The 57671-nt window shown below is 52.1% G+C and carries 57 protein-coding genes, 1 tRNA gene, 2 pseudogenes and 1 other annotated feature (1 of these 61 only partly in view); of the genes and pseudogenes, 47 read left to right on the top strand and 13 right to left on the bottom strand.

Annotated features, from left to right (window positions below; all coding sequences use genetic code 11):
• The 9 genes from ACTNC3_RS04175 to ACTNC3_RS04135 all read left to right on the top strand — a co-directional run.
• Window positions 1-154: the end of an SIS domain-containing protein gene (locus ACTNC3_RS04175; protein WP_441226561.1), read on the top strand. The gene continues 824 nt to the left of window position 1, outside the view; only the last 154 of its 978 coding nucleotides appear in the window; its start codon lies off the left edge, out of view; it ends in the stop codon at window positions 152-154.
• A gap of 98 nt (window positions 155-252) precedes the next feature.
• The gene (locus ACTNC3_RS04170) at window positions 253-1569 is read left to right on the top strand and encodes an ABC transporter substrate-binding protein (RefSeq protein ID WP_441226560.1); all 1317 of its coding nucleotides are present in this window, start codon (window positions 253-255) and stop codon (window positions 1567-1569) included.
• A gap of 100 nt (window positions 1570-1669) precedes the next feature.
• Complete coding sequence (locus ACTNC3_RS04165) at window positions 1670-2560, top strand: carbohydrate ABC transporter permease (RefSeq protein WP_410043087.1); 891 nt, start codon at window positions 1670-1672, stop codon at window positions 2558-2560.
• Window positions 2553-3398 (top strand): carbohydrate ABC transporter permease, encoded by an 846-nt coding sequence (locus tag ACTNC3_RS04160; protein ID WP_441226559.1) that lies wholly within the window; start codon window positions 2553-2555, stop codon window positions 3396-3398. The genes ACTNC3_RS04165 and ACTNC3_RS04160 overlap by 8 nt, the downstream gene beginning before the upstream one ends.
• A gap of 80 nt (window positions 3399-3478) precedes the next feature.
• Window positions 3479-4291 carry a PfkB family carbohydrate kinase gene (locus tag ACTNC3_RS04155; protein WP_410043085.1) on the top strand — a complete coding sequence of 271 codons (813 nt, stop codon included), beginning with the start codon at window positions 3479-3481 and terminating at the stop codon, window positions 4289-4291.
• Window positions 4292-4432: 141 nt separating this feature from the next.
• Complete coding sequence (locus tag ACTNC3_RS04150) at window positions 4433-5239, top strand: histidinol-phosphatase HisJ family protein (RefSeq protein WP_410043084.1); 807 nt, start codon at window positions 4433-4435, stop codon at window positions 5237-5239.
• A gap of 15 nt (window positions 5240-5254) precedes the next feature.
• On the top strand, window positions 5255-6025 hold the full coding sequence (locus ACTNC3_RS04145) for a GntR family transcriptional regulator (RefSeq protein WP_410043083.1): 771 nt from the start codon (window positions 5255-5257) through the stop codon (window positions 6023-6025).
• Between the two features lie 41 nt (window positions 6026-6066).
• Entirely contained in the window at window positions 6067-6429 is a 363-nt protein-coding gene (locus ACTNC3_RS04140; protein ID WP_441226558.1) for a hypothetical protein, read from the top strand.
• Window positions 6430-6712: 283 nt separating this feature from the next.
• Window positions 6713-6785: transfer RNA gene (locus ACTNC3_RS04135), tRNA-Ala, on the top strand.
• 148 nt (window positions 6786-6933) lie between these two features.
• Here ACTNC3_RS04135 and ACTNC3_RS04130 read toward each other — a convergent pair.
• Window positions 6934-8484: a glycosyltransferase gene (locus ACTNC3_RS04130; protein ID WP_441226557.1), complete on the bottom strand. Its 1551-nt coding sequence runs from the start codon at window positions 8482-8484 to the stop codon at window positions 6934-6936.
• 407 nt (window positions 8485-8891) lie between these two features.
• Window positions 8892-9137: a BrnA antitoxin family protein gene (locus ACTNC3_RS04125; protein WP_441226556.1), complete on the bottom strand. Its 246-nt coding sequence runs from the start codon at window positions 9135-9137 to the stop codon at window positions 8892-8894.
• Between the two features lie 286 nt (window positions 9138-9423).
• On the opposite strand from ACTNC3_RS04125, the gene ACTNC3_RS04120 reads away from it, so the two are divergent.
• The 17 genes and pseudogenes from ACTNC3_RS04120 to ACTNC3_RS04040 all read left to right on the top strand — a co-directional run bounded on the left by ACTNC3_RS04120 (window position 9424) and on the right by ACTNC3_RS04040 (window position 22479).
• Window positions 9424-9735, top strand: a complete 312-nt coding sequence (locus ACTNC3_RS04120; RefSeq protein ID WP_441226555.1) for a helix-turn-helix domain-containing protein — start codon at window positions 9424-9426, stop codon at window positions 9733-9735.
• A gap of 3 nt (window positions 9736-9738) precedes the next feature.
• Window positions 9739-10212 carry an ImmA/IrrE family metallo-endopeptidase gene (locus ACTNC3_RS04115; protein WP_441226554.1) on the top strand — a complete coding sequence of 158 codons (474 nt, stop codon included), beginning with the start codon at window positions 9739-9741 and terminating at the stop codon, window positions 10210-10212.
• Between the two features lie 17 nt (window positions 10213-10229).
• Entirely contained in the window at window positions 10230-10751 is a 522-nt protein-coding gene (locus ACTNC3_RS04110) for a DUF4417 domain-containing protein (RefSeq protein WP_441226553.1), read from the top strand.
• 1 nt (window position 10752) lies between these two features.
• On the top strand, window positions 10753-11148 hold the full coding sequence (locus ACTNC3_RS04105) for a hypothetical protein (RefSeq protein WP_441226552.1): 396 nt from the start codon (window positions 10753-10755) through the stop codon (window positions 11146-11148).
• Entirely contained in the window at window positions 11135-11407 is a 273-nt protein-coding gene (locus ACTNC3_RS04100; protein ID WP_441226551.1) for a hypothetical protein, read from the top strand. Before ACTNC3_RS04105 ends, ACTNC3_RS04100 begins: the two co-directional genes overlap by 14 nt.
• A gap of 274 nt (window positions 11408-11681) precedes the next feature.
• A complete protein-coding gene (locus ACTNC3_RS04095; RefSeq protein ID WP_441226550.1) occupies window positions 11682-12017 on the top strand; it encodes a hypothetical protein in 336 nt (111 codons plus the stop codon).
• A 98-nt stretch (window positions 12018-12115) separates the two neighbouring features.
• Window positions 12116-12599, top strand: a pseudogene (locus ACTNC3_RS04090) (NADAR family protein).
• A gap of 182 nt (window positions 12600-12781) precedes the next feature.
• Complete coding sequence (locus ACTNC3_RS04085) at window positions 12782-13963, top strand: restriction endonuclease subunit S (protein ID WP_441226549.1); 1182 nt, start codon at window positions 12782-12784, stop codon at window positions 13961-13963.
• Between the two features lie 128 nt (window positions 13964-14091).
• Window positions 14092-14361 (top strand): annotated as a pseudogene (locus ACTNC3_RS04080) (virulence RhuM family protein); the annotation flags it as partial.
• A 17-nt stretch (window positions 14362-14378) separates the two neighbouring features.
• Complete coding sequence (locus tag ACTNC3_RS04075) at window positions 14379-14477, top strand: hypothetical protein (RefSeq protein WP_441226578.1); 99 nt, start codon at window positions 14379-14381, stop codon at window positions 14475-14477.
• Between the two features lie 88 nt (window positions 14478-14565).
• A complete protein-coding gene (gene xerA, locus ACTNC3_RS04070; RefSeq protein WP_441226548.1) occupies window positions 14566-15534 on the top strand; it encodes a site-specific tyrosine recombinase/integron integrase in 969 nt (322 codons plus the stop codon).
• A 172-nt stretch (window positions 15535-15706) separates the two neighbouring features.
• A complete protein-coding gene (locus tag ACTNC3_RS04065; RefSeq protein WP_441226547.1) occupies window positions 15707-17248 on the top strand; it encodes a type I restriction-modification system subunit M in 1542 nt (513 codons plus the stop codon).
• Window positions 17249-17273: 25 nt separating this feature from the next.
• Window positions 17274-20645, top strand: coding sequence for a DEAD/DEAH box helicase family protein (locus tag ACTNC3_RS04060; RefSeq protein ID WP_441226546.1), 3372 nt, complete (start codon window positions 17274-17276; stop codon window positions 20643-20645).
• An 80-nt stretch (window positions 20646-20725) separates the two neighbouring features.
• Window positions 20726-21037 (top strand): SdpI family protein, encoded by a 312-nt coding sequence (locus ACTNC3_RS04055; RefSeq protein ID WP_441226545.1) that lies wholly within the window; start codon window positions 20726-20728, stop codon window positions 21035-21037.
• 145 nt (window positions 21038-21182) lie between these two features.
• Window positions 21183-21356 (top strand): type II toxin-antitoxin system HicA family toxin, encoded by a 174-nt coding sequence (locus ACTNC3_RS04050; RefSeq protein ID WP_441226544.1) that lies wholly within the window; start codon window positions 21183-21185, stop codon window positions 21354-21356.
• 43 nt (window positions 21357-21399) lie between these two features.
• Window positions 21400-21828: a type II toxin-antitoxin system HicB family antitoxin gene (locus tag ACTNC3_RS04045; protein WP_441226543.1), complete on the top strand. Its 429-nt coding sequence runs from the start codon at window positions 21400-21402 to the stop codon at window positions 21826-21828.
• Between the two features lie 78 nt (window positions 21829-21906).
• A complete protein-coding gene (locus ACTNC3_RS04040; RefSeq protein ID WP_441226542.1) occupies window positions 21907-22479 on the top strand; it encodes a DNA-3-methyladenine glycosylase I in 573 nt (190 codons plus the stop codon).
• A 123-nt stretch (window positions 22480-22602) separates the two neighbouring features.
• Here ACTNC3_RS04040 and ACTNC3_RS04035 read toward each other — a convergent pair whose 3' ends face one another.
• Window positions 22603-23100: a QueT transporter family protein gene (locus ACTNC3_RS04035; protein WP_410044211.1), complete on the bottom strand. Its 498-nt coding sequence runs from the start codon at window positions 23098-23100 to the stop codon at window positions 22603-22605.
• A gap of 449 nt (window positions 23101-23549) precedes the next feature.
• Between ACTNC3_RS04035 and ACTNC3_RS04030 the strand changes: the two genes are divergently transcribed.
• On the top strand, window positions 23550-25358 hold the full coding sequence (locus tag ACTNC3_RS04030; RefSeq protein WP_441226541.1) for a diguanylate cyclase domain-containing protein: 1809 nt from the start codon (window positions 23550-23552) through the stop codon (window positions 25356-25358).
• A 138-nt stretch (window positions 25359-25496) separates the two neighbouring features.
• Here the strand turns inward: ACTNC3_RS04030 and ACTNC3_RS04025 are convergent, their stop codons facing one another.
• Window positions 25497-26828, bottom strand: a complete 1332-nt coding sequence (locus tag ACTNC3_RS04025) for an MATE family efflux transporter (RefSeq protein WP_410042826.1) — start codon at window positions 26826-26828, stop codon at window positions 25497-25499.
• Window positions 26829-27140: 312 nt separating this feature from the next.
• Between ACTNC3_RS04025 and ACTNC3_RS04020 the strand changes: the two genes are divergently transcribed.
• From ACTNC3_RS04020 to ACTNC3_RS03990, 7 genes are all read left to right on the top strand, one after another.
• Window positions 27141-28166 carry an alpha-hydroxy-acid oxidizing protein gene (locus tag ACTNC3_RS04020; RefSeq protein WP_410042827.1) on the top strand — a complete coding sequence of 342 codons (1026 nt, stop codon included), beginning with the start codon at window positions 27141-27143 and terminating at the stop codon, window positions 28164-28166.
• A 79-nt stretch (window positions 28167-28245) separates the two neighbouring features.
• Window positions 28246-28707, top strand: a complete 462-nt coding sequence (locus ACTNC3_RS04015) for an NUDIX hydrolase (protein ID WP_410042828.1) — start codon at window positions 28246-28248, stop codon at window positions 28705-28707.
• A gap of 117 nt (window positions 28708-28824) precedes the next feature.
• Window positions 28825-29211 carry a Fur family transcriptional regulator gene (locus tag ACTNC3_RS04010; protein ID WP_441226540.1) on the top strand — a complete coding sequence of 129 codons (387 nt, stop codon included), beginning with the start codon at window positions 28825-28827 and terminating at the stop codon, window positions 29209-29211.
• 23 nt (window positions 29212-29234) lie between these two features.
• A complete protein-coding gene (locus tag ACTNC3_RS04005) occupies window positions 29235-29393 on the top strand; it encodes a rubredoxin (protein WP_441226539.1) in 159 nt (52 codons plus the stop codon).
• 364 nt (window positions 29394-29757) lie between these two features.
• Window positions 29758-30123 carry a DUF6110 family protein gene (locus ACTNC3_RS04000; protein WP_441226538.1) on the top strand — a complete coding sequence of 122 codons (366 nt, stop codon included), beginning with the start codon at window positions 29758-29760 and terminating at the stop codon, window positions 30121-30123.
• 20 nt (window positions 30124-30143) lie between these two features.
• Window positions 30144-30512 carry a hypothetical protein gene (locus tag ACTNC3_RS03995; protein WP_441226537.1) on the top strand — a complete coding sequence of 123 codons (369 nt, stop codon included), beginning with the start codon at window positions 30144-30146 and terminating at the stop codon, window positions 30510-30512.
• Between the two features lie 70 nt (window positions 30513-30582).
• Window positions 30583-30960, top strand: coding sequence for a heavy-metal-associated domain-containing protein (locus ACTNC3_RS03990; protein WP_441226536.1), 378 nt, complete (start codon window positions 30583-30585; stop codon window positions 30958-30960).
• 107 nt (window positions 30961-31067) lie between these two features.
• Here the strand turns inward: ACTNC3_RS03990 and ACTNC3_RS03985 are convergent, their stop codons facing one another.
• The 5 genes from ACTNC3_RS03985 to ACTNC3_RS03965 all read right to left on the bottom strand — a co-directional run bounded on the left by ACTNC3_RS03985 (window position 31068) and on the right by ACTNC3_RS03965 (window position 36644).
• Window positions 31068-32363, bottom strand: coding sequence for an ATP-binding protein (locus ACTNC3_RS03985; protein WP_441226535.1), 1296 nt, complete (start codon window positions 32361-32363; stop codon window positions 31068-31070).
• 277 nt (window positions 32364-32640) lie between these two features.
• Window positions 32641-33627 (bottom strand): choloylglycine hydrolase, encoded by a 987-nt coding sequence (gene bsh / locus ACTNC3_RS03980; RefSeq protein ID WP_441226534.1) that lies wholly within the window; start codon window positions 33625-33627, stop codon window positions 32641-32643.
• A gap of 236 nt (window positions 33628-33863) precedes the next feature.
• A complete protein-coding gene (locus tag ACTNC3_RS03975) occupies window positions 33864-35207 on the bottom strand; it encodes a GntP family permease (protein ID WP_410042834.1) in 1344 nt (447 codons plus the stop codon).
• A 21-nt stretch (window positions 35208-35228) separates the two neighbouring features.
• On the bottom strand, window positions 35229-35621 hold the full coding sequence (locus ACTNC3_RS03970) for a helix-turn-helix domain-containing protein (protein WP_441226533.1): 393 nt from the start codon (window positions 35619-35621) through the stop codon (window positions 35229-35231).
• 219 nt (window positions 35622-35840) lie between these two features.
• A complete protein-coding gene (locus ACTNC3_RS03965) occupies window positions 35841-36644 on the bottom strand; it encodes an MBL fold metallo-hydrolase (RefSeq protein WP_441226577.1) in 804 nt (267 codons plus the stop codon).
• Window positions 36645-36963: 319 nt separating this feature from the next.
• On the opposite strand from ACTNC3_RS03965, the gene ACTNC3_RS03960 reads away from it, so the two are divergent.
• The 3 genes from ACTNC3_RS03960 to ACTNC3_RS03950 all read left to right on the top strand — a co-directional run bounded on the left by ACTNC3_RS03960 (window position 36964) and on the right by ACTNC3_RS03950 (window position 38820).
• Complete coding sequence (locus ACTNC3_RS03960) at window positions 36964-37386, top strand: MarR family winged helix-turn-helix transcriptional regulator (protein WP_441226532.1); 423 nt, start codon at window positions 36964-36966, stop codon at window positions 37384-37386.
• Between the two features lie 129 nt (window positions 37387-37515).
• Window positions 37516-38292, top strand: coding sequence for a sulfite exporter TauE/SafE family protein (locus ACTNC3_RS03955; protein ID WP_441226531.1), 777 nt, complete (start codon window positions 37516-37518; stop codon window positions 38290-38292).
• A gap of 9 nt (window positions 38293-38301) precedes the next feature.
• Window positions 38302-38820 (top strand): CYTH domain-containing protein, encoded by a 519-nt coding sequence (locus tag ACTNC3_RS03950; protein ID WP_441226530.1) that lies wholly within the window; start codon window positions 38302-38304, stop codon window positions 38818-38820.
• Window positions 38821-39032: 212 nt separating this feature from the next.
• Here ACTNC3_RS03950 and ACTNC3_RS03945 read toward each other — a convergent pair whose 3' ends face one another.
• The gene (locus ACTNC3_RS03945) at window positions 39033-39710 is read right to left on the bottom strand and encodes a DUF1275 family protein (RefSeq protein ID WP_410042839.1); all 678 of its coding nucleotides are present in this window, start codon (window positions 39708-39710) and stop codon (window positions 39033-39035) included.
• 208 nt (window positions 39711-39918) lie between these two features.
• On the opposite strand from ACTNC3_RS03945, the gene ACTNC3_RS03940 reads away from it, so the two are divergent.
• A complete protein-coding gene (locus tag ACTNC3_RS03940; RefSeq protein WP_410042840.1) occupies window positions 39919-41067 on the top strand; it encodes a DUF2232 domain-containing protein in 1149 nt (382 codons plus the stop codon).
• Window positions 41068-41184: 117 nt separating this feature from the next.
• On the opposite strand, the gene argC is transcribed toward ACTNC3_RS03940, so the two are convergent.
• Window positions 41185-42120, bottom strand: a complete 936-nt coding sequence (gene argC, locus ACTNC3_RS03935; RefSeq protein WP_441226529.1) for an N-acetyl-gamma-glutamyl-phosphate reductase — start codon at window positions 42118-42120, stop codon at window positions 41185-41187.
• 301 nt (window positions 42121-42421) lie between these two features.
• Window positions 42422-42663: a binding site (T-box leader), on the top strand.
• A 199-nt stretch (window positions 42664-42862) separates the two neighbouring features.
• Between argC and ACTNC3_RS03930 the strand changes: the two genes are divergently transcribed.
• From ACTNC3_RS03930 to ACTNC3_RS03910, 5 genes are all read left to right on the top strand, one after another.
• Complete coding sequence (locus tag ACTNC3_RS03930) at window positions 42863-44017, top strand: TRAP transporter substrate-binding protein (RefSeq protein WP_410042842.1); 1155 nt, start codon at window positions 42863-42865, stop codon at window positions 44015-44017.
• Between the two features lie 184 nt (window positions 44018-44201).
• Window positions 44202-44705, top strand: a complete 504-nt coding sequence (locus ACTNC3_RS03925; RefSeq protein ID WP_410042843.1) for a TRAP transporter small permease — start codon at window positions 44202-44204, stop codon at window positions 44703-44705.
• The gene (locus ACTNC3_RS03920) at window positions 44705-45970 is read left to right on the top strand and encodes a TRAP transporter large permease (RefSeq protein WP_441226528.1); all 1266 of its coding nucleotides are present in this window, start codon (window positions 44705-44707) and stop codon (window positions 45968-45970) included. Before ACTNC3_RS03925 ends, ACTNC3_RS03920 begins: the two co-directional genes overlap by 1 nt.
• Window positions 45971-46121: 151 nt before the next feature.
• Entirely contained in the window at window positions 46122-47768 is a 1647-nt protein-coding gene (gene ilvD / locus ACTNC3_RS03915) for a dihydroxy-acid dehydratase (protein ID WP_441226527.1), read from the top strand.
• 280 nt (window positions 47769-48048) lie between these two features.
• Window positions 48049-49398, top strand: coding sequence for an MATE family efflux transporter (locus ACTNC3_RS03910; protein WP_441226526.1), 1350 nt, complete (start codon window positions 48049-48051; stop codon window positions 49396-49398).
• 32 nt (window positions 49399-49430) lie between these two features.
• On the opposite strand, the gene ACTNC3_RS03905 is transcribed toward ACTNC3_RS03910, so the two are convergent.
• Window positions 49431-51866 (bottom strand): GH36-type glycosyl hydrolase domain-containing protein, encoded by a 2436-nt coding sequence (locus ACTNC3_RS03905; RefSeq protein WP_410042847.1) that lies wholly within the window; start codon window positions 51864-51866, stop codon window positions 49431-49433.
• Window positions 51867-52182: 316 nt separating this feature from the next.
• Here ACTNC3_RS03905 and ACTNC3_RS03900 point away from each other — a divergent pair, with 316 nt between their 5' ends.
• The 4 genes from ACTNC3_RS03900 (at window position 52183) to ACTNC3_RS03885 (ending at window position 56633) form a co-directional block, all read left to right on the top strand.
• Window positions 52183-53202 carry a LacI family DNA-binding transcriptional regulator gene (locus tag ACTNC3_RS03900; RefSeq protein WP_441226525.1) on the top strand — a complete coding sequence of 340 codons (1020 nt, stop codon included), beginning with the start codon at window positions 52183-52185 and terminating at the stop codon, window positions 53200-53202.
• A gap of 147 nt (window positions 53203-53349) precedes the next feature.
• Window positions 53350-54777 (top strand): carbohydrate ABC transporter substrate-binding protein, encoded by a 1428-nt coding sequence (locus ACTNC3_RS03895; RefSeq protein ID WP_441226524.1) that lies wholly within the window; start codon window positions 53350-53352, stop codon window positions 54775-54777.
• A 74-nt stretch (window positions 54778-54851) separates the two neighbouring features.
• On the top strand, window positions 54852-55763 hold the full coding sequence (locus tag ACTNC3_RS03890) for a carbohydrate ABC transporter permease (RefSeq protein WP_441226523.1): 912 nt from the start codon (window positions 54852-54854) through the stop codon (window positions 55761-55763).
• A gap of 12 nt (window positions 55764-55775) precedes the next feature.
• On the top strand, window positions 55776-56633 hold the full coding sequence (locus tag ACTNC3_RS03885) for a carbohydrate ABC transporter permease (RefSeq protein WP_410042850.1): 858 nt from the start codon (window positions 55776-55778) through the stop codon (window positions 56631-56633).
• An 83-nt stretch (window positions 56634-56716) separates the two neighbouring features.
• Here ACTNC3_RS03885 and ACTNC3_RS03880 read toward each other — a convergent pair whose 3' ends face one another.
• Window positions 56717-57604, bottom strand: coding sequence for a GDSL-type esterase/lipase family protein (locus ACTNC3_RS03880; RefSeq protein WP_410042851.1), 888 nt, complete (start codon window positions 57602-57604; stop codon window positions 56717-56719).
• Window positions 57605-57671 lie beyond the last annotated feature (67 nt).

The following is a 57671-nucleotide window of genomic DNA, read 5'->3' as shown; positions in this document are numbered from 1 at the left end:
GGACTTCGATATGACCGGCATTGCAGAGAGTGTAAGAGAGTACTTTGCACCACTGGTAGCAGGCGCTGTTCTTCGCTCACTTGCAGATGAGTTTGCATATCAGAGAGGTCATGACCTTGGCGTTCGCCGTTATATGTGGAAGATGGAATACTAATCAGATATAAGGACGAAAGAACGACGGGGGTTCTGACAGGAAGATGAGTCAGGATTTCCGTCGTTCTGTCATAAATACAGATAAGGAGAAAGCGACATATGAAAATGAAGCGTGCTTTTGCTGCACTTATGGCAGCAGTAATGGGACTTTCCTTAGCAGCTTGCGGTAGCAGTTCCGGAACGGATACAACGACGGCAGCCAACGGCGCAGCGGCAACGGATGACGGAAAGGTTGTGATCAATTTCTTCCACCGCTGGCCGAATGATCCGAAGAACTCGATGTTTAAGGAGCTGGTTCAGGAATATATGGATGAGAACCCGAATGTAACCATTAACATGGATTGCATTCTGAATGATCAGTATAAAGAAAAAATCCGTATGATTGTAAGTACAGATGAAGTGCCGGATATTTTCTCTTCCTGGTCAGGAACATTTGCACAGGAGATGATCGCTTCCGGCAATGTTGCCTCATTAAACGATATGTATGAGTCCGATAAGGATTGGTCTTCGCAGATCGCACCGGCGAGTGTTGAAAAATTCACATTTGATGGACAGATCTACGGAGTACCATGGTCACAGGATGGTAAGGTATTCTATTACAACAAGAAGGTTTTTGAAGAGAATAATATCAGTATTCCGACAACCTGGAATGAGTTCATCGCTGTACTGGATCAGCTAAAGGCAGCAGGTTATGAGACTCCGATCATCGCGGGTCTGTCTGATGGCTTCGAGTCCCTGCATTATTTAGGCACGATGAACCAGAGAATGATCGATCCGGAGACGCTGGCGAAGGATTATGATCCTGCAACCGGAGAGTTTACAGATCCTGGTTACACTGAAGTGCTGAAGAAATGGCAGCAGTTAACATCCTATATGGGAGAGACCAGCACCGCGATTAATCATGAGACCGCCAGAAACACCTATTTTGCAACCGGTGAGGCGCCGATCATGTATATGCAGTTTGCAGAGATTCCGATGCTTGAGAAGTCCCTTCCGGATGATTTCGAGTATGGATTCTTTAATTTCCCTGCATTTGAGGATGGCAAGGGCGATCCGAAGGAGCTGACCGGTGCACCGGAAGGCTTCATGATCAGCAATAAGGCGAAGAATCCGGAAGAGTGCCAGAAGTTCTTAAAGTGGCTGGTAAGCAAGAAGGGCGGAGAGGCTCTGACAACACAGTGCGGTGATCTTTCCTCTGTTGCAGGTGCAGTAGATGAGACGAATGCACTGCCGTCACAGTTAGAGGCGATGGATATCATCAAGAACGCAAGCAAGCTCACCCCATGGTTTGATAATGCATGCGATCCTGGCGTATATACCGTATACCAGCAGGTAGCACAGGCGATTGCGACAGGTGATGAAACACCGGAGAGCGGTATGCAGGAAGTACAGCAGGCTGCAGCATCCTTACATTAAAGAAACACGCGGCCCGATGGTCGTAAAATAGTAAATATGAATCCGTTCGAGGCAGGGAATCACCTGCTTCGGGCGTGATGAAAAGATGGGATGGATGATTTTGACGAAGAAGAAAAATTTAGAAGCATTTATTTTTGCAATACCAGCACTCGTGATACTCGGTATCTTTGTGTATTTCCCACTGATTAAAAATATTATCTACAGCTTCCAGTCATTTACACTTTCTTCGGTAACCAAGGAATGGGTAGGACTGGCAAATTATCAGCAGCTTTTTACCGACAAGACTATCCTTGCCTGTCTGAAAAATAATATTCTTTATGCATTAATTTCCATTATCATACAGGTAGGATTCGGCCTCGTTCTGGCGGCAGTGCTGGAGGACGTCGTATTCCAGCGAGTTGCCCCGTTTTTCAGAAGTGTATATTTTATCCCGACGGTTATTTCGATGACCGTTGTGTGTCTGCTATTTAAATTTGTTTATAATCCTCAAATGGGATTGCTGAACAGCTTTTTACAGGCGATTGGACTAGATAATCTCGCGAAAGTCTGGTTGGGAAGCAAAAAAACAGCGATGTATGCAGTCATTGCGGTATCGCAGTGGCAGAGTACCGGATATACGACCATGCTGTTTATCGTGGCGATTCAGAAGATTCCGCATGATTTATATCAGGCTGCTGAGGTTGATGGCGCAAGTAAAATCGAACGGTTTTTCTATATCACCGTTCCGCAGGTAAAGCAGATGTTCTTTGTAACCATGATTTTAACCGTCGTGGGTGCATTTACCGTCTTTAACGAGCCGTATATTTTAACGGGTGGTGGTCCTGGTACCGCAACGATGGTTCTGTCTCTGCACATGTATCAGACGGGATTCATCAAGCAGAATATGGGGTATGCATCCGCGATTGCGATGCTGATCTTCGTGATTACAGCCGTATTATCTTCCGTACAGTTCTTTAGTTATGGAACGGATAAGGAGAATGGCGATGAGTAAAATACAGCAAAATAGAAACAAAATCGGAGTAGGCGAAGTACTATGTTTTGTTGTGCTCTGTATTTTAGCAATCCTGATTATTTATCCTCTGTGCTGGATTCTGATGTCTTCCTTTAAGGACTATCAGGGAATCTATGGAGATGTATGGGGACTTCCGAAAAAATGGCTCTGGGAAAATTACGTAACGGCGTGGAATAAGGGTATTTCCCAGTATTTTGCAAACAGCTTGATCGTTACGATCGCGACTCTGGCAGGCGTAGTATTTGTTTCTTCTTTTGCAGCATTCGGCGTATGTCAGATTAAGGGAAAGCTTGGAAATTTTGTATTTTTATTCTGTCTGTGCGGACTCCTTCTTTCCCCACAGGTATGTCTGCTTCCGCTGTTTATGCTGCTGAAGGCGTTAAAGCTGAAGAACACCCTGGGTGCGATGATTTTACCATACATTGCGTTCCGTCTTCCGGTTTCCATCATGCTGATCCGCTCGTTCTTTATCGGTATTTCAAAAGAAATGGAAGAGGCAGCCATCCTGGACGGAGCAACACTGTTCCAGATTTATAAAGAGATTTATCTGCCGCTTTCGAAGCCGATCATGTCAACTGTGGTCATCATGACGACGTACTATGCATGGAATGAATTCGTTTTTGCGACGATTTTTGTAGACAGTTCAAAACTCAGAACCATTCCGGTAGGTCTGATGGCCTTCAGTGACGGACTCATGACAGAATGGGGCGTTGTTCTGGCTGGTATGGTGATCGCCTGCCTCCCAATCATGATTCTGTTTATCGCGATGCAGAAGAACTTCGTTCGAGGCATGATGGCAGGATCTGTAAAGGGCTGATTTCAAGCAGATAATCGACAGGTTAGTGTGATAAGTAATGGGACAGAGTGCCGGACATGAATATGGAGGTTTGAGAAGATATGAAATTAATCGCAATCGGCGACAATGTAACGGATTGCTATATGGATGAGGGTGTGTATTTTCCAGGCGGCAATGCAGTGAACGTAGCTGTAAACTGTAAGAAAAACGGAGCGGAAAAAGTAAATTACATCGGCGTTTTCGGTGATGACGAGCGTGCAGATTATATTAAGCAGTGCCTGACAGAAGAGGGTGTTACGTATGACCGATCCAGAAAGGTATATGCACATTCGGCTCAGCCGAGAGTGTACCTGAAGGATGGAGACCGTGTGTTTGCAGCAGGCGTTCGTGACAGCTGTCAGCATCTATTCTCGATTAAAATCGTGAAGGAAGATGAGGAAATCATCAAGGAGTATGATATCTGCCATACCAGCTGCTACTCGAACTTAGAGTATGAGCTTCCGGCACTGGCGGAACTCTGCGCAGTTTCCTTCGATTTCTCAGATAAAAAGGATGAGGAGTATCTGAAGAGAACCTGCCCATATGTAAGCTATGCGTTTTTCTCCGGTTCGGACATGACGGAAGAAGAGTGCGAAGCGCTTTTAAAGCATGTGCATACATTCGGAACGAAAATTGTAGGCATTACCAGAGGATCGAAGGGCTCGATGTTCTATGATGGAGAGAAGGTATATCATCAGGGAATCAAAAAAGTAGAAGCCATCGATACCATGGGTGCAGGAGATAGCTTCATCGCCGGTTTCTTAACAGCACATGGTGATGGAAAAACGATGGAAGAGGCACTCGATTATGCGGCAGAGCGTTCTGCGCTTACCTGTACGATTCGTGGCGGTTTCGGACATCCACATCCGATGTGAGTTTTGCAATAATGAACTGTAAGAAGAATGGACTGGTGTTGACATGACAACAGTCCATTTTGATGTATGGAAAGCATGCTGATAGATGATAAATCCATGACTTTCTTTCGTGATTATGTAAAAAGGTAGAGGAGATATACTATGCTTCATATGGATTATCATGTACACTGTAAAAATTCTCCGGATAGCAGTGAGCCACTGGATGAAATCTGTCAAGGTGCAGTGGATGCCGGGCTTACGGAAATCATGGTCACGGATCATTATGAGTTATTCACCGATGATTATGGGCGTGCGGCGTTTGATCCTGCATATCTGGATCAATGTCTGGATTCGGTCATGGAATGCAGAGAAAAGTATAAAGACCGTCTCTATGTGGGTTTTGGAACCGAATTAGGACAGATTCATCTGCAGCAGAAAGCCGCAGACTTCATTACAGCTACCTATCCGTTTGATTTTGTGATTGCGTCCTTTCATAAAATTGACAATTTGGATTTGAAAGGATACGATTACCATAATGTAAGTTGTGATAGCTTAAAAGGGCGATATCTGGAAGGACTACTGAAAATTGCTGAAACGGGAGACTTCGACTGTCTCGGTCATGTGGATCTGATCAAGCGCTATGCTGCCGGACAGGGAATCAGCATTCGCTTAGAGGATGACGAAGAGGCGGTCAGGGAACTGTTCCGGATTTTAGTACGCAGAAATAAAGGGATTGAAATCAATACATCAGGACTTCGACAGGCTGTACATGAACAGTTTCCATCGAATACTCTTATAAAGTGGTACAAGGACGAGGGCGGAACCATCATAACGCTTGGGTCGGATGCACATCGCAGACAGGATGTTGGTGCAGGAATCCAGGAGGCGGAGAAGATACTACAGAGCTTGGGATTTCCTTATATTAGCAGGTTCAAGGAAAGAAGACTATTACAAGAGAAAATAAACTAAGGGAGAGAATAGCCGATGCTGGATCAGAATACGTCAATTCCGTTATACGAACAAATGAAAATTTCAATCAGGAGAGACATTGAAAGAAAAAAATATGCACCGGGAGATCGTATGCCGAGCGAGCCGGAGCTGGAAGAGCAGTACCGTGTCAGTCGAATCACAGTGCGTAGAGCGATCAAAGAGCTGTGCGATGAAAATGTACTGATCAAACGACAGGGGAAGGGAACGTTTGTGATAGGCGAAGAAAACAACGCGGCCAGACTGGATCAGGAAACCTTAGGCTTTCACGAGTCAATTCGACGAAATGGAAAAAGCGCAAGATCGGAAGTTATAAAAAAAGAGATTATCAAGGTTAAAAAGGAGTATGCCGGTGATTTGGAAATCGATCCGGACGATGATGTAATCTTTTTACAGCGGGTCATGTATGCGGATAAAAAGCCGATTATGATTGACAACAGTTATATTCCGCTTAAACGTTTCCCTGGAATTTTCGAAAAATTAACAGAGGATTTTTCGCTAATTGAGATACTGGAGAAGGACTATGGCGTGAAGCCCAAAAAGTATTATCGGGTATTAAAGGTTCGGAAAGCAAATGAAGAGATGAGCCGGCTGCTGAACTGCCAGCTGGGTGATCCTGTCTTTGATCTTTTTAAACTGACCTTTGATACACGTGACAATGCGCAGTATATCTCCATATCGTTACTGAATGGAGCAGATACATACTATGTGATGTCCAATGATGCCGGAAATGAAATCAAGCATAGTGGCTTAAGATGGAAAGTATAGATTCACCGATTTAAAGTGGCCTCCGTTTAGGAGGCTGCTTTTTGTTACTGGTGCGAAAACTTCGGGCTAAGCCCCAGGGAAATGCGAAGTATATATTCACTATAAAACATGTTAAAATGTACATAAGTATGTCCGGTGCAGGGACAGAGAGCTATACGGCTGCGCCGATGGGGGACGTGATGAGGTCTGGAATTCGTAATTTCATTATGAAAAACTGTTTTTTATATAAGCGCAGTACTCTAAAATATCATACGCGAACATTTTTTACACTGCTGCTCTGTATGTCGCTGTTGCTCACGCTGAGCGCGGGCGCGCCGCCGGTCTATGCAGAGCAGACGAGCGCTGCGACCGCAGCGCCGGCATCCGGCACCGAAACATCGCCGCCGCCCACGCCGCCGGCATGAACGGCCACCTCGCGAAGCCGATCGACATGGACGAAGTCGTGAAGGTCATCTGCCGCGTTTTAACGGGCTCTGACCCTATGAAGAAAAACTTGCAGAATTCTTAAGCCGGTCGAAAGGGGGTCAGACCCCTCTCGGATTCAGGTAGGCATCCTCGTAACGTCTTAAGCCGGTCGCAAGGGTGGTCAGACCCCCTTGCGAAACGGGGCGGTTTGACTGGACGTGCAAAATCTGAAAAAATCAGTTCCGTTTCAGCTTTTTCTGCGCTATAATATACAGCTGTAGCGGGGACATAGCTCAGTTGGGAGAGCGTTGCGTTCGCAACGCAAAGGTCGCGGGTTCGAATCCCGTTGTCTCCATAGAGTGGATCGTATTCGAAGCATCGGATACGATCCTTTTTTATGCCAAGGTTTCCCCCTCCGCATCATCACTCTGCGCCCGCCCATCTGAAAAGGACCCTCCATAAAGGAGAGCCCTTCACCTCTGCGCCAGTCGCTTCACTTCACATCACTTCTGCAGTATCTGCTTTTCGTTCTCCTGCACGCGCCGCTCGAGCGCTGTATACTGCCGGAGCTCGTCCTCTGTAAATCCCCGGAACTTCGCCTGCTCGTAGTCGCGCTCCGCGACCGCGATATCCTGAAGCACAGCATCCGCCGCCGGCAGCAGCTCGAGACGGATCTTCCGCGGCGCGCGTTTTTTCTTCGTCATTCCGTCCGCGTCTGCATCCTGTGCCTCGCCCCGCTTTCCGAAAAGACCAGTCGCCTCGGCTATTTCCGCCGCGTCACGTCGTTTTCTCGGTACGTCGACCACTTCGAGCATCCCGCGTGTGACCAGCTTCTGCAGCGCGGCGCGCAGCTCCCCGCGGCTCATATGCATCAGCTCAGCGAGATCCTTCCGGCTCAGCGCCTTTCCCGCATCCTTCCCGTCAGCCGCCTTCCAGTCATCCTTCCGGCTCAGCGCCTTTCCGGCATCCTTTCGATCAGTCGCCTCCACGGCATCTTCCCGCGCCGGCATCTGCGCTTCAGCCCCTCGAGCGAGCGCCTTTCCCGCGTCCTTCCGATACAGCAGCAGCGACAGTTCCGCCATCGTCATATCATACTTCAGCGCCACCGACTCGAGATAGCGCTCGAGCAGCTTCCGGTCCCGGTACTTCTCCACGATGATCCCATCCTCCGAAATCACCTCCTGCAGCGCCTGGCTCCGCTCCTCACCGAGCTTCTGCGTCCCCGGAATCGTCGCCGGGAACACGAAACCATCCTTCGCCGCATCCACCAGAAAATGATAGACCTGCAGCCGCTTCCGCTCATACGCCTCCTCATCCAGCACATGCTTGAAGAAGTCGTTGTAGCACTCGAACATCGCGAGCTTCATCTCCACCGTCCGCGCGAAGCTGATCTTCTGATTCACCAGTGAGCCCTTCGTCTTCACATAATAGTAGACCGGCGTCCGCAGCGCATAGAACGTCGTCGCATAGCGCACATACTCGAGATTAAACAGAAAATCCTCGCACCAGCTGAGCTTCGCATCCATCCGGATCCCGTGCGCCTCCACGAGCGAGCGCCGGTACAGCTTATTCCACAGCACCCCATAGTAGTAGTCCGCCGGGTTCTCCATCATGAAGCCCACGAACGCCTCGCGCCCGATCACCTGGTCAGTGTCAATGTCTCCTTTCCGCGACACCATCTTTCCGACGACACGATAGAAGTCCGCGATCACCAGATCGCAGCCCGTCTCCTCGGCTGCCCGCACCATCAGCTTCGTCGCATCCGCTGTCAGCCAGTCATCACTGTCCACAAACTGCAGAAACGTCCCCCGCGCCCGCGCGATCGCCTGGTTTCGCGTATCCGACACCCCCGAATTCTCCTTATGCACGACCACCACGCGCGCATCCGCCCGCGCATACCCGTCGCAGATCTCCCCGGACCGATCCTTACTTCCATCATCCATGAGGATCAGCTCGAAATCCCGAAACTCCTGATTCAGAATACTGTCCACACAGCGCGCGAGACTCTTCTCCGTGTTATACACCGGCACGATGATACTGACCTTCGGCTCCATAGGCACCTCCATCAAAAAACTACTTCTAGTTGTACCATAAAACCCTCCCGCTGACACTCGTATATTTCTGCTCACTTTCCCTAGGCTCATGCCTCCGTCCTCCACCTCCTTACGTCGCGCTCACTCATCCGCGCCCGCCACCTTTCTTATGCCAATGCCTCCGCCCTCGATCTACTCACTCCGCACCCTCCACCTTCTTTCGCCTCCTCGCGCCGCGCGGAAGCACGGATTCCCTCATGAAAGTGTAATGAAGTATCATTTATTCGCTCATGAAAGTGGCAGAGCACAAGAAAAACCGCTTAACTCAGATGTCGTATTTCTAACAAAGTCCTGGCGCTAAAAAACAGATGAACGTGTTAAACAGAAAAATGATCGGTGAAATCACAAATTGTGACTTCATCGATCATTTAAGATACGCTCTTTTTCCAAACCACTTCTGGCTGGCGATGATTCTTTATACAATCGCACAGATACAGATTGATCAGTGTCTGATATGGGATGCCGATGGCAGCCGACTGATCCTTGAAATAGGCCACGACTTTCTCATCCAGATTAATGGTTACCTGCTTCTTAAGCGATTTTGCATACGGATTTTTTGCCGCCTTACTAAAATCAAACTCTTTCTCTAAAAACTCATCTCTTTCGTTCGTCATTCCCTACTCCTTTCATAGCCTGCTCTTTCAGTTGTCGTAGCCTTTCTGGACGAAATAATACGAAAGCCCTCCTATAATTATAGTGTAATTATACGTCAACCAGAAACGGATCGCTTTTTTGAAACCAAAATGCATTATTGCGAAGTATATGGGCGAATCTGCATCTCCGCAGACCATGGTTTTGACTGTGCAAAAAGTTTTCAAAATTTGCGCTTGACGATTTGGCAAGTCAGAAATAGAATTATATTAGGCTGAGTAATGAAGCTTGGCAAAAGGAGGGAAGATTATGGGCAAGGAGTTGGGAGAACGAATATATGAAATGTTGCAGAAACAGGGACTTCAGCAAAAGGAACTGGCAGAACGAATCGGTATCACGGAAACTGCTATGTCACGTTATATTTCCGGAACGAGAGAACCTAAACCTGATGTGATTGCTAATATGGCAACTGCATTGCACACAACATCAGATTATCTCCTGGGAATTGAGAATGATGAGTTCAATTATCATCATGTTCGCCGTATGATCGCAAGAAATGCTTCTTCTATGACGGATCAGGAAAAGAAAGCTCTGATTGAAGCACTGTTCGGGGAGGCGTAAGGATTGCCAATCAAAATATCGAATCAAAGATACGAAGAAATCAAGCGTATCGTCGTAAGAATGTTTGTAAAATACGGAGTATCTTGCGTGCCAATTAACGGTTTTGAAATCGCACATAAGATGGGGATTAAAGTTATTCCTTACTCAGCCATCGCTCCAAGTAAGCGTTGGCTTCTTATTAAAAAAAGCGAGGATGGCTTTTCGGTAGAAATGGATAACGGTCAGTGGTACATATTCTATAACGACGAGAAAGATTATGGGCGTGTAAATCATACCATTATGCACGAGCTCGGTCACATTGTTCTTGACCACACGGAGGATAGTGAGTTGGCAGAAAAAGAAGTGAAATTTTTTGCCAAATATGCACTTGCGCCACCCGTTCTTATTCATAAGCTCAAACTGGATGATCCGGAAAGCATAGCACAGATATTTGAAATAAGTTATGAAGCTGCATGTTATGCTTACTTCCATTGGTGAAAAAGCAGGCACTCGATGTGGATAATCTGGCGCTGATAGCGTGTTCTGATACGAAATCAAACGATTCATCTGTGAATACGCAGAAAGGAGTTCATTTTTTTGTAGACGATTACCGATTCAATGGAATCTATAACAATCCAGAAAAAACTTTGGCAAAATACGCTCAATACTCATTTCTTCTTACGCCAGATTTTTCAACGTATGCGGACATGAACTTGTGGCGCCAGATGGAAAGCGTTGCAAAAAACAGATGGTGCGGAGCTTATTGGCAGAGCAAAGGTTTAATAGTTGTGCCGACAATCAGCTGGAGCACACCAAGTAGTTATGATTTCTGCTTTGATGGTGTGGAGAAAAACGCTATCGTTGCTATTGGGATGATCGGCTGTAAGCATGATCGCCTTAACTTCATGTGTGGATATTATGCTATGTTAGAAAGGATTCATCCCGAAACCATTATCTGCTTTGGAACGCCGTTTCCAGAGATGAAGGGAAATATTGTCACCGTAGACTATAGTACTTCACGGAAGGTGGTGCGTTGATATGGGTGGACGTGGATCTTTTGCGGCTGGAAATAAAGTTCCTTATAGCTATAAAACCATCGGAACGATTGATGGAGTTAAAGTATTAGAGGGTATTTCGGGTAAACATGGTTTGCCTGAAGAAGCGCATTCAAGTGTGGCTTATATCAAGCTTAAGCCAGATGGAACATTCCATGAAATGCGATTTTATAATGAGTATCATTATTTAACAACGGAGATTGCATATCATCCTGAGCCGAATTTGAATAATGGAAATCGTACCGAAAGTATTCTTCATGTACATGAGTATCCACAGCAAAATAATTTTCTGGTACGCCCGGCGCATCGAATTACAAAACAGGAATACCAAAAATATAAGCGATTCTTTAAGGGGGTGCCTGAAATTGAAAAATGGTAATGTTCGTGAGTTTGTTGATCATATTTACTACGGAGATGAACTTTGGTTCCTATATGAAGGGAAAAAATACTTCCTGGAAGGGTGGATGAACGACGGCAGACTTGATTTGTGCTTATACGAAATGGCAGACAATGGAGAAAAGTACATTTGGAAGGGGAGTGCAACGCAGTATCCGGTTGAAGCGTTTTTAGAAGCCAGAATCTGGAACGGAAAATCTTTCTGGGATGCCGAGCAGGATATGGAATGGGTAGATGCTTAAATAGTAATCTGTGATAATATGGATAATCGACTTCATATTTACCTCTATAGCGAGTATTAAGCCTGTCGTGGCAGAAAAATAATTTGAGGTCACAAATTATGCCCTCAGATTATTTTTCTTTTGAGGTTCCAGTCTGGAACCTCAAAGATGTTTGATTAAAGATAGATTTGAAGGCGCATACAGTTGAAGCAGTGAAGTCACAAATTGCGACTTCACAGAATTCCATTTTTCACTCTGACCAGGAAGGTGGTCGCAGGAAACAGGAGGATAAAGCATGGTAGGAAAATATAAAGTTATTACGCTCTGCGGCAGCACCCGCTTCAAAGAGCAGTTCATGGAGGCCCAGAAGCGGCTGACGCTCGAAGGCAATATTGTCATCAGCGTCGGCCTCTTCGGCCACGCCGGGGACCAGGAAGTCTGGGACGGCATGGACGAGGGCACCCTCTCGAAAACGAAGGAAATGCTCGACGACATGCACAAACGGAAAATCGACATGGCCGACGAAATCTACGTCATCAACGTCGGCGGCTACATCGGCGACAGCACCCGCTCGGAAATCCAGTACGCCGAAGAGCACGGGAAAACCATCCGGTACTATCAGGAAGTATAATCAGATAGCTTGCGGAATGTAAAAAATTTTGTCGCAGAACCGCGATATGATCATAGTGCAGAAGAGCATCTGCGTCAGATAGACAGGAGGAACGGATTATGAATACACAGCAGATCATCGGCTTTCACAACCCGGATGAGGAATACGGATATTTGAGTAACTGGTATCGGTCGGATTTCGAAAAGGACGGCATCCGGTTCTCTTCTATGGAGCAGTACATGATGTACCAGAAGGCGCGCTGCTTCCGGGACGAGAAGGTCGCCGCAGAAATCCTGAAAAACCGATGACGTCGGCCGCATCAAGGAACTGGGCCGCCAGGTTTCAAACTATGATGAAAGCAGATGGAACGGCATGCGCCAGATCCTCGTATACGAAGGCCTCCTCGCGAAGTTCGAGCAGAACGAAGACCTGAAGGTCCAGCTCAAATCCACCGGCGATTCCATCCTCGCAGAGTGCGCCGTCAAGGACCGCATCTGGGGCATCGGCTTATCGATGAAGGACCCGGACCGGCTCGACGTGAAAAAGTGGCGCGGAACGAACCTGCTGGGATACGCACTCATGATCGCAAGAGAACGGGTGTGAAGGGCGAAAATCCAGATACCAATATAAATACGTATTTGACGATGTATAGATATGAATAAATGCAGATCAAAATGCGCAGAATATGAGCACTTATAGGTATTTAATCAACACTATATAAAAATACGTCTATTATTTTGGAGAGATGCTGGATGGTAAAATTGATATTTGTAGGGGATGAATAGATGGCTAAACTTATAGAGATAACTGGAAAAGCATTATCTGGAGAGTGGGGGACTGATGATAAAACTGGAGATGGAATACCGGTACTCAGAACTACAAACTTTACAAACGAGGGCGTAGTCGACTACCACAATGTTGTCACAAGGACAATCGCTAAGAAAAATATTGAAGAGAAGTATCTTCGTTTAGGGGATATTATCATTGAAAAATCCGGTGGAAGCGATAAGCAGCCCGTTGGAAGAGTGATATATTTTGATGGGCTGGAAAATACATATCTGTTTAACAATTTTACCGGACTATTAAGAGTGAAGGAACCAAATCTTTGGTTCCCTAAATATGTGTTTTATTCTCTATATGGTAATTATCGAAGAGGTGGAACAAGACCATTTGAAAATAAGACGACGGGTCTTCATAACTTAAAAATAGATGATTATGTTTCAAGATATGAAGTACAAGATAATTCTTTTGAAAGGCAAATTGAGATAAGTGCTCATCTGGATAAATTGTATTCAATAATTAAGATGAGAGAGGAAGAGCTAATTAAATTTGACGAACTCGTTAAGGCCCGATTTGTCGAGATGTTCGGAGATGAAACGAACCCGTATAACTGGCCTGTGGTTAATGTTGAAGAGGTTGCAAATGTATCTGTTGGAGTAGTCATCAAACCAGCTCAGTATTATACAAATGCAGAGCATGGGGTAAAGGCTTTTCGGTCGCTTAACATTGGACCAATGACAATCAAAGATGGTGACTGGGTGTACTTCTCCCGTGAAGGAAATGTTAAGAATGCAAAATCACAACTGAAAGAAAATGACCTATTGATAGTCCGGTCTGGAGCTCCGGGGACAGCATGTGTGGTGCCGAAACAGTATGAGGGCTGCAATGCTATAGATATTATCATCGCAAGGCCAAATACAGAACGAATTAACCCGTATTATCTTTGTACATACACCAACATGCCTCATGGCAAGAGACAGATTGAAGAGGGAACCGGAGGTGCAGCGCAACAGCACTTCAATGTTGGAAAATACAACAAGCTCCGGCTTATGCTCCCACCAATGGACCTTCAAAAAGAGTTTGTAGAGTTTGTTGCTCATGTCGACAAATCAAAAGCTGCAGTACAGAAGTCTCTAGATGAAACGCAGGTGTTATTCGATTCGTTAATGCAGAAATATTTTGGATAAAATACGGGTATCAGTGGAGTTGGGACAGATTGGTCGGTGATTTACCTCCTTTATGAAGGAGGATGCGAATATATGTCTGACTTTGATAAGTACATGCTGAAATTGGCAGAAAACGAGGTGGAGTGACCATGGAACGCTGGGAGAATGAGCAGAACATTTCTGAAATGATGATTTATACCACAGAGGATGGCTTGACAAAGATCGAAACGACCTTCGATGGAGATACCGTTTGGCTTTCCATTGACCAGATGGCGGAGCTGTTTCAGAGAGACAAATCTACCATTTCCAGACATATCAAGAATATTTTCGCTGAGGGCGAATTGAAGCGAGAAGCAGTTGTTGCAAATTTTGCAACAACTGCCGCTGACGGTAAGACCTATCAGGTGGATTACTATAATTAGATGTCAAGAACTACCTGAATGAGAAAGAACTTCGGGCGATGGGACAGCTTGTGTCTGGCTATCTGGATTTTGCAGAACGGCAGGCAGAACGGGTTATGACTATGCAGGACTGACCGAGGATATTTATTTGCAAATACAGGTATCAGTGGAGTTGAGGTAGATTGGTCGGTGATTTACCTCCTTTATGAAGGAGATAAATCCATGGAAGAGAAGATTGTTGTTATCATCAACGCGATGGCGGAAGTGCTGAATGCATCACAGCTTCGGAAATTGCAGGAAGTGCTGTTAAAGGAGCTGGCTGCCAATGAAGCTGTTCAGCAGACCACGTCAAATGAAGAGTATCTCCAGATGTTCCTGAATGCGAAAAAGATTGAGGGCTGCTCCGAAAGGACGGTCCAGTATTACCAGGTGACAATCAAGCATTTTCTTCGTGCGATTGAAACAAAAGTTCAGAAGATATCTACCGAAGAGATACGACAGTATCTGGTGGATTATCAGGGCATAAATGACTGCAGCAAGACGACCGTCGACAACATTCGACGAAACATATCGAGCTTCTTCTCCTGGCTGGAGGAGGAAGACTATATTTTGAAAAGTCCGATGCGGCGTATCCATAAAATCAAGGCAACGAAAATCGTGAAGACCATCATTTCGGATGAGGATATCGAAAAGCTCAGGGGCTGCTGTCAGCATGCAAGAGACCTGGCCATCATCGATCTTCTGTATTCGACGGGAATTCGAGTCGGCGAGTTGGTGCGTCTGAATCGAAAGGATATCAATTTTAATGACCGGGAGTGTATCGTTCTCGGTAAAGGTGATAAGGAACGAAAGGTTTATTTCGATGCGAAGGCAAAGATTCATCTGCAGGAGTATCTGGCGATGCGCTCAGATAATAATGAGGCACTGCTGGTGACACTGGATGCGCCGCATGTTCGATTGAAAATCAGCGGCGTGGAGATACGACTCCGAAACCTCGGAAAGAAGGCAAAGGTGGAGCGGATTCACCCGCATAAGTTCCGAAGAACGATGGCCACCAGAGCCATCGACAAGGGAATGCTGGTGGAGCAGGTGCAGAAGCTTCTAGGGCATTCGCAGATTGATACGACCATGCAATACGCAATCGTAAATCAGAGTAACGTAAAGGAATCGCATCGTAAATACATCGCGTAGAAAGGGGAGCACTTCGGAGAAATAGACTTTTACTGTTGATGATTCACCATCCCTCAACTTGTAATTGCTAGAGGCACGACAAGCCAGATTTATAGCTAAAACCAGGCCGACAAATATCATTTTGGCGATTTGATAGATTCGATTATAATTAGAGGAAAAGAAGGAGATCGAGATGGTTACAGGAGCGATTAAAAATAAAGTAGATAAGATCTGGGATGATATGGCTGCGGGCGGAGTGACGAATCCGCTTACCGTGATCGAGCAGCTGACGTATCTTATGTTCATCAGGTCTCTGGACGAGAAGGAGCTGGAAACCGAGGCGTTTGAGAATATGACGGGCAGTCAGATGGAGCATATTTTCCCGGCGTCGGCAGTTGGGCAGTCCATGCGCTGGAGTAAGTTCAAGGATAAGGATGCCAGCACGATTTATGAGACGATGTCGCAGCGGGTTTTTCCGGCCATCAAGAAGATGAAAAACGGCCATCTTCCGGACTTCGATGCGACGGGTGAGATGCAGCCGGTCATCGAAGGCGATGATGAAAATGGGGACAAGACGGCATTTGCCAGATATATGGAAGATGCGATGTTCCTGATTCCGACGCCGCAGGTGCTTCAGAAGGTGATCACCGGCCTCGATGATCTTTACGAGCATGATATCACCGATATGGATATGCAGGGTGACCTCTATGAGTACATGCTGGGTAAGCTGTCAACGGCGGGAAGAAATGGTCAGTTCAGAACGCCTCGGCACATCATCAAAATGATGGTAGAGCTGATACAGCCGACACCGGATGATGAAATCTGCGATCCGGCGTGTGGTACAGCCGGATTTCTGGTGGCAGCTGCCGAGAGCATCCGTGAACACTATGAGAGCACGATGACCGAGGAGCAGTGGAAGAAGTACGAGAGTACCGCTTTCACCGGATTCGATACGGACCGTACGATGCTTCGTATCTCGGCGATGAACCTGATGCAGCACAGTATCAGTAATCCGGAAATCGATTATAAGGATAGTGTTTCGAAGCAGAATGAGATCAGTGGGAAGTATTCGATCATCCTGGCGAATCCGCCATTCAAAGGGACCGTGGACACCGAAAGCATCAATGACAATCTGAAGGCGGTGACGAATACGAAGAAGACGGAGCTGCTGTTCCTGGCGCTCTTCCTCCGTATGCTCCGGAAGGGCGGTCAGTGTGCCTGCATCGTACCGGATGGTGTACTGTTCGGCTCGAGTAAGGCCCACCTGCAGATTCGGAAGGAAATCGTGGAGAATCATCAGCTGCGGGCAGTGATATCGATGCCGTCCGGTGTGTTTAAGCCGTATGCGGGTGTATCGACGGCGATTCTCGTCTTCACGAAGACGGGCGCCGGCGGAACCGAGGATGTCTGGTTCTACGATATGAAGGCGGATGGCTTCAGTCTCGACGATAAGCGCTCGGAAATCAAGGAGAACGATATTCCAGATATCCTCGCACGTTTCCATCATCTGGAGGGCGAGAAGGAGCGCGAGCGTACAGAGCAGAGCTTCTTCGTGCCGAAGAGTGAGATCGTGGAGAACGGATATGATTTATCCATCAACAAATATAAGAAGGTCGAGTACCAGGCGGTCGAGTATGAGCCGACGGAGGTCATCCTCGGTAAGATCGATGCCCTGGAGGCAGAGATCCAGCAGGAGCTCGGCGCACTGAAGGAGTTATTAAAGCAGGATAAGTAAGCGGTTTGTAGCGGAGGAATGGAAGATGTCCAATTTTGAATTTCTCAAGGATAAACAGGAGTACGCACTCTTCGCACCGGCGGCGATCGAAGCGGAGAAGGTGTTTGCCACCTCTCCGGCGATGTGTGCTATCGGTGCACGAAAGGCACTGGAGCTGGCGGTCAAGTGGGTATATTCTGCGGACTTTTCCATGGTGATGCCTTATAAGGACAATCTGCAGTCGCTGATTCATGAGCCGACCTTTCGCTTCGCGATGGATTCCAACACCTGGGGCAAGCTTCCATATGTGATCAAGCTGGGTAATCTAGCGGTCCATACCGAAAAGAGTGTCTCGGCGGGTGATGCCGTGACCTCACTTCATGGGCTCTTCGAGTTCATCGAGTGGATCGACTACTGCTATGGCGAGCACTATGAGGAGCGCAGCTTCGATGAGGCGAAGATCCCGGCAGAGAAGGTCATCATCGATACGAAAAAGATCAAAGAGCAGGAGAGTCTTCTGAACGAAAAGGACTCGGAAATCGAGAAACTCCGTAAAAAGATCGCGGAGATGTCCGAGCAGTATACGCGTGAAAAAGAGCAGCACGAGAAGGAGCGGAGCTTCAAGGCGGAGGATATCTCTGAGTTCCGTACGCGTAAGAAGTACATCGACCTCGATCTGAAGCTGATGGGATGGAAGCTGACCGGCATCGATCAGGATGTCATACAGGAGTTTCCGGTAGATGATATGATGGGACAAATCGGACAGAGTGGATTCTGTGATTATGTTCTGATGGGCAAGGATCAGCTGCCGCTGGCGGTTGTGGAGGCGAAGCGCACGAGTAAAGACGCCAACATTGGCCGAAAGCAGTGTGCCCTCTATGCAGACTGTCTGGAGCGGAAGTACGGTCGCCGACCGATCATGTTCACGACCAATGGCTTTGACACCTACGTATGGGATGATCAGAGTGGTCCGCAGCGGAAGGTGTACGGCATCTTCGGCAAGGATGATCTGCAGCGACTGATCAATCGCCGCTCGGATCATCAGGAGCTGGATGACATCACCATCGATGATAAGATTACGAACCGCTACTACCAGAAGGAAGCGATTCGTGCGGTCTGCGATCATGTGAAGCAGGGCTTCCGCAAGAATCTTCTGGTGATGGCGACCGGTACCGGAAAGACCAGAACGGCGGCGTCACTGGTCGATGTCTTCAGCCGTGGTGGGTATGTGACCAATGTTCTCTTCCTCGCAGATCGTACCGCACTCGTCAAGCAGGCGAAGGATTCCTTTAAGGAGTACCTGCCGAACATGACGCTCTGCAATCTCTGCTCCAACAAGGATGACAAGAATGCGCGCATCGTGTTCTCGACCTATCCGACGATGCTTAATGCTATCGATGACAGCCGGCGAAAGGACGGAGATCGGCTGTTTACACCGGCGCACTTCGATATGATCATCATCGACGAGTCGCACCGCAGTATCTTTAAAAAATACCGTGCGATTTTCGACTATTTCGATGCGATTTTAGTGGGCTTGACGGCGACACCGAAGATGAACGTCGACCGAAATACCTATGACTTCTTCGAGATGGAGAACGAGGTTCCGACCTATGCCTATGATTACGAAACAGCGGTGTATACAGATCATGTGCTGGTGCCTTACTACAACTATAAGGTGAAAACCGAATTCCTCGAAAACGGCATCACCTACAGCCAGCTGTCGAAAAAGGATCAGGAGCGACTGGAGGATGCGTTTACAGAGGATGATATGGATGTGCCGGATTTTATTCCGTCTGGTGCGCTGAATAAGTTTATCTTTAACTCCACAACCGTAGATATGGTTTTACAGGATCTGATGGAACGGGGCATCAAGATAGAGGGTGGAGAGAAGATCGGAAAAACCATCATATTTGCACAGAACAAACGTCACGCGGAGTTTATACTCGAGCGCTTTAATAAGCTCTATCCGCACTATAAGGGGACGTTTATTCAGCGTGTCATCTGTGACGATGCCTACGCACAGACGATTATCGATGATTTCCGAAATCCGGAGAAGGATCCGCAGATCGCGGTGTCGGTCGATATGATGGATACTGGTATCGACGTACCAGAAGCATTGAACCTGGTGTTCTTTAAGCAGGTGAAATCAAAAACGAAATTCTGGCAGATGATCGGACGTGGTACACGCCTCTGCCCGCATCTTATGTGCACGGATCAGATCGACGGAGAGTACGAAGGAAAGCGACGTTTTCTGATCTTTGATTACTGTGGAAATTTCGAGTTCTTCGAGACACATAAGGAGGGCTATGCCGGCTCCGAAACGAGCTCACTGTCGGAACTGATCTTCATAAAGAAGATCGCGCTGGCACAGCATATGCAGACAGAAGCGTATGCAGAGCCGCGATTTCAGGCGTGGCGGCAGCAGCTGGTGACCGACTGCCAGCGGCTCGTGAGTGCGTTGAATACCGATCTGGTGTCTGTGCATACGCATCTCAAATATGTGGAAAACTATAAGAACCTGGAGGTGTATCAGTTTATCTCGGATGAGATGCAGACGGAGCTGATCCGGGAAATCGCACCGCTCGTGCATATCGAAGATAAGGATGAGTCGGCGAAACGCTTCGATAACTTCATGTATAACCTGATCCTGCAGGACATGGATGGGACGGCGCTGTTCCCGCATCTGAAGGATCAGCTGATAAATATCTGTGAGATGCTGGCGAAGAAGATCAGTATCCCGCAGATCAATGCGAAGCTGCCGGTTATCAAGAAGGTACGATCGGATGATTTCTGGCTCGTGAACGATGTGCTTGAAATCGAACATGCGCGTCAGGAGCTCCGGGATCTGATTCAGTTCCTGACCGGGGGCAGAAGTGCAAAGCCGATTTACACGACACTTGCGGACAGCATCATTGACCGAAAAGAAGGGGAGCAGCTGGACCCGGCGTATGATTTCGTCGATTACAAGAAGAAGGTGAATCGATATATCAACGACCACGGAAACGCGATGTCGATCCATAAGCTGACGCATAATATCCCACTGACGAGCGGCGATTATGAGGAGCTGGAACGCATACTGACGGAGGAGCTGGGCAACAGAGAGGACTACCAGAAGGCGTATGGCGATACGCCGTTCGGTCTGCTGATCCGGAAGATCGCGAAGCTCGATCACGACGCGGCGATGGCGGTGTTCTCTGAGTTCATCAATGACCAGGCCCTGAATCAGAAGCAGATTGCATTCGTGAATAAAATCATCAGCTATATCGAAAACAACGGCTACATGGAGAACACGGACCTCATGAAACCGCCGTTTGATAAGCCGGTGAGCTTCATCAAGCTGTTTGACCCGAAGAGGAGAACAGAAATCCTGCAGAAGATCCAGGAAGTGAAGGAAAACGCGGTGAAGATCGAGGCGTAAGAGGTGAGCAAATGCTGGAATACATAGAAATTTTCATAGTGAATCTGATCATTCCGGCGGTTATGCTTTTCGGTGGATATATGATGAAGACATGTCCGCCGAGGAGTATTTCACGCTGGGTGGGGTTCCGGACGGCGCTCTCCATGAAAAACGCGGATACCTGGGCGTTTGCGCATGCGTGCTGCGGGCGGGTATGGTGGAAAGCCGGATGGATTTCACTGGCACTGTCCGTACTGGTGCAGCTGCCATTTGCGAAGGCCGGCGAGGAAACGCTCGAGACGCTTGCGCTGGTGATGGTGCTTGCGCAGTCCTTCATGCTGCTCGGAACAGTGGTGTACGTGCAGAGAGAACTAAAGTTGATGTTTGACGAGCGCGGGCGGAGACGGCAGTAGAGGAGCCTACATTGGCATGTCATATAAGGAAAAAGCGCTGATCTGCGGGGTGGCAGGTCAGCGCTTTGTTGTAGTTTCAGAAATGTGCGCCAGTCTGTCTTGAAAATACGCATAAAGGGCGTATAATCGTAGAAAGGAATAGTTGATGAAAAACAAAGAATTGATCAAGAAACTTGAACGGGCTGGATTCACGTTCAAAGAGCATGGTGGAAATCATGACAAGTATGTGAGAGGAAACGACGTCGAAGTCATTCCGAGGCATAAGGAAATCAATGAAAGACTGGCTCGTGCGATACTGAAAAAATGGAGACTTATGTGAGGCTCCTTGAATGCTGAGCTTTTAGATTATATGAGGTGATTATATGAATAGATTTCTGGCAAAAGCATATCCGGTTTTAATTAAGCAGGATGAGGATGATTTTCTGGTATATATTCCGGATTTTGATACATATACGGAAGGCAACAGCCTTGCAGATGCTATCGAAATGGCACGTGATGCGATGGGAACGGCTGGGATGGAGTTTAAAACAGAGGATGAGCTGCCGGTGGTTTCCAGCTTCGAGGAAGCTCGAGCGAAAGCAAAGGAAGTTGCAGATGACGAGCTTGATTTTTCGGATGGCCTCGTGACTTATGTGGACATCGATTTTGAGGCGTATCAGAATCGTATGAGAAATAAGTCGGTGAAAAAGAACTGTACGATTCCGTTCTGGTTAAATGAAAAGGCGGAGAGCATGGGCGTGAATTTTTCAAAGGTTCTGCAGGATGCACTTATACGTATCGTGGGCGTATAAGGCACGGGCGGAAAGGGCAGTAGAGGAGCCTGCATTGGCCTGATGGAGCAGCGGGCATCAGAGACAGGAGGTGTGCAGATGGACTGGGTCGATGGAAAGCAGCGGTGCTGCTGGGCGAATCCGAAAAATGAGCGGTACATCCGCTATCATGATGAAGAGTGGGGTGTGCCGGTCCATGATGATCATAAGCTGTTTGAGATGCTGGTTCTGGAGTGCTTTCAGGCGGGGCTGTCATGGGAGTGCGTGCTGAATAAGCGTGAGGCGTTCCGTGAAGCGTTCGATGGCTTCGATCTGGAGGCGGTTTGTGGCTATAGCGAGGAGAAGATGGCGTCGCTACGAAATAACGCCGGGATCATCCGAAATCGTCTGAAGATAGAGGCGGCGGTGACAAATGCGAGGGTCTTTCGCGCGATACAGGAGGAGTACGGCAGCTTCGCGGAGTATCTCTGGCACTGGACGGACGGGCAGGTAGTGTATGAGAAAGGGCGGACGCAGTCGGAACTCTCGGACCGGATTTCGATGGATCTCAGAAAACGAGGCATGAAGTTCGTCGGAAGCACCGTGATCTACGCGTATCTGCAGGCGGTCGGCGTGATCTATGCGCATGATACCGGATGTTTTTTGGAATGGGATGAAGAGAAAAAGCGCTGATCTGCGGGGTGGCAGTTCAGCGCTTTGTTTGTGTAGTGGTGAAGCCCGTGCTCTGGAAGAGACAAGTGTGTGTAGCTGTAGCGATCTCTTTCAGTGGGATGAGCATTGATCACAGGATGGTGATTACTTAAACAGTCGGTCGCGGTGCGGGAGCAGGGCGGCGATGAGGATGCTGCCGAAGAGGACGCAGCAGATGAGTTCGCCGGCGCCGACGGTCAGTGCCAGGAACCAGAGTGCGCCAGGGACCGCGTAGGCATAGCGGAGAACCAGCGGGATGATGATGCCGTTCGAGATGACCGGGCAGAGCGTGCAGAGAAAGCGATGCTTCCGGAGCGCATAGGTTCCGAGGGCACCGAGCAGGGTAGCGAGCGTGCCGAAGATGATGTCCGGCAGGGCACTTCCGGTCAGGATGTTCGCGAGGAGGCAGCCGATGGTGACGCCTGGAATCGCAGCCGGTGTGAAAAACGGGAGGATGGTCAGCACCTCGGAAAAGCGAACCTGGATGGCACCGCTTGCGAGATCGAAGCCTGCGGCGAGCGCGGTCAGTACGATGTAGAGTGCGGCGATCATAGCGGCCTGAACGATGGACAGAATGTTGCGTGAAGTTGTGTGATGATTCATGATGTGATCTCCTTTAGTTTTGTGCGAGTGGGAAGGATGTATCACGCCGGTGGCGGCGATGGCAGCGCATGAAGTCCGGAGCGACATAACACTCGTATTTAATTGTGCATGCGTTACGATAGCATGCGGAGGGGAAAAACGCAATATCCTGGTGCATGATTTCGGAGAATCAGGATCCTGGGTCGTGGGGCGAATCTGGTAGCGACGGTCAGCGTTTTTCTTTTACTATAGAAGATATAAGAATTCACTATGATTAAAATTTCTTTTATTCTTGTAATCTGCTTGATTTTGCTTAAAATATATGATATTTATCGCAGCATTGTCATCGGACGACGTACGTTTCGAGATGTGTGCAGGCTGCACCTTACGCCTGGGCTGCGCCCTGATCGGGCCATCGGCATGCTGCGTACGTAAGACCATATATAAATCAGCGGGTAGAAGAGGAGAACATGGAAAGGCAGGAGAGAGATTCAGCGCATCTGGATCCGAAGGGAAAACGACCGTTCAGAGTACCGATTTATCCGGCACTGGTGTTTATCGCCAGCTGTCTGATACTGGCGGGGGTTTTATATAATTCATATACAGTATATCGTGAGCAGATGGAGCGAATTACGAAGCTGATTACAATCAGTTATGCGGATCGTCTGGCAAACGACCTCGGGCGTGGAATCGCCATCACAGATGCCGTGGAATCGGTGGTTCTCAGTGACGCGGGAAAGATTAATGCTTTCTCAGAGGTGGCTGACAATCTGATGACCGACTACGTGCAGAGTATTCAGCTCGCACCGGACGGGATCGTCACGGAGATTTATCCGGAGACCGGCAATGAAGCCGGGAAGATCGATCTCTTTCAGGATGAACAGCGAGGAGAAATCTGCCGTTACGGACGGGATCACGGTGTCATTACCATGCAGGGGCCGTTTGAACTGAAGCAGGGAGGACAGGGCATCGCGATTCGGAATCCAGTTTATCTGCGGGAGGCCGATGGAAGCAGGACGTTCTGGGGCTTCGCCATCGTGATCATCCGTGTGCCGGAGATATTCAAGGATACCGTAAAGGCACTTTCGGATTTCGGATACGATTATCAGCTGACGATGACGAGCTCGCCACTCTCGAACGAGCAGGCACAGGTGTCTTCGTCTGTAGCGCAGCTGACGAATCCGGTGAACTACCAGTTCCAGATGGAGGGAACTAACTTCTGTCTATCCGTCATGCCGAAGCAGGGGTGGAATCGTCGGTGGATCATGGTGCCGTACCTCATCCTGGGCATCTGCATCATCCTGTCACTGACGGGACTCAGCTTCGCGATGCTTCAGCTCCGACGTCACAGGGATGCGCTGGCGCTGCTATCGGTGACGGACCCACTGACCGGTCTTCTGAACCGCCATGGATTTGATGAGGCGGTACAGAAGCGAATGAAGGCGGATTCATCACTGCCGTGTGTGGGCATGCAGATGGATATCGATGATTTCAAGTTCATTAACGACCTCTATGGGCACGATGTCGGGGATCAGGCGCTGAAAACCCTGGCAGCGGACCTGCGGCAGCATTTTGGCACAGATGCGATTCTTTCCAGGAGCGGCGGTGATGAATTTTCTGCCGTTCTGATCGGAAAGACGGCCGAGGAAGCGAAGCCGGAAATCGAGGCCTTCACCAGTGCAGCACGGTACGTACGTGCGAACGGCAACTGCTATCCGTTCTACATTTCGCTGGGCTATGCGGAGTATCCGAAGGACCAGCGCGAGATTTCGCATCTGATCCGCTACGCGGATATGGCGCTCTATGCCGTAAAGCTGCATGGAAAGCAGAGCTGCGCCGCGTACCAGAGTACCTATGAGACGCAGCAGCGAAGTCAGTTCGGCTTCGCACTGCCGGAGGTGGCCCGGCATCTTCCAGGTGCCTTCCTTATATACAGAGCGGATCCGGACAATGATCAGATCCTGTTCGCAAATCATGAGCTCGTGCAGTTCGCCGGCTGCCGTGATTTCGAGGAGTTCCTCGCGTACACCGACCATCGCTTTCGTAACCTGGTTCGACCGGATGAGCAGGAGACGGTCGAAAAGAGCATCTGGCAGCAGATCGATGCGAAGACGAGCGGAGACAATGACTATGTCCGCTTCCACTTCGTGAAAAAGGATGGCAGCACAAAGCCGGTACTCGACCACGGCCGCATCGTCCAGAACCGCTACTATGGCAACATCTTCTACGTCCTCATCATGGACTGTGAGCTGATCGAGTCCTACTATGCGTCTGTTTAGAAAAATTTAATGGGGTCAGACCCCATTAAGATTTTCTTAAGAGTGAAAAAACGCTGATCTGCGTAGTGCAGGTCAGCGTTTTTGGTATGTCGATGCAGAGAAGTGTCTGGCGCGATTTGCACCGTTTATCATGAAGACTTAAGCTGGCCAGTTCTTCCGAAGTGCAGCGTAGGAGATCAGGAAGTTTGCGAGCCAGCCGGCCGGGACGGCGAGCCAGACGAAGGCGATGCCGAAGCGTGGGGCGAAGATGAGCGCGACGGACATACGGATGGCGAGGTTCACCATGTTTGCGATGAGGAACGGCTTCATGATGCCGAGGCCACGGAGCACACCGTCGGTAGCCATCTTGATGCCCATGAAGATGAAGAAGTAGCCGAGCCACTTCATGTAGCCTGCGGAGACTTCATAGGCGAGGGCGGTACCGTCCTTACCGAGGAAGAGGGCGGAAATCTGCGTATGCAGTGTTTCGATGACGACGAAGGCGAGCACGGCGAAGCAGACGTCCAGCAGAAGTGCAGCGCGGTAGCCTTTTCGTATACGATCGGTTTTCTTCGCACCCAGGTTCTGTGAAACGTACGGGGAGACAGCATTGCCGATCGACACAAACATCAGCGAGAACACATTCTCGACGCGCATGGTCGCGGAGTAGCCGGCGAGCGCCTGGGTGCCAAATGGGTTCACGACGGCCTGGACGATCATCATACCGATCGAGACCGTGGACTGCTGGAGGACCGAAGGCACGGCGATTTCCAGCATTGCCCGAAGCGCCTGAAGGTCGAACCAGGCGAAGCGGCCCGGATAACGGCGCATCCGGCGCAAGAAGATCAGTAGTGAGAAGATGGCAGAGATGCCCTGTGAAATGAGTGTTGCGAGGGCGGCACCGAAGACACCCATGCCGAGGCTCGCCACCATCCAGAGATCCATGAAGATGTTCAGCACGGACGAGAAGATGAGGAGTGCAAGCGGGATGCGTGACTCTCCGATCGAGGTGAACATGTTCGACAGGATGTTGTACATGAAGAGGAACGGGAAACCGAGGAAGTAGACGCGGAGGTAGAGTGTCGCCGTGTCGAGGATGTCAGCGGGGGTCTGGAGCAGGCGCATCATCGGGCGGGAGAGCACGAAGCCGAGGCCGCCGAGGAGGATGCTGAGGACCAGAAAGCTGATGAGTGAGGTTGACACGATCGTTTTCATACGCTCATAGTTGCGTGCGCCGAATGCGCGGCTCACGAGCACACCGGCGCCGACACCGCCGCCGAGTGCGATACAGATGAAGACGTTCGTCAGTGCGGCACAGGCACCGACCGCCGCCAGCGCGGCGGAGCCGACGTACTGGCCGACGATAATCGAGTCGGCCATGTTGTAGACCTGCTGGAAAAAGCTGCCGAGAATCATCGGCAGCGCGAAGATCGTGAGCGCGCGAAGAGGCGCGTCTGTGATGAGGTATTCGTCTTTTGTAGTCATAGCCATGATAGATCCTTCTGAATGATAAGATAAGACTGCTGCGGAGCACGGAGATCTCGATGCTCGTAATCCGCGCGTTCAGGCATATAGCGTAGATAGGATAGCACCGGAGCGCGGACCGACGCAAGCCTGCTTTCATCGACCGTCATCTTAAGAATTTCGTAATGGGGTCTGACCCCATTAAATTTTTCTAAACAGAATCTAAACAGAAGTTTATGGGGTCAGACCCCATAAACTTTCGGTATGTAAAAAATGCTTTGCTTTTGGCGCGACGGTGTATAATAAGAAACACATGGTGTATAGAAAGTGAGGCATGATATGAATTTTTCAGAGTGTATAGAGCAGGCGAGAACGCGCATCGGGAAGTACTGTAAGGCGTGCCTGGAGTGCAACGGGCGTGCATGCCGGAACCAGATTCCGGGTCCGGGCGCGAAGGGCGTCGGTGACACGGCGATCCGCAACTATGATAAGTGGAAGGAGATTCGTCTCCAGATGGATACGCTGGTAGAGAAGCGTCCGGTCGACACCTCCCTCGAGCTGTTCGGAAAGACCTTCCAGTATCCGTTTTTCGCGGGTCCGGTCGGTGCGGTGAATCTGCACTACGGTGATGCGCTGAACGATATCTCCTACAACGACATCCTGGTGTCTGCGTGTGCGGAGCATGGCATCGCAGCGTTCACCGGTGACGGCACGAATCCGGAGGTGATGGTGGCCGCGACCACAGCCGTAAAGAAGGCCGGTGGTCTCGGCATCCCGACGGTGAAGCCGTGGAACATCGAGACGGTGCGCGAGAAGATGGCGCTTGTAAAGGAGGCCAATGCTTTCGCCGTAGCGATGGATGTCGATGCGGCCGGTCTTCCTTTCCTGAAGAACCTGACCCCGCCGGCCGGCAGTAAGTCGGTGGAGGAGCTTCATGAAATCGTAGAGGCAGCGGGTGTGCCGTTCATCGTGAAGGGCATCATGACCGTGAAGGGTGCGCTGAAGGCACAGGAGGCCGGTGCGGCGGCTATCGTGGTTTCGAACCACGGCGGACGTGTGCTCGACCAGTGTCCGGCGACGGCAGAAGTGCTCGAGGAGATCGTGAAGGCCGTGCGTGCGACCGGCAGCGATATGAAGATCTTCGTCGACGGCGGTATCCGTTCAGGTGCCGACGTATTTAAGGCCCTGGCACTCGGCGCTGACGCCGTCATCATTGCCCGTCCGTTCGTGACGGCGGTGTACGGTGGCGCGGAGGAAGGCGTCGAGGCGTACATCCAGAAGATCGGCAGCGAGCTGAAGGACACCATGGAGATGTGCGGTGTGAGCACGCTTGCGGAGATCACGAGAGACTGCGTGCGGGTGTAAAACTTCATAGATTATGTGGATAGCGAGGGGAGCCGGGTGACTGGCTCCCTGATTTTGAAATAAAAAGGAGAAGAGCGTGATGAAGATGACGACGCTGTGTTATATCGAAAAAGAGGGGAAGTACCTGATGCTTCACCGGGTGAAGAAGCACCATGACATCAATGCCGGAAAGTGGATCGGTGTCGGGGGACATGTGGAAAACGGTGAGACGCCGGAGGAGTGCCTGCTTCGCGAGGTGAAGGAGGAGACGGGGCTCGTGCTGACGGCGTATCGCCTCCGCGGTCTCGTGACCTTTCTCAGTGACGTCTGCGAGCCGGAGCTTATGTGTGTCTTCACCGCGGATGCCTTCGACGGCGAGATGATCGAGTGCGATGAAGGCGAGCTCGCATGGGTGGAGAAGTCGGACGTTCTTGCGCTCCCGACCTGGGAAGGTGATCGAGTCTTCCTCGAGCGCCTCCTCTCCGGGGATGAGCGCTTCTTCTCCATTAAACTCCGTTATGAAGGTGATAAGCTCGTGGAAAAGAAGATTACGGATTACTGAATTCTATTCGCAGATCCGGTGATTTCCGGAAAAAAGCATTACGGATGTTGACATAATGTAGGTCATGATGTATATTCTTAATAGGAATTAATCCTATTAAGAAATGGCGGAGGCAACATGGAGAGAAGAAACACCGTGCAGAAAGATCTCGTTCGAAATGCGGTTCTGACGATGAAACGTCATGTGACGGCAGAGGAGGTTTACGAATACGTCCGGCAGGAACACCATGGCATCGGGAAGGGTACGGTGTACAGAAATCTCGGCATCCTCTCAGAGGAGGGAAGTATCCGTCGTATCGAGGTTCCAAATGGGCCGGATCGTTTCGATTTCACATTGCGAAATCACTACCATGGGCGCTGCGTGCGCTGCGGAGAGGTGTTCGATGTAGACATCGACGAAATGCCGGGTCTCATAGAGCGGATCCGCGATCCGCATGGGATGCAGTTCCTGAGTTACGATATCATGTTTAAGGCGATCTGCCCTGCATGTCAGATGCAGGAATGACGAAAAAATCAGGAGGAAAAAAGATGAAGTACGTATGTGATGTATGTGGATGGGAGTATGACGAGGAGCAGGGATACCCGGAGGGCGGTATCGCACCTGGTACGAAGTGGGAAGATGTTCCAGAGGATTTCGAGTGCCCGATGTGCTCGGTTGGTAAGGACCAGTTCTCTGCAGAAGCTTAAAACCCGGCTGTGCTGGAGAAACGGATGCATATCCCGGACTCTGTAGAGGGTGAGAGCCTGAAACCAGGCTGTGCTGGAGAAACGCACAAAGAGTTCTCACCGAAATGAATATGGTATAAAACGAGAGGGACGCCGATTGGCGTCCTTTTTGTAACTCGGTGCATCGGATCGGCCCACTTCTCGATCGTGCTTATGTAATTCGTGGATATGTTTTCGTCCCTGGGTGCTCGTCTGAAACTATGTCAGTCATTCGAAAAAGTGAGTTTTCCGGCGCGTGATTTTTCTTGACATCCGGGTTAGACGGTACTAACATTTGGAGGTTAGCAGAAACTAACATTTATTGATCAATCAGGAGGATAGAATCATGTTAAAGGTAAAGGATCTGAAGAATCTGAAGAAGCTTGGTGTTTTTGCAGGTGGTGTGCTGTTCGGTACCGCTGGTATCGCTGTGCTCGCAAGCAAGGATGCGAAGAAGTTATATACCCAGTGCACAGCAGCCGTTCTGCGCGGCAAGGACAGCGAGCATCGTCTTCGCCTCCGTGTTCCGAAGGAGCACATGTCCATGCACCAGGCGGATCTTCTGGAATACTATCTGAAGACCATCCCGGGCGTGAAGAACGCGGCGGTCGACGAGCGCACCGGACATGCGACGATCGAATTTACCCGTCCGCGGTCCAATGCTGCTGCTGCGCAGATCGTCACCTCCCGTCCGACTACTCCTGCGCCCTGAAGCTCTCGGTACCGCTTGCGGTGCTGTCGGCGATCAAGGAAGCGCGGAATTACGGTATCTCCATCAAGGGCGGCAAGTTCATGGAAGCCGTGTCGGAGGCGGATGTCGGTGTCGCCATCGCTTCCGGCGCAGCGATCACGCGTGAAATCGCGGACATCACCATCTCCGCGGACGACCTCATGGAGCTCGTCGTACTTCGGCGTCTGAGCCGCGCACTGATAAACCGTGTACACGGTGACTACCGCTTCATCGTCGGCTTTAATTCCCTGCTGATCGCCCTCGGCATCGGTGGGCTCATCACCCCGTCGACCTCGGCGCTGCTTCATAACAGCTCCACCATGATGGTCGGCATCGACAGCATGACGAACCTGCTGGAAGAGACGAAGTAAAAGCAACTGCAGGCATGGAAGACCCTGAAACTGGACATCATGCCTGCAGTGCACTGAAATAGGAGAGAATATGTCGAATCTGATTGTAATCGTCGTGCTGCTGCTCATCGTGGCCTGGGCCGTGAAAGAATCAGCGAAGCATCTGCATGGCGAGGGCGGCTGCTGTGGCGGTGGCTCCTGCGAGCGCATCGCGAAGCCAGAAAAGAAAAAACTGGACGGCCCGGTGCTGCACAGCTACGACTTCCAGGTCGAAGGTATGCACTGTGAGAACTGTGCTGCGAAGGTGGCCCGTGCCATCAACGCCATCGACGGTGCCGCGGCCGATGTCAGCCTCCGAAAGAAGCACGCCCACGTCGACTGTGATCGTGACATCGCCCCGGCGACCATCATCGCCGCCGTCGCCCGCGAAGGCTATGCGGTGAAGGAAATCAGCGGCGAGATGAAATAAATCCGAAGGGGCTGTCGCACTATGATATGCTCCCTTCTAGGTATTGTCTACCTAGAAGGGAGCATATCATAGTGCGACAGCCCCTTTTCGTTATACTGATCGGAGCATCAGATGCACCAGGCGGCATAGAGTGGGATCGAGTAGAGCTGGTCCTGCCATCCGAAATTGAGCTCGGAGAAGCGGATCGCGTAGTCCGGCTGGTACTTCTCGCGATAATTTCGGAGGCTGGTGGAGCGCTTGTTGCGACCGGATTTGATTTCGATCGGGATGATCTGCTCATTCAGGTCACTTACCAGATCGATTTCCATGCTTTCAGATGGCTTGAAATAGTAGAGCGCACGGTTCTTACTCGCGAACTGCTGCATCACGTAGTTTTCGGTCACGGCTCCCTTATAAATATTGTGCACATCCGGCAGCAGGTCGCGATAGTGCAGGCCGCACATATGCGTCAGCAGGCCGGTGTCGGAGAGATAGACCTTGAAGCTGTCGCTGTTTTCGTAACCACTGAGCGGTGAGAGTGGTGCTTCCAGACGATGGACTTTATAAATCATGCCGGAGGCATCCAGCCAGTCGATCGGCGCGAAGTAATCCCGCTTATTTGCTTTCGGTTTCACTTCACTGTATCTGAACTTCGGATTTTCCTTTGCAAGCTGTCGCGGAATCGAGCGATAAACTTCCGTGATTTTTACGCTTTCCGCAGGACTCGTCACGTATTTCGTCATGTCGGCGAGATAAGCGAGGCGCAGGTTTTCGTAAATCAGCGGATCGACCTCAACCGCCAGTTTTTCGCTTTCCAGATAGGATAAAACGGCCTGTGGCATACCGCCGATATAGAGATAGTCCTGGTACAGACGCAGTGCCTTCTCGTGCACGCCTTCCGCCAGAGGCATTCGCCCGAGGTACGCTTCCCGGATACCATCGCGGAGGAGGTCTTCGCCACAGGCGAGGAGAAACTCTTCGAAATCCATCGGGTACATCTTCAGTATACGGACCTTTCCCACCGGGAAGGAGCCCTCGAAACGTTTCAGCTTCACGCCGAGGAGGCTGCCGGCACAGAGGATGCGATAGGGCTTGTCGGATTCACAGAAGTATTTGAGGGATGTAATCGCTCTTTCGCAGGACTGAATTTCATCGAAAAAGATCGGTGTGCGGTCGTCCACGCGCTGTCCGAGAATCTGACTGATCTGCAGAAGAATCGTCTCCGGATCGAGATTTCCCTTAAACACCGATGCGATATCGGCCCGCTCCTCGAGATTGATATAGATATAGTTCGGATACGTTTCTTCGCAGAATTTCCGGATGATCCAGGTCTTTCCGATCTGCCGAGCACCGATCACCAGCAGCGGTGACGGGATGCGCTTCTGCTCCCACTCCATCAGCTGCTCATAAAATTTTCTATACATGCATCGCACCTCGCTTTCCGTAGTGTACATCATTTCGGGATAATTAACTCTCGTTCCAGGATAGCATGGCTATAGGATGATTGTAGCATCGTAAAGGTAGGAAATCCATGGATCAGACAGCATTTCTGTGAAAAAGATGAAACATTTCAACAAAAAAACGCGAAAAAGATGAAATGCTGCAGGAAATTAATACGAAGAAGATGAAATGCTTCAAGAAAAGCGCATCACTCGGGTTGAAACGAGTGATGCGCTGACACGGTTTTCTGATCTGCGAAGTTTAGTTCACCCACTTTACTTCGCCTTCGAGTTCGATCGGGTAGCGGCGAAGTTCGCTTCCGTCGAGGTCTTCGTGGTGCATGTCGACGGCGTGGATCTGGTGATTGTCGTAGGTCGTGTAGTAGTAGATGCCCTTCGTTGCGTTGCAGCAGGAGGTGTAAATCGTGATCTCATACTTGTCTTCAGCGACCTCACAGCAGCCGCGCTGCTGGTCGACGGAGCCGAGGATATGGAAGAACTGGCTCACGCTGGAGCGCTCGTCATCCCTGGAAAGGGAGCTCAGCTTCGTGAAGGCAACCTTCACGAAACGAGACTGACTCGACAGATCGCCCGGGATACCCAGGCCGCCCATGCCACGGCTGTAGGCCTGAAGCGGGAGTACACCGGCGAAGCTGGCATCCGGCTGCGTCCGGGAAACGCCAGGGTAGTTGTTGAGGGCGAACATCTGGCTCGGGAACGGTGGGTTGTTCGTCATGACGCCGACCGGGTTATCGTATACATGAAGACCATCCGCCATCGACTCGACGACGATGCACTCATCCCTGTCTGCGATGATCCAGTGGAGCTGTGCTGCCGGCAGCTGCTCGCTGAACGGGGTCTTCAGAAGTCGAAGTGTCGCGAGCTTCGTCCGCGCATCGTCGACCGTTGCACACTGCGCGAGGATCCACGGGATAAATTCGAACTGCGCGACCTGATCGGTCTCTGCTGGCACATCCGGGAGAGCATCCTGATAGACCGCATTGCCCACGAAATTAAGGCCCGCCATGCCGAGGCCCTTTTCGTTCACGCCATCATAGTAAAGCGGGTAGCCGCCGGCCACGAAGGCCATGCCGATGATTGCGTAGTGCGACTTCAGCTCGCCGGCGTGGCGGAACCGGAACGGATAGTTTCGCGGCGTGACCGTCACCTCTTCACCATAGGAAAGCTCATAATCGAGCGTTCTGCCGATGTAAAAATCCTTCGTCTTATAGGTTGCTGCTGTACACATTGTCTCTTTAAACTCCTTTCGTCAATGTTTATAAATATACGTTCGATGAAACGTCGCCTGAGGTCTGCACGTGCTGCACGCGTGCGTCCAGGGTGGATAAACCACTTACGTTCAGGCAGCGGATAATGATAAAGTGATTGTAGACCGCAGCGGCAGGAGAATCCATAGCTTCACAGAAATTTCACAGGGCGCTGGAAATCCAGCGCCCTGCGTGTATATCTATATGATTCTGTGTATCAATGCACGAAGATCAGTGACAGGATGAATACGACGATGATCGTCGTGACACCCATGACTGCCGTCATACCGGTCTGGCACTTATATGCGTCCTTCGTATCCATGTCGGAGAACTGCGATACAACCCAGAAGTAAGAGTCATTGGCATGAGAAACCGTCATAGAGCCGGCACCGATCGCCATGATGACCAGTACCTTTGCGAGAGGAGATGTGAAGCCGAGGGACGGCATCATTGGCGCAATCATCGCTGAGGTCGTGATCATCGCAACGGTGGATGCACCCATCGCAGTCTTCAGAAGTGCCGCGATGATGAACGGAAGGAAAACGCCGACGCCGAGTCCGAGCAGGGATGCACTGAGTGCGTCCGCGATCGGAAGCTTCTGAAGGATGGCACCGAAGGATCCGCCGGCGCCGGTGATGGCCAGAATACCTGCAGAGTTGGTAACGCCCTCGGTGATCCACTTCAGCGCGTTCTCCTTTTCACTCTTCGGAATCAGCGTCATAGAAAGGAACACACCGATGATCAGCGCGATAACCGGATTACCGATGAAGGAGAAGAAGGACTTCACGGCACCGGAGCCGAATGGTGCGCTTGGGAAATCGCTGACGGACTTCAGTGCGATCAGGATGATCGGAAGAAGAATCGGGGAGAAACTGTGCAGTGCACCTGGCAGCTGGCCGTACTTCTCCATCAGCTCATCGACGGTATACTCCGGATTCGCCGGGATGTCGATCTTGCTGGAAACCTTGTTGGCATATACCAGTGCCGAAGCCACGGCCGGAATGGAAACCAGAAGGCCGACGAGAATCGTGAGTCCGAGGTCTGCTTCCAGCGTGCCCGCCATCGCAATCGGTCCCGGTGTCGGCGGTACCAGACAGTGGGTTGCATAGAGACCACCGGACAGGGCCGTCGCCATCACTGCGAGGGAAATATTACTGCGGTTTGCCAGTGCCTTCGAAATCGGGCTCAGAATAACGAAACCGGAATCACAGAATACCGGGATACCGGTGATGTAACCGGTGATACCCATCGTCAGCACGCTTCGATCCTTGCCGACAATCTTCAGAATCGAATTTGCCATCGTCAGCGCGGCACCGGTCTTCTCCAGGATGGTGCCAATGATAGTACCACAAAGGATGACGATACCGATGCTTGCGAGGATATTACCGAAGCCGCTCTTCACGGTATCGATGACCTCGCCCGCTGGAATACCACATACCAGACCGACTAAAATCGCAATCACCGTCAGCACCAGGAACGGGTGCATGTTGAACTTTGAAATCGCGATGACCATACAAACAACGGCTAAAAATATAACGCCAAAAATGAATAAACCAGACATTTTCATACCTCCTTTTATTTTTTAAAAAATCTGGTTCCAGTACTCCAGCAGCAGACGAACATAGAATTCCCGCACAAACGCCGTATCCTTTTCGATTCCCAGAAGCTGGTATAGCCGCTTCATCCGATACAGCAAGGAATTCTTATGCAGGTGCAGCCGTTCCGAAGCGCTGGTTGCACTTCCATTTTCCTCGTAGTAGCACTCCGCCGTGTGTAGAAGCAGTTCGGCCTGCTTCTCCCCCTCCTGCAGCAGCCGCTCCGCCATCTCCCGGACGGCCCGATCGCCGCCATAACTGATGAAGCGTCCCAGCAGATACCGCATCCTGCACGAATGCTCTTCGAGATTTTGAATCTCCCCTCCTTTCATCTCTTTCATTATCATCACTTCACGCATACCTTCCGGTATTTCGTTCATCGTTTTACATATACCGCTTATGACGGTCCGCCAGCCAGGGTGCGAGCGGATTTCCGCGATCAGCTTCCCGATACGATTCTGACCATTTCGTTCATCCAGCTGCTCCCATTCGAAGAGCCGACCAATGTCTCCTTCAGGTGGCGTTGCCTCTGTACCATCTGGAACTGTGCAAACTACGGTGGTACATACACGCAGAGCAGATTTGCTGTATCCCGAAATTCACAGGAACATGCAGTCGCCTGCGCCGAGGTAGCAGTGCCGGATATCCGGACGGGCGTCCAGCATCTCCTGGAGCAGTTCGCCGGAACAGTGGTTGAAGCCGATCAGACGGACACCCATGGCCTTCATCTCATCCAGCGTCTTTTCGATGCGCGGCCGGTCTGCCTCTACGAGGTGCGTACCGCCGAAGACCGCATACACCGGTCGGTGAAAGCGCATCTGCACCGACTTTAGAATATTGAGGATGCCCGGGTGGCTGCAGCCCACGATGACGACGAGTCCCTCCGACCGTGTCAGCACCAGACAGACTTCATCTGAAAAATCATCCTGCTTCCAGCCCTCCTGATCCCGGAGCACGAAGCGTTTCGGAATCGTCTCGAAATCATGCGTCCGCTGGAATCCACCGACGACATAGCAGTCGTCCTCCAGCTTCATCATCTCACGACAGACGCGATGATCGATCCGACGTTCCTCCATCCAGCGCTCATCGAAGCCGCAGCCGAGATACGTCGCCTTCATCCCATCAAACGCATACTTTTCCTCGAAGTAACCGTCCCCCGTAATCAGCGGGCAGCTCAATCCACCCACAAAAAAGTACGGATACCCACCGCCATGGTCGTAGTGCCCATGACTTCCGACGGCGTAATCGATCGATTTGAGATCTACGTTCAGCTTTACTGCATTGTCATACGCAGCCCGACCGGCACCGAAATCGAAGAGAATCTTCGTCGTCCCGGTGTCCAGCAGAAACGACAGCCCATGCTCAGCCGTCAGTGCCTTTTGCTCGCTTCGGTGGTTATCCATGATTGCGGTCAGCTTCACATCCACACCTCCATTTTCAGTTGTCAATTCACGATCTGTTCTAATAGCTTTATTATCGCACTTTCGGAGATGGATTTCATTGTGCTGCAGCACAAATAAATATGCTGATTTTTAGTGAAATCGACGGATATTTGTGCGGGTTTTATTTTCAGTAACAAAATAGTGCACGGAACGGTCACAGCGTGTCCTCGACTTTTGGGCACAAAGTCTGGTTGAAATAGGATGAAGTGCTTTACATTTCTTTTAAATCGTTCTATACTTCGCTTTGTTCAAAAATGAACTAATCAAAAATGGAGGAAACATGTTCGATATTTCTTTTGCAGATAAGATCAGCCGGGCGTATACGCGGAGCTGTAAGGCGCTTTGTCATGAGCTCGACATCCCGCAGACGGCGTTCGATATCCTGATGTTTCTCGCGAATCATCCGGAGTACAAGAGCGCACGGGATATCGTGGAGATCCGCCGGATCAAGGCGAACCTGGTATCGATCAACGTCGACCGCCTGGTTCAGGAGGGACTGCTCGTGCGCTGCGAAGTCGCGCATGACCGCCGGAAGGTAGAGCTCAAGCTCACGGAGAAGGCGGCACCGATCGTCGAGAAAGGTCGCGCAGTGCAGGCGCAGTTTATCGACACACTGCTCCAGGGCATCGATGAACCGACGCTCGCCGCGTTTCGCGCGGCGTTGATGCAGATGGAGAAAAATATAGCTCAGATCGATGGATGACGCAGCGCACGGATACGGACATGCGTACCGTTTCGACGATCATGATCCGGGCATTTGCCCGATGATCATGCGAGATAGACACAGAATTTTACAGGATGAGGGTCGATTTGACCCGATGGAGGCTTCATTATGTCACTTCTTTTTACGATTATCGTTACCTTTTTCGCCGGCATGGGCGCCGGTCTCGGCACCGGTTTCGCGGGGATGAGCGCAGCCGCCGTGATCACACCGATGCTCATCACCTTCCTCGGCATGGATCCGTATAGGGCTGTCGGGATCGCGCTCTCATCGGATGTGCTGGCGAGCGCGGTTTCTGCCTATACCTATGGAAAGAATCAAAACCTCGACATCCGAAACGGCATCATCATGATGATCAGTGTGCTGATTTTTACCGTCGTCGGGAGCTATATTTCGTCGCTCGTACCATCTGCGACCATGGGGAGCTTCTCTGTCTTCATGACCTTCCTGCTCGGCATCAAGTTTATCGTGAAGCCGGTTATGACGACGAAGGAGTCCATGCAGGGCGTGTCCGCAAAGAAGCGGGCGATCCAGTCCATCCTCTGCGGTGTCCTGATCGGATTTATCTGTGGCTTCATCGGTGCCGGTGGTGGTATGATGATGCTGCTGATCCTCACCTCCGTCCTCGGCTACGAGCTGAAGACCGCCGTGGGCACCAGCGTTTTCATCATGACCTTCACGGCGCTGACCGGCGCGGTTTCGCACTTCGCGATCGGTGGCATGCCGGATGTGACCGTCTGGGTGTTGTGCATCGTGTTCACTTTCCTCTGGGCGCGTGTCGCCGCCGTCTTCGCAAATCGGGCATCCGCGAAGACCCTGAATCGGGCGACCGGCGTCATCCTGGTGATCCTCGGCATCGTCGTGATGGGCTTTCAGTTTTTAAGTTGAGGTAGAGATATGGGAATGGAAATCGAGCGTAAGTGGATGGTGCAGGGCTGGCCGGAGGGCTATCCGCTGCGGAAGGAAGAGGAGATGCGACAGGGCTACGTGTCGGTGCGACCGACCGTGCGGATCCGTGAGGAGAAGCTGCGGGTGTCGGGGGAGGGCGCGCCGCTGAAGGACGAGTTCATCCTCTGCTTCAAGTCGAAGGGACGGCTCAGCCGGAAGGAAATCGAGTTTCCGATCGAGGAGGCGCGCTTCCGCGAGCTCGAGGATCTCATCGGTCTGCCGCTGATCCCGAAGCTTCGCCGGACTTACCTGCTGCCAGATGGCCATCAGCTCGAGGTGAATCATGTAGACGAGGGCGCACCGACCGAGTTCTGGTATGCGGAAGTCGAGTTCGTAAGCGAGGACGAGGCGTGGGCTTTCGATCCGGCTTCGGTCGGCCTCGGCGCGTATCTGACGGACGACGTCACCGAGCAGCCGGGCCAGTCGATGGGGGCCTACTGGACAGCGACCCGCCTGCAGCAGGCATGAAGTTCTGCGAAATCGAAGTGATAGTGCCGCTTAGGGTCCCCGGCTTAGATTGAACCGGTCTCGGAGTGCTGTGCCTCCGTTGCCGCCCCTCCGGGTCCCCACTACCAGAACGGTTACAAATCAAAATGGCTGTCGCACCATCGGGTGCGGCAGCCATATAGCGTCTATATCAACATGTAACAGATGGCGTCCTCTGCACGAGCACCCCGGGCTTACGCAGCGATCGCCACGTCCTTCGCGGCGGCGCGGTCGTTGATGAGCCAGACACCGGCGACCAGCGTGAGCGGCAGCAGCTCGAGGAGGATGGCGTGCGCACCGAAGCGATCACTCATGAAGACGGAGATGACGACGGCGGCATAGAAGAAAACGAGGGTCGCGGTGTAGAAGAGTCCCTGCCGGAAGCTTTCGTGCTTTCCGGTGAGGATATAGTCGATCCAGCCGAAGAGTGCCTGCTTCGAATTATTCGAGCAGAAGATCGTCGCGCTGTTGAAGCCCTCGGCACCGGTGAAGGTGCCCCACTGGATACCGGTCAGGAAAAAGATCGGATAGAGCGCGAGTGCGCCCTGCGTGGCTTCCGGGATCGCTGCCGAAATCAGGATGCAGGCAAGCTGTGATACGAGGCAGGTGATTTCTGCGATGCGACGGTCCTTCATCTGCAGGATGTGCGTAAGTGCGAGTGAAAACAGAAAGACCAGCAGTGCACCGGCGCGAAACAGCGCGTCCTCGACATTGTCCCCGAGCAGCAGATGCCGGAAGACATTTGCGAGATTCGAGGTGACGGCCTGCCCGAACGAACCGCGGACCAGGATGCCGTACATGCCGGCGTAGCCGCCCATGAAGGCCATGCAAAGATGAATCAACAGGTTTCTTCTTGATTTGATCAGTTTCATTGCGAACTCCTGTGATGGAAAATTTCAAACGTTCCGACTATAACACTCTGCTCTATGAAATTCCACCATAATATTTCCGAAATTTCAGGATAAACACGCAGAGATATGCTATATAATTATAAGATTCGTATCAGTTCAGTCGAGCCAGGGGCCCCTGGCGCTGATCCTTACTGGTACGACATCAGAATTCAGAACCGAGGTAAACATATTGAACCAGAAAACTCAGAAAATCACGTTCGGTGCGATGATCACCGCGCTCTTTACGATCCTGCTCCTGATCGACCGCCAGACCGGCTCCATGTTCCAGGGGGCGCTCATCTTCATCCTGCCGATTCCGATGGTCGCCTACGGCGCGCGTTACGGTCTCTGCTCGAGCTTCGCGGTCTGGATCGCATCCACGCTGATGGCCGTGTTCTTCAGTCTGCCGACGACGCTCATCTACTCGTCCTGCATGGCCTTCATTGGCATGATCCTCGGCAGTCGTATCCACGATAAGAAGGATATGACTCGTACCCTCCTACTCGTGATGCTGCTCTCGATCATCGCGGAGCTGGTCAATGTCCTCCTCCTCGCGGTCATCTCGGGCACGACGCTCGATCAGGATGTCCTCGAGATGCAGACGATCATGACGGAGGCCCTTAACTCGGCACAGAAGTTCACCGGTGCCGGAGCGACCGCGCAGAGCGCTGCCCAGATGGATGTCTTCCGGCAGATGCTGACGCCGGATTTTCTGAAGCGTATCCTGATCATTTCCGTCGCCTTCACCGGTGCCGTCCAGGGCTTTATCATCTATGAGCTCAGCCTTCTGATCCTGCGTCGTCTCCACGTGGCGGTACCGCAGCCGAAGCCGATCATCGAGTATTACCCGCCGCGCTGGCTGGGCGTCCTGTCCATCCTCGCCTTCTTCGCTTATAATTACACCTTCGCGAAGCCGCTCGAGAACGCGATCCTCCAGAGCCTGCTCCAGATCATCGGCATCGTCGGCTATATCATCCTGATGTGCTTCGGTGCGATCGCGATCTCGCTTCTGATCCGTCTCTTCCTGACCCGTGCGAAGCTCGTGAACGGCCTTCTCACGGCACTCAGCATTTTCGTGATGCCGCAGATCCTGCTGATCCTCGGCATCTTCTACATCTCCGGCTCGCTCCACGACTACATCGCGCGACGCTTCGGTCTGCAGACCGCCGCTGCCGACGGCCGCACTGTGGATGGGCGTGCCACCCGTGCGGCGGACCGTCAGCATTGGTCCGATGCAGGCGACCACAGCCTGTCTGACCGTGCCCGCCTCGTACCGACGCCGAAGGACGGTGGCGACATCATCGACCTCGGACCAGACGACGCCACGGATGTGAAGTGAGCAATCACGGACAGAAATCTAACAAACAGAGCCGTCGCGCGAATGGTGAAATGCTCATGGAGTTTCATCATTCACGCGACGGCTCTGTTTACATGTTGAAATGGACACCGTTCGAGATCACTCGAGGCCCGTTTCCTCTGGCAGTCCGAGCATGATGTTCATGTTCTGCACCGCAGCACCGCTCGCACCCTTTCCGAGGTTGTCGAAAACTGCGGTCACCGTCGTCTGCTCCTCATGTCCACAGACCACGATCTCGAGGCGGTTTGTGCCGGCAAGCTTATTTGCATAGAGCTTGCTGTCATTCTCGCCGAACGGCACGACGGATACGAAGTGCTCATCACGATAGTAGTCTGCGAGCTTCGCACAGATCTCCTCCGCGCTCGGTTGCCCAGGCAGAAGCCGGTTCTGGAGCATAATCGTCGTCGCCATGCCCTTATAATAATCGTCCACGACCGGCATGAACACTGGCGGATACGCGAGTCCCGTCACCGTCTGCATCTCCGGCAGATGCTTATGCTGCAGGTTGAGACCATAGATGCCCGGCGCGTCCAGCAGCTCAGAACGTCCTTCTGCCTCGTACTCCGCGATCATCTTCTTGCCACCCCCGGAGTAGCCGGTCAGGCTGTAGCAGTTCATCGGGTAGTCCTTCGGAAGCACGCCCATCGCCACCAGCGGAGCCGCCGTCGAAATGAAGCCCGTCGCATGGCAGCCAGGATTCGCCACACGCTTACTCGTGCGAATCGCCTCCCGCTGCGCCTTCGACAGCTCCGGATAGCCATAGGTCCAGTCCGGATTCGTCCGGTGTGCCGTCGACGCATCGATCACGCGCACGTTCGGATTATCAATGAAGGAAACCGCTTCTCTGGCACCTTCATCCGGCAGACAGAGAAATACGATATCTGCGCTGTTGAGATACTTCTTCCGCTCATCCGGATCGTGCCGGAGCTCCTCCGGAATCCGCAGCAGCTCGAGATCCTCGCGTTGACCGATCCGGTCATAGATCTGAAGTCCCGTCGTGCCACTCTGACCATCGATATAAACTTTCGTCTTCATGATTTCCTCCCTGACCTTCCCGTTCATGCCATGCAGACGGATATTTTCATATATATTAGCAAATCTGCGTAGTACCGAGATATAGTTTTTTTACATACTTGATAAACGATGTGTTATGTAACAGTTCAAGCAGACAGGAGACCCGGAGGAGCGGCAACGGAGTACTGTGCCTCTGTTGCCGCCGCTCCGGGTCTCCTGTCTGAACTGTTACTGTGTTATAACAGCTATGAATTTTTGCACTACGCTTGATTCTTGACACTGCAGTGGAAAAGGCGTAAATTACGAATAAATCAATACAGAGCAAAAAACGTTGACGAGAAAAAGTAGCAGTTGGAGCGAGCCAGAGAGCTGTCGGAGGGTGCGAGACAGTGGAACGAAAGCTGTGAAAATCATCTCTGAGTTGCGCGCTGAACGCACTGGTTAGTAGGTTACGCCGGGCTGGTCTCCGTTAAAGGACTAAGCATTGATAGATGCGACAGAGTGGTCGTTTTATTCGACAATGAGAGTGGTACCGCAGAGGACTTTACAGCCTTTGTCTCTTTGATAAAAAGAGACAAAGGCTTTTTTTGTATCTGCTTGCACCGATCGATTTCAAAAACAAATCGACCATGTATGGGCGGATTCGTGATGAAGTAAATCCGTAAGCATTGGCCCTGTATGGATGGAAGAAGCTTTCAGCCGCTTCGGCGGATGAAATATAAAAACGTTTACATTTGTTGATACAATTTGAGGAGGAGACATTATGAGAAAGAACAGAATGATGGCCATGATGATGGCCGGTGCGATGGCAGCATCCCTGGCAGCCTGCGGATCATCCAGCACACCAGAGGCAACCACGGCCGCAGCCGCAGAGACGACCGCCGCAGCCGCAGACACTACGGCAGCTGCAGAGGAGACCACGGCAGCTGGTGCAGAGACCACAGCAGCCGCAGCCGATGATGATGTAAAGAACGCATCGAACGTTCAGCCGGAGATCCCGGAGGGCGCAACCGTGCTCAAGCTTGGTATGACCACCAACGAGCAGGATTCCTTCATGATCGCAGCGGTAAAGTTCGCACAGGATGTACAGGATAAGACCGACGGCAAGTATGCGATCGAGCTTCACCCGAACGGAGACCTCGGTGGTGAGCGTGATATGCTTGAGTCCATGCAGATGGGCACCCTCGATATGGGTATCGTGACGTCCGGACCGTTCGTAAATTTCTCCTCGGATATGGGTGTACTCGACATGCCGTATCTCTTCGAGAACAAGGAGCAGGCATACGCTGTGCTCGATGGTGAGGTAGGTCGTTCTCTTCTCGATACACTCGAGGGTTCCGGCCTCAAGGGTCTCGCATATGCAGAGAGAGGCTTCCGTGATCTCACAAACAACGTTCGTCCGATCAAGACCGCAGAGGATGTAAAGGGCCTCAAGATCCGTGTGATGGAGAACGAGGTTTACCAGAAGGCCTTCGATGCACTCGGTGTCAACGCAACGCCGATGGCATGGTCCGATGCCCTGACCGCTTTACAGCAGGGCACCGTCGATGGTGAGGAGAACCCGATCAACGTTATCAACTCCTATAAGCTCTGGGAGTCCCAGAAGTACGCAACCCTCGATGGTCACAGCTACTCCACTGCGATCGTCACCATGTCCCTCGATAAGTTCAACGAGCTCGACGCCGACATCCAGCAGGTATTCCTCGATGCAGCACAGGATGCCGCAGAGTATGAGAGAGAGTGGGTAGCCGCTCAGGAGGCAGATCAGCTTCAGGCGATGAAGGACAACGGCATGGAGGTTGAGGAGAACCCGGATATCGCTTCCTTCAAGGCAGCTGTACAGCCGGTATATGATGCATATCCTCAGTATGCCGATTATGTAAAGAAGATCAACGACGTCATCGCTACAGTTAAGTGATTTTTCGGATCATTGGAAAGTGAAACGTTCGAAGGTATCGCTACGCAAACACTTCCTATCCGAACGTTCATATTAAGAAGTTTATGTAGAAATAAAGCTGAGACGGAGCCTGCTCGCGCAGGCTCCGTCTCAGAAACAGGGGTCGTACAGATACCTGAAACAGGTAGTGAAAGGGGCAGACAAAGTGGGATTTGTTAAAGCTGTTCATAAGTTGTCAGATGCGATCGATAAGGTGATGGGCTACGTCATCTTCGCGATGCTGCTTCTGATGGTCATCATCACCGGTGCGCAGATCGTGTGCCGTATCTTCTTTAAGTCGTTACAGTGGTCCGAGGAGGCCACCCGTTATTTACTGATCTGGTGCTCGATGCTCGGTGCAGGGTGTGTCTATAAGCACGGCGGACACATCGCCGTCACGGTACTGCAGGATGTGATGCCGGCACCGGTGAAGAGAGTGATGCAGCTTCTCGTGCATGCACTCTGTTTCGCCCTCTGCCTGGTGGTCGTTTACTACGGCTATAAGTATTTCGGAAAGCAGGGAACACAGCTTTCCGCATCCCTCCGCTGGCCGATGCGCTATGTATACTTAGGCATTGACCTCGGTTGCGGCCTTATGGCCGTACATGCGCTGGATGCGTTCCTGCAGCAGCTGTTCCACATGGATGAAGTGAAGGAGGTGGAGTCATAATGGCAGCCGTACTGTTTATTTCGTTCGCAATTTTACTTCTTCTCGGTGTTCCGGTCGGCTTCACCATCGCCATCGCCGCCTTCATCACCCTCGTCGCCGGTGACGTACCTGCCCTCATGATGGTGCAGCGTATCTTCACTGCGCAGGACAGCTTCTCGCTGATCGCGGTTCCGTTCTTCATCCTCGCCGGTGACCTCATGTCGAAGGGCGCCGTGTCGAAGGTGCTCGTCGAGTTCGCAGAGTCCCTCCTCGGCTGGATCCGTGGCGGCCTCACCATCGTTTCCGTCCTCGCCGGCATGTTCTTCGCCGCGATTTCCGGATCTGGTGCAGCGACCACCGCAGCCGTCGGTGCGACCCTCATCCCGGAGCTCGAGAAGCGCGGCTATCATGTCGATAAGTCTGCCGCCCTCATCGCCGCTGCCGGTACGATCGGCGTCGTCATCCCGCCATCCGTTCCGATGGTGCTCTACGCCGTCATCGCAGAGCAGTCGGTCAATACCCTTTTCCGTAACGGCTTCATCCCGGGTATCACGATGGGTGTGATCCTGATCGTCATCGCCCTCGTCGAAGCGCGGAAGCTCAACTACCCGAAGGGCACACCGCTCAGCGTGAAGAACGTCCTGAGAACCTTCCTCCATGCGGTCTGGGGCATCCTCATGCCGCTGATCATCCTCGGTGGCATCTTCTCCGGCTACTTCACCCCGTCCGAGGCAGCCGATGTCGCGGTTATCTACTCCATCCTCATCGGCTTCTTCGTGTACCGTGACCTCACGCCGAAGGGCCTCATGGAGATCATGAAGAACTCTGCGAAGACCTCCTCCGTCATCATGCTGATCATCGGCTTCTCCGGTCCGTTCGGCTGGGTACTGGCGAACTGGAAGATCCCGGAGATGATTTCGAAGGCTGTTCTCTCCGTTTCGAGCAATACCTACATCATCCTCTTCCTGATCGGTCTTATCATCCTGGTCGCTGGTGTCTTCATGGAGACCTCCTCCGCGATCATCCTGCTCACCCCGGTATTCCTTCCGCTCGTGAAGGCGATGGGTGTGAACCTCGTCCACTTCGGTGTGGTATTCGCCGTCGGTCTCGCCATCGGTATGATCACCCCGCCGGTAGCCATCAACCTCTTCGTCGCCTCGGGTATCACGGGACTTCCGATGACGAAGATATCGAAGGCCATCATCCCGTACCTGATCGGCCTCATCGTGGTGTTCTTCGTGATCCTCTATGTACCACTGGCGTTCCCAGGACTGATTCTGGCTTAAGAATTTCGTAAGGGGGTCTGACCCCATTAAATTTTTCTAAACAGAATCTAAACTGAAGTTTATGGGGTCAGACCCCATAAACTCCGGTGGCCGACACATGATATAATAAGTAGAAATACGCAATGTGATTTAAAAATACAGGAGGTACACTATGCGTAGTGATGTAGTAAAGAAGGGTATCGAGCGTACCCCGCACCGTTCACTTCTGAAGGCCGACGGCCTGACCGACGAGCAGATCCGCCGTCCGCTGATCGGCGTCGTCAATTCATTTACCGAGGTCGTTCCGGGTCATGAGCACCTGCAGCAGATCTCCCGTGCGGTCAAGGATGGTATCCTGATGGCCGGCGGCACGCCACTCGAGTTCAACACCATCGCTGTCTGCGACGGTATCGCGATGGGCCACGATGGCATGCACTTCTCACTGTCATCCCGCGAGCTGATCACCGACACCATTGAGTGTATGGCGAGCGGCCACGCTCTCGACGCCCTTGTCTTCATTCCGAACTGCGATAAGATCGTGCCGGGCATGCTCCTCGCAGCCTGCCGTCTGAATCTGCCGTCCGTTTTCGTATCCGGTGGGCCAATGCTGTCTCTTCATCAGCGTGACCTGAACACCGCGTTCGAGGCCGTCGGTGCGTTCAAGGCTGGTCTTATGGACGAGAAGGGCGTCCTCGACATCGAGAATACCTGCTGTCCGACCTGCGGCTCCTGTTCTGGTATGTTCACCGCGAACTCCATGAACTCCCTCTGCGAGGTACTGGGCATGGCACTTCCGGGCAATGGTACCATCCCGGCGGTCTATTCGGAGCGTATCCGTCTCGCAAAGCTGGCCGGCATGCAGGTGATGAAGGTCCTCGAGCAGAACATCCGTCCGCGTGACATCATCACTGCAGATGCGATCGAGAACTGCCTGACCACCGATATGGCCCTCGGCTGCTCCACCAATACCGCACTGCACCTCATGGCCGTAGCGCATGAGGCAGGCGTTCCGTTCGATCTTCATAAGATCAACGAGATCTCCGATCGTACCCCGAACCTCTGCCACCTGGCACCGGCGGGTCACCACCACATGCAGGACCTCATGGATGCCGGCGGAATCTATGCCGTCATCCACGAGCTCGATCAGCATGGCCTGATCCACAGAGACTGTATGACCGTGCTCGGTGAGACGATCGGTGAGGCGACGAAGGACAGCGTCAACCGGAACCCGGAGGTCATCCGTCCGTTCGATAACCCATACCTCAAGGAGGGCGGTCTCGCCGTGCTGTATGGTAACCTGGCACCACATGGCTCCATCGTCAAGCGTTCGGCAGTCGCACCTGAGATGATGGTCAATGAGTGCACCGCGCGCTGCTTCGACTCCGAGGAAGACGCCATCAAGGCGATTTACGGTGGCGAGATCAAGCCGGGTGACTGTGTCGTGATCCGTTATGAGGGTCCGGCCGGCGGACCTGGTATGCGTGAGATGCTCGGACCGACCTCTGCCATCGCCGGTATGAAACTTGATACGACTGTATCCCTCATCACCGACGGACGTTTCTCCGGCGCATCCCGTGGCGCAGCGATCGGACATGTTTCCCCGGAGGCCCAGGCCGGCGGTACCATCGCATACGTGAAGGATGGCGATAAGATCAAGATCGACATCCCGAACTACTCCATCAACCTCGAAGTTTCCGACGAGGAACTCGAGGAGCGTAAGAAGACCATGAAGGTACGCGAGCAGCGCAACCTCACCGGTTACCTCAAGAAATACGCGAAGCTCGTCCACTCCGCCGACTCCGGCGCGATCGTCGAGTAAGTTCTAGATACGAAGCATGTATTGAAACATGCTGAACACAGCGTTCGGATCCGCGGGTATATCGAGGACTCGAACCGGACATCTGACAGCGGATGCATTTCCCACGATGCATTTTGCCCCATAGAGCTCTGCCACTTACGGCAGAGCTCATTTTAAAGTTCCGATGAAATCCATCGATATTTCCATATTGACGACCGTAAAGTAACTACTTAAAATGAGGGGCTGTCAACCCTCTTTCAATAGAAGAAGCCAGGTATTTATACAGATAATCAGGTAGTATATGAGTAAAAGTAATGTTCAGAGCATGACGTCGGGCTCCCCGCTTCGTTTGATCCTCGTTTTCATGATTCCGCTTCTGCTCGGGAATCTGTTTCAGCAGTTTTACAACATCGTCGATGCGATGATCGTCGGGCGTCTGCTCGGTGCGGATGCGCTGGCCGCGGTCGGCTCCAGCTCGAGCGTCCAGTTCCTTGTGCTCGGTTTTTGCATGGGCAGCTGCGCAGGCTTCGGTATCCCGGTGTCACAGCGCTTCGGCGCAGAGGATATGCAGGGACTCCGGCGCTACGTGTACCACAGCCTCGCGGTGACGGTCATCATCGCTGCGGTACTGACGACATTGACCGCACTCCTGTGCCCGCTCATCATGCACATCATGCAGACGCCGGAAGACATATACCAGGACGCGTACCGGTACCTGCTGATCATCTTCCTCGGCATCCCGTTCACACTCCTCTATAACCTGCTGTCAAGCCTGCTCCGCGCGGTCGGAAACTCGAAGGCACCCTTCATCTTCCTCGCGATCTCGACCTTTCTGAACGTATTTCTGGATCTGTTCTGCATCGCGGTGCTTCACCTCGGCTGTGCCGGCGTCGCGCTGGCGACGATCACCGCGCAGGCCCTGAGCGGCATCGCCTGCCTCGTCTACATCATCCGCGTGATGCCGGTACTGCATCCGACGCGCGAGGACTGCCACTGGAACAGTACCGTGGCCCGGAACCTCGTCGTCATGGGCCTGCCGATGGGCCTCCAGTATTCGGTCACCGCGATCGGCTCGATGGTCATGCAGTCCGCGAACAACGGCCTCGGCTCCATCTACGTCTCCGGTTTCACCGCCGGCACGAAGGTGAAGCAGCTGATGCTCTGCCCGTTTGACGCCGTGGCCACCGCGATGGCGACCTTCGTCGGTCAGAACATGGGCGCGCATAAGATGGACCGTGTGAAGCAGGGCATCCGCGTGACGCTCGCACTTGCGGTCGGCTACGGCATCGTCGCCGGTGTGATCATGAACTTCGGCGGACACTTCCTCGGCAGCCTCTTCGTCGATGCGGCCAATGTCTTGGTTATCGACGCAGCTGCCCGGTATATGGGCGCGCTTGGCATCCTCTACTGGCTGCTCGCCATCCTCGACGTCACACGCTACGCGATCCAGAGCCTCGGCTTCAGTGCGCTGTCCGTGATCAGCGGCGCTCTCGAGATGGTCGCCCGTATCCTCGTCGCCACGATCTGCGTCCCGCTCTTCGGCTACAGCGCCATCTGCTGGACCGACCAGGCCGCCTGGCTCGCCGCCTGCGCCTACCTCATCCCGATGCTCCTGCATCTGATTCATAAGGTAGAGCGCGAACAGATGTGACTGATTTCACGGCAAAGAGGTCCTCCGGGCTCTTAACCTAAGGTCACCACGACCTCATGCTGCTCGCCGCTGAGCCCCAGCGGGATGACATTGCCGGCGACCGGAGCGCCATCAACCGTCATAGAGGTGACGCCCTTTTCAGCGTGGGCGTGGTTGTCGATCGTGATGTGGTAGTGACTGCCACGGTAGAGCCGATCGACGGTGTAGTGCTCGAGTGTATCCGGGATGCAAGGGTCGATGCGGAGACCGTCCAGGCTCGGTTGGATGCCGAGGATGTACTGGCTCATGCAGGTAAAGGTCCAGGCTGCGGTGCCGGTCAGCCAGCTGTTCTTGCCCTCGCCCGGGGTCGCCGCATCACGTCCGGCCACCATCTGGCAGTAGACATACGGCTCCGTACGGTGGATCTCCGAGATGTCCTCGAGATAGATCGGGCAGGTCTTCTTGAAGACCTCGAAGGCACGGTTTCCATGACCGATCATCGTTTCGGCTGCTGCGATCCATGGATTATTATGACAGAAGATCCCGGCGTTCTCCTTATATCCAGGCGGGTAGGAGGAGATCTCACCGAGCTCCACGTGATACCGTGTATAGGCCGGCTGGTTCAGTACGATACCATACTTGCACTCGAGGCGCTTCTCCACGGACGCGAGTGCCGTCGCGGCCTTGCCATCCTCGACACCGATGCCGGCCATGACACACATGCCCTGTGGCTCGATGAAGATCTGGCCCTCCTCACAGACGTGAGAGCCCACCGGATTCGAGTATGCATCGAAGGCACGGATGAACCACTCACCGTCCCAGCCAGCGGTCTCGACGGCCTCGACCATCGCGGCGACTTCCTGATCGACGGAGGCAGCCTCCTCACAAAGACCGATATGACGGCAGATATCTGCATATTCCTTTCCGTACTTCACGAACATGCCGGCGATGAAGACCGATTCCGCGACCGGACCCTCGGACGGACCGGTGGTCTGGAAGCTCTCACCCGGCTCCTCGGAGAAGCAGTTCAGGTTCAGACAGTCGTTCCAGTCGGCGCGACCGATCAGCGGCAGCTGGTGCGGTCCCTTATGCGTGACGGTGAAATGGAAGCTCCGACGGAGATGCTCCATGAGCGGCTTCGCATCCGTGAAATCCGAATCCCAGGCACAGGCTTCATCGAGAATCGAGAAGTCGCCGGTCTCCGCGAGATAGGCATGTGTGCAGGCAATCAGCCAGAGCGGATCATCGTTGAAACCGCCACCGATGTCAGCATTGCCCTTCTTGGTCAGCGGCTGGTACTGATGATAGCAGGAGCCATCCGGAAGCTGTGTGTTCGCGATGTCGAGGATGCGTTCGCGTGCGCGGGTCGGAATCAGATGGACGAACCCGAGCAGGTCCTGACAGCTGTCACGGAAGCCCATGCCACGGCCCATGCCGCTCTCGAAGTAGGAGGCGGAGCGGGACATGTTGAAGGTCACCATGCACTGATACTGATTCCAGATATTCACGACGCGGTTCAGCTTCTCGTCGCTGCTGTGTACCGTATAGCTGCTGAGGAGACCATCCCAGTAGGCCTTCAGCTCTGCGAGCGCAGCGTCCACCTGCGCGTCCGTCTGATACTTCGCGAGAAGCTTCTCCGCCGGCTTCTTATTGATGATGCCCGGCGCTTCCCACTTCTCGTCGACCGGATTCTCACAGTAGCCGAGCACGAAGATGAAGCTCTCGGATGCGCCCGGTGCGAGCTCAACCTTCAGATGATGCGAGCCGATCGGCTGCCAGCCATGGGCGATGGAGTTGCGACTCTCGCCGACGAGCACTGCCTCCGGATTATGGAAGCCGTTGTAGACACCGATGAAGGCGTCACGGCTTGTGTCGAAGCCGACGACCGGTCTGTTGACGGAAAATACCGCATAGTGATTCCGACGCTCGCGATACTCTGTCTTATGGTAGATCGTGCTGCCGATCACCTCGACCTCGCCCGTCGAGAAGTTCCGCTGGAAGTTCGTCTGATCGTCCTGCGCGTTCCAGAGACAGAACTCGACGAAGCTGAAGAGGTCAATGCTTCTGGCCGTCACACCATCATTTCGCAGGGTGATGCGGTTGATCTCACAGGCGTCGTCCACCGGCACGAAGGCCTCGAGCTTCGCCTCGAGCTGATTCTTCCGGCTTGTGATGACGGTATAGCCGAGACCGTGACGACACTCATACGAATCAAGCGTAGTCTGCGTCGGCTGCCAGCCCGGATTCCAGATGCTGTCGCCATCCTTGATATAGTAGTAGCGGCCACCCTGGTCGAGCGGACAGTTGTTGTAACGGTAGCGGGTGAGACGCAGGAGTTTCGCATCCTTATAGAAGGAGTAGCCTCCTGCCGTGTTCGAGATGAGACTGAAGAAGTCCCGGGACCCGAGGTAGTTGATCCATGGGAGAGGGGTCTTCGGAGTCGTGATGACATATTCTCGCTGTGCGTCATCGAAATGACCGAATTTCATAAAGCCTCCTTCTATATAATTCTTAAAACACAAAAAATAGAGTCTGAAATTAACAAATTTACGAATACGTTTTCGCTACACATAATTATATTTTCCTGGACAAAAGTTGTAAATAGAGCCGGCGAAAAAATCAACGAAATGTATATTTCGTACAAAAACGCATTTAAATATCTGTGAAATACTAGCTGTTTACAAGAAGACGAAATCGATTTAGAATGAAAATACGAAAAGGATTTCGGATGACAAATTCGAGAAGTGAAACGAAAGAAAAGTAATTTCGACCAGGAGCATCCGAAAGGAAAGATGAATCAGTATTATGGTAACGATTAAAGACATTTCGAAAGCGCTGGGGGTTTCGCCGGCGACCGTCAGTAAGGCACTGAATGGATATTCCGATATCAATCCACAGACCGCTGAACGGATCCGGGCCGCAGCGAAGGAAATGCACTATCTTCCTAATATAGCAGCCCGACAGTTAAAAACCAATCGTTCTCATAATATCGGTGTCCTGTTTGTAGATGCAACAAACTCAGGACTCACCCATGAGTACTTCGCAGCGATTCTGAACAGCGCGAAGGAAACCTTCGAAAAGCTCGGCTACGATGTGACCTTCATATCCGACACCATCGCCGGCACGAAGGCCAGCTTCTTGGAGCATGCACGCTACAGAAACTGTGATGGTGTCCTGATCGCCAGTGTGGATTTCACCTCCCCGCAGGTGGTTGAGCTCGTAAAGAGCGAGATCCCGACCGTCACCATCGATTATCCGTTTAATGATAAGAGTGCGGTGATGTCCGACAACCTCGAAGGTCAGTACGAGCTGACGAAGTACGTGCTGGAGATGGGACATCGCAGAATCGGTCTCATCCATGGTGAGATGACCATGGTTACGAAGAAGCGACTGAATGGATTCCGGAGAGCACTGAAGGAGTTCGGTGTCGAGCTGAATCCGATGTACGAGAAGGCCGGAGCCTTCCATGATGTGATGAGGACCGCGGAGGCGGTACGTGAGCTCATGGCACTTCCAGAGCCACCGACCATCCTGATGTGTCCGGATGATTACGCAGCGCTCGGAGCGCTGACCGAGCTTGAGAAGATGGGGCTTCGGATTCCGGAGGACATCAGCATCACCGGCTATGATGGCATCAATCTTTCCCAGGTGATTCGCCCGAAGCTCACGACCTACTTCCAGGACTCCACCGGTATCGGTCATCAGTCCGCACGGAAGCTCGTCGAGGAGATCGAAGAGAAGGACAGCTGTACCGCAGAGCAGATCATGATCAGAGGCAAGCTCCTGTCGGGGCACAGCGTAAAGGATCTTCGGGAAGAAGCATAGGACAGCGCTGAAGAAACGTGAAGACGCGGGATGATCTTCCGCCGGAAGCATTGGACGGATCAGACGAAATACAGGCACGTAAGAATGTACATGAAGTATCGAAGGATACTTTACATAATAAGAATCTTTTTGAGGGAGGACTCAATAATGAAAAAGAATGTGAAACGTTGGCTTAGTATGACGACTGTTGCAACGATGACCGTTGCATCACTGGCAGCCTGTGGATCATCACAGCCTGCAGCGACGACCGCGGCACCGGCAGAGACGAAGGCAGAGACCACCGCAGCAGCGACCGAGGCAGCCACCGAGGCGGCGACCGAGGCAGCTTCTGATGAGGGTAAGGTGCTCAATATCCAGTGCTGGAACGAGGAGTTCAAGTCCAGACTGACCGACCACTATCCAGGATATGAGGCCGTCGATGGTACGACCGGTAAGATCGGTGATGTGACCGTGAAGTGGACCATCACACCGTCCACTGATAACGCATACCAGAACAATCTCGATACCGTACTTCCGGAAAATGAGAACGCGTCTGCGGACAGCAAGGTAGACCTCTTCCTTGTCGAGGCCGATTATGCAAAGAAGTATGTAGATTCTGATGTTGAGGTTACCGTTCCGGTCAAGGATCTCGGCCTCACAGAGGATGAGCTTAAGAATCAGTATCAGTACACGAAGGACGTTGTGACCGACGGCGATGGCAATCTCCGTGGTGTTTCATGGCAGGGCTGCCCGGGCGTGCTGATCTACAACCGTCAGGCGGCGAAGGATGTGCTCGGCTCCGATGATCCTGCAGATGTACAGGCTGCGGTGAAGGACTGGGCTAGCTTTAACGAGACGGCGAAGAAGATGAAGGATGGCGGCTATACCATCACATCTTCGGTCAATGACTCCTACCGTGTATACTCGAACAATGTCACCACTCCGTGGGTAACGGATGGCAAGATCACCATCGATGACAACATCAAGAACTGGGTAGACGATTCCAAGGCACTCGTTGATGCAGGCGAGACCAAGACCTACGAGCTCTGGTCCGATGACTGGAGCAAGGGCTTCTATCCGGATGGTAAGGTATTCTGCTACTTCGGACCGGCATGGCTCATCAACTTCTCGATGGCTGCAGATACAGATGGATCGATCGCAAACCAGGGCGGCTGGGGTGCTGTTGAAGGACCGCAGGGCTTCTACTGGGGCGGCACATGGATCTGTGCAGCGAAGGGAACCGATAACCCGACACTCGTTGCCGACATTATGAGACAGCTCACCACCAACGAGCAGATCATGACCGACATCGTAAAGAAGGATAGTGATTTCGTAAACAACAAGCCGGCGATGGATGCCGCTGCAAAGGATGATTCCTTCGCATTCAAGGTACTGGGTGGACAGAACCCGCTCGCACTCTTCTGTGCAGGTGCAGATAAGATCGACCTTTCCAACATGACCAACTACGATCAGGGCTGCAACGAGGAGTTCCAGAAGGCGATGAAGAACTACTTCGATGGCAATGCTTCCTACGAGGACGCACTGAACCTCTTCTACACAGCAGTTGAGGAGAAGTATCCGGAGCTTTCACACTAATCGACATAAATGCCCGCCCGGTGGAGAGGCCGGGTGGGCATTTTTACCTTCAAAATTCAGAAAGACTGCAGATTATGAAGAAAAAACAGAGTAAGGTTGTACAGTACAACCGCTGGGGTTACTATTTTCTGATCCCGTTTATCGTTGTCTATCTTTTGTTCCAGTTCGTGCCACTCGTAACGACGATCTACAACAGCTTCTTCGAGAACTATCGCTCGGGCTTAAAGCAGATCGGGCCGAACTTCATCGGTCTCGGAAACTACCTGAAGATCCTGTCGAACGCAGATCTCTGGAAGTACGCCGGCAACACCATGATCATGTGGATCATCGGTTTCCTGCCGCAGATCATCACCTCGCTCCTCCTCGGTGCCTGGTTTACGGATCCCTCGCTTCGCCTTCGCGGCCAGCGCTTCTTTAAGACTGTGATCTATCTTCCGAATCTGATCATGGCGAGTGCATTCGCGATGCTGTTCTTCACCCTGTTCTCCGATTCCGGACCAGTCAACTCGATTCTGATGCAGCTTGGCATCCTCAGTAAGCCGTTTACCTTCCTGAGTAGTACGACGGCGACGAGATCCCTCGTCGGTGCCATGAACTATATCATGTGGTTCGGTAATACGACCATCCTCCTGATGGCCGGCATGATGGGCATCGATACCGCACTCTTCGAGGCGGCGCAGGTCGATGGCGCGAGCTCGACGCAGATCTTCTTCCGTATCACCCTGCCGCTGCTTCGACCGATTCTCGTGTACGTGCTCATCACCTCCCTCATCGGTGGTATCCAGATGTTCGATGTACCGCAGATCCTGACGAACGGAAGCGGTGACCCGGCACGTAGTACGATGACCATGATCATGTGGCTCAACAAGCATCTGTACAGTAAGAACTTCGGCATGGGCGGTGCCCTTTCCGTTCTTCTCTTCATCATCACCGGTGTGCTGAGTATGATCGTCTATAAGACATCTTCCAGCAGCGAAGTAAACTAAGGAGGCAGCGCTATGACAGAAATGAAGCAAAGCCATGGAATGAACATCCATGCCAGACGATTTATCTCGTATCTCGTACTGATCCTCCTGTCCTTCCTGTGCCTCATCTGGTTCTACATCCTGTTTATCAATGCGACCCGTTCGAACGCAGAGCTGACCCGCGGCTTCACGCCGATCCCGAGCAGCTACCTCTTGACGAACTGGCAGAACCTGCTGAATGGTACCCTTCCGGTGGTATGCGGCATGGGCAACAGCTTCATCGTCGCCGGCTTAAGTGCGGTGCTCTGCACCTACTTCTCGACCATGACCGCCTATGCGATCCACGCATATAACTTCAAGCTCAAGAAGTTCATGTTCACCTTCATCCTGATGATCATGATGATCCCGACGCAGGTCACAGCGCTCGGCTTCATCCAGTTCGTGACGAAGCTGAAGCTGATGGACAGCTTCATCCCGCTGATCGTTCCGTCGATCGCTGCACCGGTCACCTTTTTCTATATGAAGCAGTATATGGACTCGGTACTTCCGATGTCCCTCGTCGAGGCGGCCCGCATCGACGGCGCCGGCGAGTTCCGCATCTTTAACACCATCGTGCTTCCGCTGATGAAGCCGGCCATCGCCGTGCAGGCGATCTTCACCTTCGTCAGCAGCTGGAACAACTACTTCCAGCCGGCCCTGATCCTTCATACCGACACGAAGAAGACCCTGCCGATCCTGATCGCTCAGCTTCGTTCCGCAGACTTCCTGAAGTTCGATATGGGCCAGGTCTATGTCATGATCGCCTTCTCGATCTTCCCGGTCATCATCGTGTACCTCATCCTCTCGAAGTACATCGTTGGTGGTGTTACCACAGGTGGTGTCAAGGGATAAACCCGATTCACACATCTCATTTTTCTTCATAGGTTCTATAGCCTGAACCAAAAAGAACCGGTCCCGCAAGGGACCGGTTCTTTTTAATGATTAAAATTTTTACTTGCAGCGTAGTCGCGGAAGCACTGTGCCCATACGACATACGCGGCGGCGTTCTGATGGATCATCTGATCGGTGCAGAAGTTCGGATTCAGGTTACCCTGGCCATCCGAGAGCGCATCGGCGATGTTCATGTAGCCCCAGCCGTTCTGCTGTGCGAGCTTCTGCATCTCGGTGTTCAGCCTGCGGACGGTCGGATTATCGAAGGCCCAGCTCTTCACACCCGGGAAGCTCTTCGTATAGCCCGGATAGATGTAGGTCGTACTGATGATCGTGAAGTCGACCTCCGGATTGACCGCCTGAATCTGGTGGATGAGCTGTACATAGCGGTTTACGATCTTATCGGTACGGTCGCCGAGGTCGTTGAAGCCGAAGAACATATAGATGTGCTTCGCGTTCATGAGCTTGATGGAGTTCCATACATTCAGGAACTGGCCCTTGTAGATCGGATGTGCGATCGTCTTATCCTGCTCCTCTGGGATCAGTGCATTGATCAGATTATAGCGGGAGGCGGTCAGGAACTGAAGTTCAGCCATGAGCGGATTCGTTTTATTGCCCTGTGCGAACAGCTTGAAGCCATCGGCGACGGAATCACCGATGATGACGGAATCCTGATAGAAATCGAGCACGCGCTGATCCTCCTGCAGCGGGAGACCGTTGGCCGTGGTCTGTGCGCTCGCTTCGGCTGCCTGTGTGACCGTCTGTGTCGTGGTCGGTACAGCACTGCTGCCCGTGACGGTACTGGTCGCCGCCGTCGTCGGAACGGTCGGACCTGCCATCGGGCCGACTTCTGCCAGTGCAGAGAAGCCGGTAGAGGATACCATCGCTGCGGTCAGAAGTGCAGCGGCCCTTTTTCTGAAACTCTTTTTCATAAACATGCCCTTTCTTCGATGGCGGCGAAGCCCGCCGCCTTTTCTTTTTAAGCGCAGTGCACTGCGC

The sequence above is a fragment of the Oribacterium sp. HCP3S3_B9 genome (assembly GCF_052064255.1).
GTDB lineage: Bacteria > Bacillota > Clostridia > Lachnospirales > Lachnospiraceae > Oribacterium.
Note: the sequence above shows the minus strand (reverse complement) of the source record. Positions and strands in the feature narration are given on the sequence as shown.

Bases quoted from the DNA above. Each gene is read 5' to 3' on its own strand.
- ACTNC3_RS04125 (WP_441226556.1), bottom strand. From the start codon at position 9,137: ATGACGAACGAAAGAGATGAGTTTTTAGAGAAAGAGTTTGATTTTAGT.
- ACTNC3_RS04015 (WP_410042828.1), top strand. From the start codon at position 28,246: ATGAAGATGACGACGCTGTGTTATATCGAAAAAGAGGGGAAGTACCTG.
- ACTNC3_RS04040 (WP_441226542.1), top strand. From the start codon at position 21,907: ATGGACTGGGTCGATGGAAAGCAGCGGTGCTGCTGGGCGAATCCGAAA.
- ACTNC3_RS04065 (WP_441226547.1), top strand. From the start codon at position 15,707: ATGGTTACAGGAGCGATTAAAAATAAAGTAGATAAGATCTGGGATGAT.
- ACTNC3_RS04025 (WP_410042826.1), bottom strand. From the start codon at position 26,828: ATGGCTATGACTACAAAAGACGAATACCTCATCACAGACGCGCCTCTT.
- ACTNC3_RS03950 (WP_441226530.1), top strand. From the start codon at position 38,302: ATGGGAATGGAAATCGAGCGTAAGTGGATGGTGCAGGGCTGGCCGGAG.
- bsh (WP_441226534.1), bottom strand. From the start codon at position 33,627: ATGTGTACAGCAGCAACCTATAAGACGAAGGATTTTTACATCGGCAGA.
- argC (WP_441226529.1), bottom strand. From the start codon at position 42,120: ATGAAGACGAAAGTTTATATCGATGGTCAGAGTGGCACGACGGGACTT.
- ACTNC3_RS04130 (WP_441226557.1), bottom strand. From the start codon at position 8,484: ATGGAGCCGAAGGTCAGTATCATCGTGCCGGTGTATAACACGGAGAAG.
- ACTNC3_RS03890 (WP_441226523.1), top strand. From the start codon at position 54,852: ATGAAGAAAAAACAGAGTAAGGTTGTACAGTACAACCGCTGGGGTTAC.
- ACTNC3_RS04095 (WP_441226550.1), top strand. From the start codon at position 11,682: ATGGTAGGAAAATATAAAGTTATTACGCTCTGCGGCAGCACCCGCTTC.
- xerA (WP_441226548.1), top strand. From the start codon at position 14,566: ATGGAAGAGAAGATTGTTGTTATCATCAACGCGATGGCGGAAGTGCTG.
- ACTNC3_RS04120 (WP_441226555.1), top strand. From the start codon at position 9,424: ATGGGCAAGGAGTTGGGAGAACGAATATATGAAATGTTGCAGAAACAG.
- ilvD (WP_441226527.1), top strand. From the start codon at position 46,122: ATGCGTAGTGATGTAGTAAAGAAGGGTATCGAGCGTACCCCGCACCGT.
- ACTNC3_RS03965 (WP_441226577.1), bottom strand. From the start codon at position 36,644: ATGGATAACCACCGAAGCGAGCAAAAGGCACTGACGGCTGAGCATGGG.
- ACTNC3_RS03975 (WP_410042834.1), bottom strand. From the start codon at position 35,207: ATGTCTGGTTTATTCATTTTTGGCGTTATATTTTTAGCCGTTGTTTGT.
- ACTNC3_RS04085 (WP_441226549.1), top strand. From the start codon at position 12,782: ATGGCTAAACTTATAGAGATAACTGGAAAAGCATTATCTGGAGAGTGG.
- ACTNC3_RS04000 (WP_441226538.1), top strand. From the start codon at position 29,758: ATGTTAAAGGTAAAGGATCTGAAGAATCTGAAGAAGCTTGGTGTTTTT.
- ACTNC3_RS03900 (WP_441226525.1), top strand. From the start codon at position 52,183: ATGGTAACGATTAAAGACATTTCGAAAGCGCTGGGGGTTTCGCCGGCG.
- ACTNC3_RS04150 (WP_410043084.1), top strand. From the start codon at position 4,433: ATGCTTCATATGGATTATCATGTACACTGTAAAAATTCTCCGGATAGC.
- ACTNC3_RS03990 (WP_441226536.1), top strand. From the start codon at position 30,583: ATGTCGAATCTGATTGTAATCGTCGTGCTGCTGCTCATCGTGGCCTGG.
- ACTNC3_RS03945 (WP_410042839.1), bottom strand. From the start codon at position 39,710: ATGAAACTGATCAAATCAAGAAGAAACCTGTTGATTCATCTTTGCATG.
- ACTNC3_RS03960 (WP_441226532.1), top strand. From the start codon at position 36,964: ATGTTCGATATTTCTTTTGCAGATAAGATCAGCCGGGCGTATACGCGG.
- ACTNC3_RS04050 (WP_441226544.1), top strand. From the start codon at position 21,183: ATGAAAAACAAAGAATTGATCAAGAAACTTGAACGGGCTGGATTCACG.
- ACTNC3_RS04160 (WP_441226559.1), top strand. From the start codon at position 2,553: ATGAGTAAAATACAGCAAAATAGAAACAAAATCGGAGTAGGCGAAGTA.
- ACTNC3_RS04010 (WP_441226540.1), top strand. From the start codon at position 28,825: ATGGAGAGAAGAAACACCGTGCAGAAAGATCTCGTTCGAAATGCGGTT.
- ACTNC3_RS04035 (WP_410044211.1), bottom strand. From the start codon at position 23,100: ATGAATCATCACACAACTTCACGCAACATTCTGTCCATCGTTCAGGCC.
- ACTNC3_RS03905 (WP_410042847.1), bottom strand. From the start codon at position 51,866: ATGAAATTCGGTCATTTCGATGACGCACAGCGAGAATATGTCATCACG.
- ACTNC3_RS03885 (WP_410042850.1), top strand. From the start codon at position 55,776: ATGACAGAAATGAAGCAAAGCCATGGAATGAACATCCATGCCAGACGA.
- ACTNC3_RS03985 (WP_441226535.1), bottom strand. From the start codon at position 32,363: ATGTATAGAAAATTTTATGAGCAGCTGATGGAGTGGGAGCAGAAGCGC.
- ACTNC3_RS04060 (WP_441226546.1), top strand. From the start codon at position 17,274: ATGTCCAATTTTGAATTTCTCAAGGATAAACAGGAGTACGCACTCTTC.
- ACTNC3_RS04145 (WP_410043083.1), top strand. From the start codon at position 5,255: ATGCTGGATCAGAATACGTCAATTCCGTTATACGAACAAATGAAAATT.
- ACTNC3_RS04030 (WP_441226541.1), top strand. From the start codon at position 23,550: ATGGAAAGGCAGGAGAGAGATTCAGCGCATCTGGATCCGAAGGGAAAA.
- ACTNC3_RS04170 (WP_441226560.1), top strand. From the start codon at position 253: ATGAAAATGAAGCGTGCTTTTGCTGCACTTATGGCAGCAGTAATGGGA.
- ACTNC3_RS03895 (WP_441226524.1), top strand. From the start codon at position 53,350: ATGAAAAAGAATGTGAAACGTTGGCTTAGTATGACGACTGTTGCAACG.
- ACTNC3_RS03920 (WP_441226528.1), top strand. From the start codon at position 44,705: ATGGCAGCCGTACTGTTTATTTCGTTCGCAATTTTACTTCTTCTCGGT.
- ACTNC3_RS04055 (WP_441226545.1), top strand. From the start codon at position 20,726: ATGATGAAGACATGTCCGCCGAGGAGTATTTCACGCTGGGTGGGGTTC.
- ACTNC3_RS03880 (WP_410042851.1), bottom strand. From the start codon at position 57,604: ATGAAAAAGAGTTTCAGAAAAAGGGCCGCTGCACTTCTGACCGCAGCG.
- ACTNC3_RS03910 (WP_441226526.1), top strand. From the start codon at position 48,049: ATGAGTAAAAGTAATGTTCAGAGCATGACGTCGGGCTCCCCGCTTCGT.
- ACTNC3_RS04045 (WP_441226543.1), top strand. From the start codon at position 21,400: ATGAATAGATTTCTGGCAAAAGCATATCCGGTTTTAATTAAGCAGGAT.
- ACTNC3_RS04155 (WP_410043085.1), top strand. From the start codon at position 3,479: ATGAAATTAATCGCAATCGGCGACAATGTAACGGATTGCTATATGGAT.
- ACTNC3_RS04005 (WP_441226539.1), top strand. From the start codon at position 29,235: ATGAAGTACGTATGTGATGTATGTGGATGGGAGTATGACGAGGAGCAG.
- ACTNC3_RS04105 (WP_441226552.1), top strand. From the start codon at position 10,753: ATGGGTGGACGTGGATCTTTTGCGGCTGGAAATAAAGTTCCTTATAGC.
- ACTNC3_RS03955 (WP_441226531.1), top strand. From the start codon at position 37,516: ATGTCACTTCTTTTTACGATTATCGTTACCTTTTTCGCCGGCATGGGC.
- ACTNC3_RS03970 (WP_441226533.1), bottom strand. From the start codon at position 35,621: ATGAACGAAATACCGGAAGGTATGCGTGAAGTGATGATAATGAAAGAG.
- ACTNC3_RS04020 (WP_410042827.1), top strand. From the start codon at position 27,141: ATGAATTTTTCAGAGTGTATAGAGCAGGCGAGAACGCGCATCGGGAAG.
- ACTNC3_RS03930 (WP_410042842.1), top strand. From the start codon at position 42,863: ATGAGAAAGAACAGAATGATGGCCATGATGATGGCCGGTGCGATGGCA.